This is a genomic window from Sphingobacterium sp. UBA1498 (genome assembly GCF_002325125.1).
Taxonomy (GTDB): domain Bacteria; phylum Bacteroidota; class Bacteroidia; order Sphingobacteriales; family Sphingobacteriaceae; genus Sphingobacterium.
Window position 1 is genome coordinate 57,672 of record NZ_DCRG01000012.1, and the last position, 57,671, is coordinate 115,342.

Sequence of the window (57,671 nt, forward strand, 5' to 3'; positions counted from 1 at the left end):
GACAAAGAAGTATTTGCCTGGAACCAGTTGTCTGGCCATTGCAAGCGTTTACCTAAAGTAGCCGTAACACCTGTCATCCAGATGCGGTTTAACTCTGAATCTTTTACAATTTGTTCGCCAGTATAGTAGTTAAACCCTCCATACGATGAGCTTGACGTATAGGCACTCAAACCAAAATAAATTGGTTTTTTGCCACCTAGCCAAGGTTCTGAGAACGAGAAGCTATACGATTGATAGCGTTTGCCCGAAGTTTGGCCACGTACACTCAATTTCTGCCCATCCCCACGTGGCAACGGTTTCCATGAACTTTTGTCAAAGAAATTGCTGGTAGAGAAGTTATTGAAGGTTAAACCTAAGGTTCCGATAATCTGACCTGCACCATAACCACCAGAAAGTTCTACCTGATCCGAAGGTTTTTCTGTTACGTTATATACAATGTCCACCGTACCCTCTGCATAGTTTAAATTGGTGGGTACCGGATTGGTTTTTTGTTCATCAAAATTTCCCAGCTGCGCAATTTCGCGCACACTCCGCATAATTTGTTCTTTTGAGAACTTTTGACCTGGTTTTGTGTAAATTGAACGTAATACAACACGGTCATTGGTAACATCATTACCTTTGACAATAACATTGTTGATCGTATATTGAGCCCCCTCATAGACGCGCAAATTCAAATCGATCGTGTCGTTGTAAATACGGGTTTGTTCCGGGTCTACCGAAAAAGTAAGATAACCATCGTTCATATAGATGGAAGAGATGTCATCACTATTTTTTGTGGGGCCCATCAATTTTGCGGTTAATTTTTCTTCTGAAAATACATCGCCACGTTTGATCCCTAAAATTTTGTTAAGTAAGGTATCAGAATATTTAGCGTTACCTGTCCAGACAATATTACCTACATAATATTTAGGACCTTCGTAAATGTCAAAATTCACCAACACATTTTTCTCACCCTCACGAATAACAGTATCTTTTAGGATAGTCGCATCACGATATCCTTTGTCAGCCATTTTTTTGATCAGGTTTTCTTTACCTTCTTTGTATTTTTCTTCCTTGAATTTTCCTGGGCCAAAAATACGGTACCACATTTTTTGTTTGATAGGTTTGGCCATTTTTCTCAACTCTTTCTGAGAGAAATGCTCATTTCCCGTAAAAGTCATTTTTTTGACTCTAACCTTATGTTTTTTATCTACATCGGCAATAAGTATTTCATTATTAGCCTGTGCCGAGTCTTTTACCGTCTTCAACGTAATCTCTGGATATAAATAGGCTTTTTCTTTCAGAAAACGCTGAATGGTAGCACGCGTAGTATTCATCAAATTTTCATTGACAATTTTGCCTGTGTTGCTATTTAAACGTTTGCGGACTTCTTCGGTTTGACTTTTACTTAAGCCATTGATGTCAATTCGAGTTAAACGGGGACGTTCTACTACACGAATGGTTAAAAATATATTTTCACCTTCAATTTTATCTGCCCATAATTCGACATCATCAAAGAGGCCTTGAGCCATCATATCCTTCACTACTTTTGCAGTTGCCTCACTTGGAACTTCCAAATATTGACCTACCGACAATTTAGATATGGTAATTAATACATTTTTATCTAAAAATTGTGTTCCAGTTATATCAATTGCACTAATTACATAGTTTTTAGGATTGAGATAGCTGATTTTTTCTGGGTCATTTAAATTGAACGCACCTTTGTCCTGTCCGTAGACGAGTTGCATTGATGAGAGACCAAAAAATAGTATTACGGGTAGTATACGCTTCATTTATCTATAATTATTGGCGCTAAAGTACACCAATCGTTTGTTAATTTTTGTTAATTAAGAAAATTTAACCAGCTTGTTTTCTTCAAATCAGTGGACAAATTTAATAAAATCATTTATAACTGCTCACTTGTTTTTCCAAACCTTCTTTCGCGTTGTTGGTAGTCTACAATCGATTTGTATAAATCCTCTTTAGTAAACTCAGGCCACATCTTATCTAAGAAGCACAGTTCTGAGTAAGCAATTTGCCAAAGTAAAAAGTTGCTAATTCTCAATTCTCCACTTGTGCGTATGAGCAGATCAGGGTCTGGAAGGTTTTGCGTATAGAGGTTTGAAGTAAATAAGTCATCGTCAATTTCATCTATAGTGAGTAGTCCATCTTTTACTTGTTGTGCTAGATTTCGAGTAGCATCCACGATCTCTTGGCGGGAACTGTAGCTCAATGCTAGCGTCAACGTACAGTGTTTATTTTCTTTCGTCGCTGCTATGGTCTCTTGAAGCTTTTTTTGTGCATGTGAAGGTAGTTTGCTAATGTCGCCAATGACATTCAAGCGAACCCCATTTTCCTGAAAAGTTTTGATTTCTTTTTTGAGTGAAGAAACCAATAGCTCCATAAGAGCCATTACTTCAAGTTTAGGTCTATTCCAGTTTTCTGCAGAAAATGCATAAAGTGTCAGAAATTTAATATTGGCTTGTACACATCCCTCTAAAGCTTCTCTCACTGCTTTTACGCCATTTTGGTGCCCAAAAACACGAAGTTTTCCTTTCTGTTTTGCCCAGCGGCCATTTCCATCCATGATGATGGCGATATGCTGTGGCAACTTAATATTATCTATCTGATCTAAAAAACTCATTTTTGCTGTTTTCAATAAAATTAACACCTTAGCCGGTCATGCTGTTTCGGCGTCTTAAAACCTATTCTCGGTTTTCTGTATTCCTATCAATGATTAGTGTTTATTAAACTTTTCATCGAATGAATGATTTCATGCGGATTTCTCATCGGAATTTGATCATTCTACCGTCCTTTATTTCTTCCAAATATCGATTTTTAATTGGAAATTCAGAAGTACAATATATATAAAGATTAATTGAAATATCTTGGGCAATCAGTTTTGGTGCTTTTTTTCAACTAGCGCAAGCTAGTTTGAACCTAGCAATAGCTTAGTAGTTCCTGACATCAATCCCCCAAAGTAATTTTTCTCGCAATGTGCTGAAAAAGCTTTCATGGGGAAGTCTAATAAGATTAATCGTAAATGGAGCCTGCTTAATCGTTAATTTTACGGATGTATCAATAGACTCATTTTTCGAATCACAGCTCAGAATATATTGATTGCTACGGCTTTCTATTTCTAACTCTAGGGTAAACTGATTGGAAATGACAATCGGTCTAACATTGAGATTGTGAGGTGAAATAGGGGTAATCACGAAATTACCGCTTTCGGGCATAATAATAGGCCCGCCACAACTCAGAGAATACGCCGTGGAGCCGGTAGGTGTAGCGATAATCAGTCCATCCGCCCAATATGAATTAAGCCATTCACCGTTAATGCGGGCATTTACGGTAATCATAGCCGAGCTATCGTAACGAAATACCGTAATATCGTTCAGTGCGTAGTGATTACCTTGGAACAAATTTGTCTGCTCGGATTCGACAGAAAGCAATACGCGCTTTTGTACACTATAACGCTGGTTAAGAATGTCATCCAAAGAGTCTTCAAAATCGTTTTTATTGATTGAAGCTAAGAAACCAAGTCGACCAAAATTCATTCCAGCGATTGGAATTCCAGAATCTTTTATTAGTGAAACGGCAGACAACATTGTTCCATCACCACCCAAACTCAGCATAATGTCGATACAGCCTTTAATTTCTTGGTACGTAGTGTATGTGGAGAAGTTAAAATCACATTCAAACTGTGTGATGAGAAATTTATGAAATGGTTCATACACCCAAATTTCAATATTTTTATCAACAAGATATTCAAATAAGTGTTTCACATGTGTTATAACAGAGGGTTGAAACTCTCTTCCATATATTGCGATTCTCATATTGTTTTCAATTTTAATGGGGGCAAAGATGAGAAAAAAATAATTCTAATTATATGTTGATGTAATTCATGAGCTGCTGATAGCGGTCGGCAGTGTCATCGAAGGCTGCAATCGTATTGTGAGTTTCCAAAATTAAGTAGTTATGCCGCAGAAATGAATTGAGCAAGGTGCCAATATTTGATTTGTCTATTTTTAGCGTAACTTCAATATTATCGTTGTCCAAATTTATTTTGGTAGCACAATTGAGAATTCTGCAATTATCACTTTCCACGAGATGCGCAATTTGAGACAATGAAAAATCATGTAGTCCGATTGCTAAGACAATAATTGCGCCCGATTCATTTTGTGATTGAATCAAACTGATTGCTTTTAAAATATCTAACTGCGTACAAACTCCAATATATTTGTTGTCCTGGTCCAAAATAGGAATAATTGTGCTATTGTACACAGTCATCATCACCAGGGCATCATAAGGATGTTGATTAAACTTTAACTGTATTGGAACTGTATTTATGGGGATGGAAGAAAGCAATGCCTCCTCGTCTTCGGCTTCCAATAAAATGGTTTCATTGACTAAGCCAATATATTCGTCTCCATTTAAAACAATTAATTCTTTACAAAGCATATCCTGGAGCTTTTCGAGCGCCTGTTGTATTGAATCAGCATTTTGAATACTGAAATCTGCGTTTGAAAGAAATTGACCTATTAGCATATCCAAACTTAATAAAAAAACTAGGTCAAAAGAAATTTTCAGGATGAGATTTCTGCTTAATTCTTTGAGTCGCTCTAGCACTTCAAAAACTCAGGCAAAAGGACAGATTGCATAATTGCAAATAAGTACATTTTTAAAGTTTAAAATTGTACTTTTATTACCGTTCTGTTATTATTTTTGTCAGCGAATTGAGAAAGGCTTGGTTAGAAGCCTTTCTAAGGATGTAATTTCTAATCAGAAAAATAGGATTGATGACCACAAGCGAGAATAAAAAATTTATTGATATACGTGAAGTTATTCACAAAAAGAACGCGGGGCTTGCTAAATGGATTCCGTCTTTTTTAATGAATTATTTAAAAAGGACAATTCATGAAGATGAGATAAATGATATTATGACGCGCTTTGCAGATCTTCAGGGATTGGATTTTGTTGATGCTCTGATCAATGATCTGGATGTAAAGGTCAATTTATACGGTGCGGAAAATATTCCAGCATCGGATCCTGTAATTTTTGCATCCAATCATCCTTTGGGAGGATTGGACGGTATCGCATTTATGAATGCTATTGGTAAGCAGCGGCGTGACGTCAAATTTTTAGTGAATGATATTCTGCTAAATATAGGCAATTTGAGACCTCTTTTTGTGGGTGTAAACAAGCTCGGAGGACAGGGAAAACAGGCTATTACAGCGATTGAAGAGGCATATGGTGCAGATGACGCGCTACTGGTATTTCCGGCTGGTTTAGTTTCCAGAAAACAAAAAGATGGGCATATTGAGGATCTTGAATGGAAGAAAAGTTTCATCAGTAAAGCAAAAAAATATAAAAAAGATGTCATTCCAGTGTTAATAGACGGTAAAAACTCTAAGTTTTTTTATAATTTTGCAAGGCTTAGACAGAAAATAGGTCTTAAGGTAAACATTGAAATGTTATATTTACCTGATGAAATGTTTGCTCAACGTGGACATACCGTCAATATTATAGTAGGAGAAAGAATCCCTTATACAGCGTTTGATCAATCAAAAAACGAAAAAACTTGGGCTGAGGAAGTGAAAAGAAGGGTTTATGGATTGGCTCAAGAAAAATAGAATTTATGCAAGAAATTATACCTCCAGTTGATAAAGCATTATTGAAGACCGAATTGAATAAAGACGTTTTCTTACGATATACCAACAATGGAAATAACGAGATATATTTAATCAACTATCATAATTCGCCAAATGTCATGCGGGAAATTGGGCGTCTACGGGAGTTGACTTTTCGTGGGGCAGGCGGAGGTACAGGACTTTCAATTGACATTGATGAAAATGATACCTGCGAAGATTGCTACGATCAGTTGATCGCGTGGAATCCCGAAGATGAGGAAGTAGTTGCTGGTTATCGTGTCATCAAATGTGCTGACGCAGGAGAGGTAGATGGTGTGCCCAATTTGTCAACAGCGCATTATTTTCAGTTTTCTGATTTGTTCGCACGTGAGTATTTGCCCTACACCATAGAATTGGGGCGCTCTTTTGTTCAACCTAAATATCAACCCGCCATAGATAATCGAAAAGGAATTTTTTCATTAGATAACTTGTGGGACGGTTTAGGAGCCTTGGTTATGCTTAATCCGGAAATAAAATATCTCTTCGGTAAGGTAACAATGTATCCGCATTACAATAAAGATGCACGTGATATGCTGCTTTACTTTATGGATTATTATTTCCCGGATCACGATAACTTGGTGCTACCCCTTCCTGCATTGGAAATAAAGAACGATTACGATCGTTTTATCGGTATTTTTGATGGATTGGATTATAGGGAGGGATATAAAGTGCTCAACAGTCGTGTAAGGGCATTGGGAGAGAATATTCCACCGCTCATCAATACGTATATGAACCTTTCGCCAACCATGAAATCTTTTGGTACAGCACGTAATAACGAATTTGGTACAGTGGAGGAAAAAGGTATCTTAATTGTAATAGACGATGTATATCCTGGCAAGAAGGAACGTCATATGAATACGTTTGAGCGGGACCGTGAATACGGTCATCGAAAGCCTAAACGCGGATAAAAAGCAAAAGGGGATTCATAAATTGAATCCCCTTTTAGCTGTTATAAAATACGCTGACTAGGCAGGTTTTATACAGATATAGAGCCCAAAAGCTAAAATAGCGCCTAAGATGGGGCCCACGATAGGAATCCATGCATATGACCAGTCCGAGCTGCCTTTTCCTTTAATTGGCCAAAGCGCATGAAATAGACGCGGACCGAGATCACGGGCAGGATTTATGGCATACCCTGTAGTACCACCTAATGATAGACCGATGGCCCAAACGACAAAAGCGACAGGAATAGCACCAAGGGAACCCATACCGATGGGCTCAGTTTTTTCATTGATGGTAATCTCTTGGCCTGTAATGAAGAAAATTGCAAAAATTAACACAAAGGTTCCGATGATTTCACTCACCAGGTTTGTTGAAGTATTTCGTATGTTCGGTATAGTGGCAAAAACACCGAGTTTGGTGGTGGCATCTGCCGTAGCATCGAAGTGATCTTTGTGCATGGCGTAGGTTAACATGGCGCCACAGAAGCCGCCGGCAATTTGGGCGAGAATATAGCCAGGTACTTCGATCCATGGGAGCCCATGATTGAGAGCGACAGCAATTGTTACTGCAGGGTTGAGATGCGCACCGGTATAGGGTCCGGCAAATACTACCCCCACGTAAACTGCAAGCGCCCATGCCGTGGTGATTACAATCCATCCTCCATTTTCCCCTTTTGTACCTTTCAATATAACGTTGGCGACAACTCCGTTCCCTAAAAGTACTAGGAGTGTTGTGCCGATAAATTCTGCTAAATAATGGTTCATGCTTGTGGGTTAGTGTTCGGTCCAGTACTGTAATGCTTTAACTCCCTTGGTCCAGAGTTTAATGATCTTGTTTGTCTGCTCTTCCTGCTCTGTTTCGGGTTCAAATATACGATCCTGTGCCCAAAACTTTGATATTTCCTGCGCGTCTTTCCAATAGCCCACAGCTAGTCCCGCCAAGTATGCCGCGCCCAAAGCCGTTGTTTCCGTAATTTTAGGGCGTACCACGTTGCTATTGAGTATATTGGCCTGGATTTGCATGAGTAGATTATTTGCTGTTGCACCGCCATCTACACGTAATTCTTTGATTGGTATGCCGCTATCGGCTTCCATTGCCCGGAGGACATCACGAGTCTGTAGGGAGATTGCTTCTAGTGAGGCGCGTGCGATATGGCCGTTGGTCGTTGCGCGCGTAAGTCCAAATAAAGTGCCTTGTGCACGGGCGTTCCAGTATGGAGCTCCCAATCCTGCAAAGGTGGGAATAAAGGTGACGCCACCATTATCTTTTTCTGTAAGTGCCAGTTGTTCAACGTCGGCCGATTTATAGATAATGTTAAGATTGTCGCGTAACCATTGAACCAGTGCGCCGCCGATAAATATGCTTCCTTCCAAGGCATATTCTGTTTTTCCGTTAATTTTCCAGGCAACGGTTGTTAAAAGGTTATTCTTTGAACGAATTGGTTTATCGCCAATATTCATTAACATAAAGCATCCCGTTCCGTACGTATTTTTGACCATTCCTTTCTCGATACATTGCTGACCAAATAGTGCAGCCTGCTGATCGCCGGCAATTCCAGCTATCTTGACTTTATGAGCAAAAATGGTTGTCCGGGATTCGCCATATATTTCGCTGCTTTCTTTTACTTTGGGAAGCATGGCGGGGGGGATGTCAAATAGTTCGAGCAGTTCCTTGTCCCATTCCATGCTATGGATGTTGAAGAGTAAGGTACGGGAAGCATTCGTTACGTCAGTGATGTGGACATCACCGCGAGTCAGGTTCCATACGAGCCAAGTGTCGATCGTTCCACAGATTAATTCCCCTTTTTGCGCTTTATCACGGGCACCTTCGACGTGATCCAGAATCCATTTTATTTTGGTCGCAGAAAAGTATGGATCCAATATCAGACCGGTTTTTTCCTGAATTATTTCATGTTTTTTGGACTTGCGCAATTCGTCACAATAATCCGTTGTTCGTTTATCTTGCCAAACGATGGCATTATAAATTGGTTTTCCGGTCTCTTTATCCCAAACGACCACAGTTTCGCGTTGGTTGGTAATGCCAATGGCTGCAATATTTTTGCCATTTAATCCTGCCTTAGTGGTTGCCTCTGCGGTAACGCCTGCTTGTGTTGACCAGATCTCATGAGGGTCGTGTTCGACCCATCCTGGTTGTGGGAATATTTGCGTGAATTCCTTCTGCGCAATGGATACGATATTTCTGTCCTTATCAAAAATGATGGCTCTGGAGCTCGTAGTACCTTGATCCATTGCCAAGATGTATTGCTGTTCCATAATTAAGTGTTGGTGGTTATTTTTTATTATTTTAAGATATAATTCTGTGCAACTTTACGAAAACTTTCTACTTGATGGTTTTGCCAATCTTCATCCTTTTCCAGCTCCTGAGCTAGTATTTTAGCAACTTCGGGAGCCGCTTCCATGGCGGCTTTAGCGTCAAGAAACAGCATGCGGACACGTCGGGATAGCACATCTTCCACAGTTCTGGCAAGTTCATTGCGTGCCGCCCAAACAACCTCTGCTTTTTTGAATTCAAGCTGTGTTATTAATTTTTCGTTCCATTCAGGTTTTTCTTGTGCCAATGCATTGATGGCTTCTTGGTCGGCGCCATAAATATATAGGTGATTGCTTCTGTCTGATGTCGGAATGGCGCTATAAATCTTTTGTGTGGCCGACCGGCTTTCCTTTTGCGGTAGGCAGCCAATTTTTATCGCATTGTCGATTGTATCTTGCCCCATTCGCCGGAATGTTGTCCACTTTCCGCCTGTTAACGTGAGTAATTTGGAGTCGCTGACGATAACCTTATGGCTTCGTGATATTTCTTTGGTTTTATTGGAATTACCAGTAGGTGCGGCAAGCGGCCTAAGACCAGCGAATACAGCCAAAGCATCTGCTCTTGTGGGCTGTTTTATTAAGTAGCGACCTGCAGTTTTTAAAATAAAATCAATCTCCTGTTCCAATGCTATAGGTTCAAGGCTATGTTCATCGATCGGCGTATCTGTTGTTCCTACGATAATGCGGTTGTGCCAGGGTACAAGGAAAAGCACGCGTCCGTCATCTGTTTTTGGAATCATAATAGCGTCATCTCCAGGGAGGAAAGATTTGTCAAAAACAAGGTGGACACCTTGGCTGGGACGTACCATTTGCTTAGCCTCGGGCCTGTCCATTTTTAAGATATCATCGACAAATATGCCGGTAGCATTAATAATCGCCTTCCCTTGTATGGTAAACACTTCGCCGGTTTCGGTATCATTGGCGATAACACCGTTTATTCGTCCGTTCTTATCCTTAGTGAGATTATTCACCCTCACATAATTTAGGGCAACACCACCCATTTGTATACAAGTCTGTGCTACATTGAGAGCAAGTCTTGAATCATCAAATTGTCCATCTTGATAAACTACTCCGCCATATAAACCTTTAGGTCTAACCGTACTTATGCGATGCAGTGTTTCTTTTTTATTAATATGAATGGATTTTCCTAAACTTAATTTACCGGCAAGAAGATCATATATTTTCATTCCAATGGTATAGAATGGACCTTCAAACCAATTGTAGTTGGGTATAATAAATGATTGGTTTTTCACCAGATGAGGAGCGTTTTTTTGTAGTAGACCTCTTTCGTGAAGTGCTTCTTTAACCAGACTAATATCACCTTGAGCTAAATAGCGTACACCGCCATGAACGAGTTTGGTCGCTTTGCTCGAAGTGCCTTTTGCAAAATCAACCTGTTCCAGCAAAATTGTTTTGAATCCGCGGCTTAAAGCATCTAATGCAACACCTAATCCACTCGCTCCACCACCTATTACGATAACATCCCATGTGCTCGTATCTCTTATTTTTTCTATCAGTTTTGACCTTTTGAATTCTTGGTGTTTCATTTTGTTTCGTTTTGGAGTTTTATGGTGAACTTTGTTGCTGCTTTGTTTTCCCTTCCTCAATACTAAGTTATGGTATATTCATCAAATTTTAAAAGAAATTACATAATATTTATGTTAAGATATGATGTTTGTTTTTATTTTGTTTTGTTTTTTATTGTTTTGATTTTAATTAAGAAAGCTTTTCCCTTTCCGCCAAAAGTTCGATAGGCAACATCAATAAGCTTTTTTTATTCGTTCCTATTCGATGGTTTGATCATGACCGAATTTGATTACTTAAGGCAGCAGCTGTACTGCGTTGATCATGTTTGACGATGCTGTCAACATGCAGGCTTGTGTGATTCAAAATGTTTTTCTGCATGGTCAATAGTTATATAATGTTTAACCATTATAGGTCTTGTATGTTTTGGTTTGGGTAAATGATTTTGTAATTTTAGTTTACTATTTAATTTATTACGATGAGGAAGATAAGATTAATACTTTGTGGGGCTGTTGTATTTATCGGAACCCTAGTGTTGCAGTTTAATGCATCTGCACAACAAGATGTGGCAACAGACCAGCTTTCAAAGCCTTACAATCCAGATGCTGATGCGCAAGATGATATTAATCGGTTATTAGTTCAGGCCAAGCAAGAAAGGAAAAATATTATTATCCAAGCTGGGGGAAATTGGTGTGTCTGGTGTTTGAGGTTTAATGATTATATTCACAAAACGCAAAGTGTAGATAAGTTGCTGAAGAATAGCTTTCTCTATTATCACCTGAATTATTCGAAGGAAAATAAAAATGAGACTGTTTTTCAGAAGTATGCTCCCGAGGGAAGTAAACTCGGTTATCCATTTTTTATTGTTTTAGATAGCAATGGAAAAACTTTGCATGTGCAGGAAAGTGGTAGCCTGGAAAAGGGAAAATGGTATGATGAAGAAAAAGTACTTAATTTCTTGACAGCTTGGGTGGCGGAATAAATTTTTGATACCATATCTATACGGAAAGAGGCTTTTCTTTACGCAATAAACTACCGAGTCGAACACAAAGATTGCGTCCTAAAACTTGTCATTCCTGTGCAGGAAAGATCGAAATGAAGAAGTCGTTCGGATATTTGATTCGTACCTGCTTCGAAGGATCAATAGTGGTCGCGATACTGTTCATGGGGCGAAGGTGGTGCGAACACAGTACGAAGACAACCCAAAACAACGATAGCGCTAAGGCCATCATCAGACTCTCTTTTATGCTGAAATTGGTTTACCGCTCTTGTATCCGCTTACTGAATATTTCCATTAATAGACATTGTGTTTGTCGGGTGTATTGATTTTGGCATGTCTGACGGTGAATACTTTGGCAGGCTAAAAATAAAAAAGTCTCTTTCCTAAGATTGAGACCTTTTTTTTGTGCTTTAAAACACGCTTTCTCTGCACGATATTTGTCATCCGGCAATTAAAAGAGCGCGTATTCTGGGTTTAACATCTTATTGATAGCCTAATAACTTCATGACTTGTTTGGAGTTTTGTTCCTCACCAAAAACCTCGTAGTTGAATGTTTCGTCTCTATTGCGGCGTACGAGCACATGTTTAGGCGAAGGCAATAAGCAGTGATGAATTCCTCCATACCCACTTAACACATCTTGATAGGCCCCTGTATGAAAGAATCCAAGGTATTGTACTTTGCGTGTCTTTGGCATAAATACCGAATTCATATGTGCTTCCTGATTATAATAATCCTGACCATCGCAGGTAATACCACCTAGATTGACACGTTCATATTCCGAATCCCAGTTGTTGATCGGCAAGAGGATGTATTTTTGATTCAATGCCCATACATCCGGTAAATTCGTAATAAATGAGCCATCAATCATAAACCAGCGTTCACGGTCGTTTTGTTGCTTGCGGCCGAGTACCTTGTAAAGAATCCCTGAAGCTTCAGCAACGGTGTATTTACCGAATTCGGTAATAATATCGGGTTCCATTACCTCGTGGTGCGCGCAGATTTGTTTGATTCGGTTCACAATTTCATTGACCATGTATTCGTAGTCAAAGTCGTGCACCAGTGAATCCTTAAACGGCATACCGCCACCGATATCCAACGTATCTAAGTCTGGGTTTACTTTTTTGAATTTGCAATACAATGTGACGTATTTTTCCAGTTCATTCCAGTAGTATGGAGTGTCCGAAATACCTGAATTGATGAAAAAGTGAAGCAGCTTGACTTTAAAGTTTGGATTGTCAACGATTTTGTTATTATAGAAATCGATAACATCTTCCTGACGGATTCCTAAACGAGAGGTATAAAATTGAGAGTCTGGTTGCTCTTCGGATGCAACGCGGATTCCTAAAGCACAAGGCTCGTCCAGTTCGATTTCATCGTCGTAAAGGTTAAACTCTTCTTTGTTATCTAGTACAGGTATAATGTTCGTATATCCATCATGGATCATATCCACAATATACTGTTTATACTGATACGTTTTGAATCCATTACAGATGACTGTAATGTCCTTTGTTACGGTACCTTGTCTTTCCAATGAATCGATCATCGGCATATCAAATGCAGACGAAGTTTCTAGGTGGATATCATTTTTCAAGGCTTCTTCTACAATGTGCTTGAAATGGGATGATTTGGTACAATAACAATATTTGTAAGATCCGCGATAGTTATGTTTCAGAATTGCGGTCTGAAAAAGGATTTTCGCTTGCTGAATTTTTTTGCTGACGATCGGCAAATAAGTAAAACGTAGCGGCGTACCGTACGTTTCTATCATTTCCATTAAATTCAAATCGTGGAAATACAATTCGTCGTCGATGATTTCGAATCCGTCTTGGGGAAAACCAACACTTAAGTCAAGAAATTCCTGATAGCTCTGCATTTTTTATTATTTTTGCAAAGATATACTTTAATGGTGAATACCTAAATAAGGAATGTTATTTATTTCCAATTCACTATCAGGAAGTTGTAAAATTTACAAAATCATTAAATGGCAAATTCTATTCAAAAGCGACTTGTTGAAGTCACTGTACAGGCAGTAAAAGAGCTTTACAATGCAGATATTTTAGAAAATCAAATTGCTTTACAAGCGACTCGAAAGGAGTTTGAAGGACAAATTACAATCGTAACTTTTCCAGTAACACGCTTTTCGAAATCTTCTCCGGAACAAACTGGAAATGAAATTGGAGCCTATTTGCAACAACATATTGCTGAAATATCGGATTTCAATGTGATCAAAGGGTTTTTGAATATTGTCCTTTCTGATGCTTACTGGATAACGTTGTTGAACCAGACCATCACCGCGAAAGACTTTGGCGTATTTCCTGCAAATGGAAAAAAACTGATGGTGGAGTACTCTTCTCCCAATACGAATAAACCGCTGCACTTAGGCCACATTCGGAATAATTTATTAGGATACTCCGTAGCCGAAATTCTGAAAGCCTATGGTTATGAGGTGATCAAAGCGAATTTGGTGAATGACCGTGGTATCCATATCTGTAAATCGATGTTGGCCTGGCAGAAATTTGGTGCCGGTGAAACGCCTGAATCTACCGGGATGAAGGGAGACCACCTCGTCGGAAAATATTACGTTGTGTTTGACAAAGAATATAAAAAGGAGATCGAGGTATTGAAGGCTGAAGGGCAAACCGAAGATGAAGCAAAGAAAAATGCACCTCTAATGAAGGAAGCACAAGCGATGTTACAACAATGGGAGGGCGGTAATGAAGAGGTAATCTCACTTTGGAAAACCATGAACAGCTGGGTGTATGCTGGATTTGAAAAGACCTACAAACAATTGGGCGTCGATTTCGACAAATATTATTATGAATCCAATACCTACTTGTTAGGTAAAGATATTATCCAAGAAGGTTTGGACAAAGGTGTTTTCTTCAAGAAAGAAGATAACTCCGTTTGGATTGATCTAACAGACGAAGGATTGGATCAGAAGCTGGTGCTTCGTGGCGACGGTACTTCTGTCTATATCACGCAAGATTTGGGGACAGCTCAATTAAAGTATGATGAGTTCAAAATGAGTGAATCTATATATGTTGTTGGTAACGAACAGGATTATCACTTCAAGGTATTGTTCTTAATCTTAAAAAAACTTGGTAAAGCTTGGGCTGAAGGTTTGTTCCACTTGTCTTATGGAATGGTCGATCTTCCATCCGGTAAAATGAAATCAAGGGAAGGAACAGTTGTTGATGCGGATGATTTGATGGCTGAGATGCTTAAAACTGCGCAGGAGCGGACTGAGGAGCTTGGAAAGACGGAAGGATTGGACGAAGCATCAAAAGCCGTTCTTTATGATACGATTGGAATGGGCGCACTTAAATATTTTCTATTAAAGGTAGATCCCAAAAAACGACTCTTATTTGATCCCAATGAGTCTGTCGATTTTCAAGGGCATACAGGGCCGTTTATTCAATATACACATGCACGTATCAAATCTGTTTTAAGTAAAGCTGAATTCGATTTTGACAGTGCGGTTTCTGTACCGGCAACGATCTCTTCTTACGAACGTGATTTGATTCAGCAACTTGGAGCATTTCCGGAGACTATTGAAGCCTCTGCACAAGAATTCAGTCCTGCCCAATTGGCAAATTATATTTATGAAGTAGCCAAGGTTTACAATAAGTTTTATCATGAAGAAACCATCTTGAAAGCGGAAGATTATGATGTCAAAAACTTTAGATTGCACTTATCTGCTTCCGCAGCGAAGGTTATTGCAAAAGGAATGAATTTATTGGGTATCCAAGTGCCTGAAAGAATGTAATATGATGAAGAAAATTCGCGTAGGACTTATTGGTTTTGGAATTTCAGGCCAAGTTTTTCATGCCCCCGTGATGCGTTCGATTGTGGAACTGGATCTTGTCAAGGTGACAGCGCGCAAAGCTGATCAGCAGAGTTTGCTTAAGGAACGCTATCCGCAGGCGGAAATTGCCTTGTCTGCAAATGATATCTTCGATGATCCAACAATTGATCTAGTCGTAATCGCAACCTCCAATGAAATGCATTATCCTTTTGCTAAGCGTGCATTGGAAGCAGGAAAACATGTCGTAGTTGAAAAGCCGTTTACAAATAGCGTAGATCAGGCAGATGAGCTGATTGCGTTGGCAAAGCAGAACAATCTGACCTTGGCTCCCTACCATAATTTAAGGTTCAACTCAGACTATCGCACAGTTGAAAAACTAATCAAAAGTGGAAGATTGGGACGGATTGTAAATCTTGAATCTCGCTTTGATCGTTTTCGAAACTACCTGCGACCTAATGCTTGGCGCGAGGAAAATTTGCCAGGTTCCGGAATATTTTATGACCTAGGACCTCATCTCATCGACCAGGCTTTACAGTTATTTGGAAAGCCGAATGCTGTTTTTGCAGATTTGGCCATCCAACGAGATCACGCGAAGACTATCGATAATTTCGATTGCCTATTGTACTATGATCAGTTAAGGGTGTCTCTAAAAGGTTCTATGCTTGCAAAGGAACCTACTCCGCGTTATCGTATATTCGGTATGAATGGAAATTTTGTAAAGCATGGGATTGATCCACAGGAAGCCTTACTGCGTGAAGGTAAATTCCCAGATGAAGATCCCGATTGGGGAAGAGAGGATCCAAGCCTATATGGTAAATTGAATATTGTAGAAGCAGGTAAAGATATTGAAGAAATTATTCCTTCAGAAGTTGGTTCTTACCCCGATTTTTATCAAAATGTTGTCGATAATATATTAGGGAAAACATCCTTAATTGCATCGCCGGAACAAGCCCGAGACGTTATTAAAATTATTGAATTAGCATATCAGAGTCAATTGGAGCGGAGGGTGATTTCTGTTGACGACACATTGATTGCTTATTAGATCTGTTACTGTGAGTATAACCTACGATGCGATCATTATTGGGGCTGGGGCCTGTGGTTTGATGTGCGCTGCGCAAGCAGGGCTAATCGGAAAGAAGACTTTAGTTATTGAACGAAACGATAAAGTTGGTGCGAAGATATTGATTTCAGGAGGTGGGCGCTGTAATTATACCAATACGGGTACCAGCCCCGCCAATTTTATTTCTGAAAATCCAGATTTTTTATACAGTGTATTCAAACAATGGAGCGTGGAGGATACCATTACTTTTTTTGAAGGTTATGGTATTATTGGCCAGGAGAAGACTTTGGGGCAGTTGTTTCCAGTAACAAATAAAGCAAAAGATATCGTCGCTGTATTTTCTGAAATTTTACAGCACACAGGTCAGCATGTCGCATTAAATACATTGGTGAAGGCCGTAGAAAAAAAGGACAATGGTTTTGAGGTTGCGGCAGAAAATACAAGAGGTGATGTACGGTATTATGCACATAAATTGATTATTGCTTCTGGGGGTTTACCGGTGCAAAAGCTTGGTGCTTCAGATTTCGGATTACGTGTAGCGAAACAGTTTGGTCTGAATGTAGTTGGAACCGCTCCAGCATTGGTACCTTTAACCATAACAGGAAAAGATGCTGATTGGTATAGTTCTTTGGCTGGAAATGCGGTATTCTCAAAGGTATCTGTTGACGGAATGTCTTTTGAAGAAAACATTCTCTTTACGCACTGGGGATTAAGCGGACCCGCAATTCTTCAAATTTCAAGTTATTGGAGACCTGGAATGGAGATTACAATTGATTTGTTACCTAATTTTAATTTGGAAAATTTGATTAAACAGGAGCGCCAATACGGTGGAAAAAGACTTGTCTCCCAATTGTTAAACGATCACTTCACTAGGAAATTGGTTGATGCGCTTGGAAAATTCCTGGTATTGGATACCAAAATTGCCTCCCTTAGTAAAGCTGATGCGAAATTGATTGTTGATACAATTCATCACTTTAAGGTAAAACCTGCGGGAGATAAGGGTTATGATAAAGCTGAGGTCATGCGAGGCGGAGTATCGACAGCGGAACTTCATCCCAAGACGCTCATGTCAAAAAAAGTTAATGGTCTTTATTTCGGAGGAGAAACTGTGGATATTACCGGATGGCTGGGCGGTTATAACTTCCAATGGGCTTGGGCTAGTGGTTATGCCATCGCTCAACATATTTAGCCTTTGTGAAGGTGGCAATTGTTCCCATCTATTCTGGAAAAATCGCCTAACCGGGAGAATGGACTGAAATACTATACATTTTTTAATGCAAATGCCTGTCTACAGATTATTGGGTATAGTGTTGTATGGCAGCTCCCAAGCGCTGCTTTATTCGAGTTTGAAGACTTTTTGGTGAGAGCACCTTAACGGATTCGCCAAAACCTAAAATTTCTCTTTCCAGCTCAAAATTAAGTACAACATCGAGGCGAATCAAAATCGATCCGTCTTCCTTTTTATTCAAAATTTGCTGGGAAGAATGTATGGGTTTTGTTGTCACATAAGGCGCATTTTTTGCATTGACAAGTAATATTACGCGATGTCCACGGTCTTTGTGTGATTTAGTAACGCCAATGGTATCCGAAAAATAGCGTTCAAAATCTACACCGTTATATTCTTTATATGAATTTTTGCCCATTTCTTCTACAGAATTTATGCGATCAAGTGCTAGCGTCATCAACCCTTCATTCTTTTTATGATGACCAATTAGAAACCACCGATTACGATACTCTTTTAGAAGATAGGGGGAGAAGACAAGGTCTTGCTGTTGTTTCGCTTTGAACGACTGGTAGCTTATGAGTAGCGGGATTTTCTCCCGAATGGCTTGATGCAATGGATTGATAAAGGAAAGACCCTTCAGCAGATTGTTGCTTTCCATTTGTATAATCGATGGTGAGTTGTCCTTTTTGGTATGGATACTATCTTCGAGCCGTGCAACGATATCGCTCATTTCATCAAAGCTTGAGAAACCGCTCACATGCTTCAATACTTCCACAGCCTCCTTCATTTTTTGCATATCTCCGACAGAAATAGGAGAATTACTAATGCTGTAATTAGGATCTTCATAGGTATAAAATTTGCGATGCAAAACCACAATAGGTGCATTGTAGCCGAGCTTATTGCTCCGCATGAGTTGAATGTCGCCTTGTATCGTTCGTTTACTTATTCCATTTTTGATTCCTTCAAATTCATAGAGTGCATCTGCGACTTTTTCCATAAGGTCTTCTAACGTCCATTTTCGATGTCGCAAACGGAGACATTGATCAATTGTTCTATAGCGTATAAGCGCAAGTTTATTAAGTGCCATGTTCGATTTCCTTTGGTCAGCTGAAAATACGAAAACTTTCTTTTATCTACGCAATATGGCTGCGTAGATTTTGCAACACAAGTTAAATAATTTGTGGTCTTTTCGAAATTGAAAAGAATTTCAGTTTTATCCGAGTAAAATAGCTACTTTTGCGCAGAAGCAAACTGGTTCTATCGCTGCTCTTTTTGAGAGGAGAGGAAAGTCCGGGCAACATAGAGCGACACGCTTCCTAACGGGAAGGCTGCTATGGAAATAGTAGACAGAAAGTGCCACAGAAAATATACCGCTTTTCGGAGTAAGGGTGAAAACGTAAGGTAAGAGCTTACGGTCTTGTATGGTGACATGCATTACGGTAAACCTCGTGTGTTGAAAGACCAAATAGGTTGCGAAAATCGAAGGCTGCTCGTCTTCTTTCAATGTATTGGAATTCGTAATGGGTAGGTTGATTGAGTTTGTCAGCGATGGCAAATCTAGATAAATGATAGAAATTCCACTTCGGTGGTCTACAGAACCCGGCTTACAAGGTTTGCTTCTTTTTCGCTAATTGCCAAAAAAAACTTATATTGATTTTCATAATTGAAAAAATAGCATAATTCTCTATTTATGAGTACGATTTTAATCATTGATGATGAGCGCGCCATCAGAAGTTCGTTGCGTGATATCTTGGAATATGAAGATTATACGATTTTAGATGTCGACAATGGCCGGGATGGATTAGATATTCTAAAAAAGGAAAAAATAGATCTTGTTCTGTGTGATATCAAGATGAATACGATGGATGGGATGGAAGTGTTGGCGGATGCCCACCAAAGCAGTCCCGATATTCCCTTCATAATGATCTCCGGACATGGTACGATTGAAACCGCTGTTGAAGCTGCGAAAAAAGGAGCATTTGACTTTTTAGAAAAGCCACTGGACCTAAATAGGTTATTGATCACGGTTCGAAATGCATTGGATAAAAGTTCCCTAGTCACGGAAACTAAAGTCCTGAAACGAAAAGTTAGCAGTTCGAAAACGAAAGATATATTAGGTGAATCTGGGGCTATCAAACGTATTAAGGAAACAATTGACCGTGTTGCACCAACTGAGGCTCGCGTATTGATTACTGGTGCGAATGGTTCGGGAAAAGAATTGGTTGCGCGTTGGTTACATGAGAAATCAAATCGCGCACAAGGCCCATTAATCGAAGTGAACTGTGCGGCAATCCCTTCTGAATTAATTGAATCAGAGCTATTTGGTCACGAAAAAGGATCTTTCACATCGGCTATTAAGCAACGTATTGGAAAATTTGAACAAGCTAGTGGCGGAACATTGTTTTTAGATGAGATTGGTGATATGAGCCTTTCGGCGCAGGCAAAAGTATTAAGAGCGCTACAGGAACATAAAATTACGAGAGTGGGGGGCGATAAAGAAATTGATGTCAATGTACGTGTGGTTGCTGCGACCAATAAGGACTTATTGAAAGAAATTGAAGATGGTAATTTCAGAATGGACTTATATCACCGTCTTTCTGTTATATTGATCCATGTACCTGCATTAGTTGATCGCGTTGATGATATTCCTTTATTATCTACTAATTTCTGCGAAGAGATCTGTATGGAGTACGGAATTCCCGTTAAGGATATCACTGCTGCAGCCATGAAAGAGTTAAGCCATCTTCCTTGGACGGGCAATATTCGCGAGTTAAGAAATATGATTGAACGTTTAATTATTTTGAGCGACAAGTCTATTACCGACAAAGATGTCATTGCCTTTGCCAATCCTTCGCGCGAACCGGTAAATGGTGTAGCCCATGAAAAAGGTACAACAAATTATGGATTAGATATGGACTCCTTTGATTCATTCCAAGATTACAAGGATCATGCTGAGAAAGAATTTATAAAATATAAGTTGGAAAAAAATAATTGGAACGTCTCCAAGACAGCGGATGATTTAGATATTCAACGTAGTCATCTTTATAGTAAAATAGAAAAGTTCGGTCTGAAAAGAGATTAATAGCCGAATAAAATTTTAGTTATCCATTAGCTGTCCATGATTTTTTAGGGCAAACTGGACAATCGACACAAAAAAAAAGAGATTCCTCAAGGAATCTCTTTTTTTATACATCAACAGCAATTTGGGAATTGTGCCGTAAAGTTCTGGCTACTGTGTTTTTAAAATAGCTTCAACATTCGCAACTGATATTTCCGTATAATTATTGATATAATCATTGCTTGCCGGTAATTCTTCTTTTTTATGCGTTGAAAGTACGGCTACAACTTTCATATTAGCATTTTTAGCTGCAGTAATACCGGAAAAAGAATCTTCAAAAACGATACAGCGGTCGGTTGAAATTTGAAGATTTTCTGCCGATTTTAGGTAAACTTCAGGATGAGGTTTATGTAATTTCACGTCTTCGCTGCTTAGTGTGGAAGAGAATAGGTGCCGTATATTCAATTCGTCTAGAATTAAATCCATGTTCTCCCGGGGAGCAGATGTCGCTACAGCAAGCTTAAAACCTTTTTCTTTTAAGGCTGTTAAAAATTCAATTAACCCCTTGATAGGTGCTACATGGTCTTTGTAAATTACCCTAAAAAGCTGCTCTTTTTCAAATTCAAGCGTGCGCAGTTCTTCAGAAGAAATTGGACGTTTAAAGAAATGTTGCATAATATAACTATTGTGCTTACCATACATGTGCTGTTCAAATTCCTCCTCTGTAGCTTGTTGTACATTGTGGTTTTTAAAAAAAGCTCTAAAGGCTTGTGCGTGGAAAGGATTGGTGTGACTTATAACACCGTCCATGTCAAATATCGCTGCGTATTCTGTCATTGGGCTAATATACAATAATTGCCTTGCTTCGGCGGATTACACACATTCATATTCTGGTAAATATTTTCATTTGTTTAGAGAAAGCTAAGGTTAAAACGGCCTCTATCACTACTGCTTACTTCGTTATGAAATTGAAAAAATTCCTCATAATTACTAGCAGGATAGGTGCCTTCAAAAAGCTCCAATTTTCTGTAAGTGAAGAGTTTATTGTCTTTTATTTCTGATCTAAACTCATACTTACCAAACGATTTTTCAATGATTTTCTTTTCAGGGACTACTGTTTTAAGTATATTTTCAGGAAGAATAATGCTAATGCTGTCAACATCGGTAAAACCTCTTTCAATAAAAATATCTTCTGTTCTATTTTTGCTGTCAGGAATATTGGAATATGAGTTGAATAAATTAGGCTGGATCAAAAGTTTATTGCCATTTTTCACAGCATAATTTTTAATGAAAATATCCAGGTGCTCTTCAATAAATGGATTATCTTCTTTGTGTTCAATATAATTTATCCGGTTGAAATTGATATTGTCTATATTGTAATATTCAGTTAGAAGTTTATTCTTGTCATTATTGCTAGCCAAAAGTACATCCATATGGTTTGCATATTGAGTTCCGTAGAACTTGGTGTTTAGCGAACCTTGTATATTCCCGTCTTCTGAAAGTTTTAGATCGGCGTAGCGAAGCTGAAGATTGGTTGAATTTACGTATTTAGGAGTATGCATAATAACTCCACCATTTTCAGTGCAGGCAACGACATCTCTATCGTCGGTAAAATCGCTGAGAAAACCAAATGGAAGGTTTTGGCTTGTACATTCTAGCCAAGTTGTATCATTTTTAAACGGAATACATAATATGACGTGATTTCCGTCTTGAGCGTTCGCAAAGGTTTTATTGAAACTTTCTTTGCGTCTTCCGGCTTCGACGATGCAATAATAGGATGGGATATTGACGGCCGACAGCATACTTTGCATGTAGTTGACTAGCGCTTTACAATCGCCATACCCCAGACGGTCTACTTCTGAAGCAGGAAAGGGCTCTAAGCCTCCAATGCCTATCTGAATACTGATATAGCGTGTGTTTTTTTGTAAGTAATCGTATAGAATTTTTGCTTTATCCTTGTCTGAACTGGCATTTTTGGTCAATGCAATAAATTTTTGTTTGGAGGCTTCGGTTAGGTCTTGTTTCTTATTTAGCAAACTGTTGGATACCCAGTTACCGAATTCTTTCCAGTCTGAGAAATTTCCTTCTTTCCCGTAGTAAATGAAATTTTTGGGAACAATGAGTACATTCGTTTTTTTAAGACTGGAGTTGGGACGATATGATTCTTCCTTTCTTGCCGCTATCTGTTCCACATTCCACGTCTTGCTCTCGGTCTTTTCATTTTTTTCTTGTTTTGCAGTTCCACTGTAATTCTTTGTTTCTATTCGATAGTCTGTGCCAATTGGTGCGATAAATTGGAAACTGCTTTTTTCTACGGACACATTGTTGGAGACCTCCGGAGTCCAAGATGGAATGATCAAGTTTTGCTTGCTTCTGACCTCGTATTGATATTCGATGGTATAGGGATAGCTGTGGTAGTTTGGGACATATAATTTTACTCGGGAATCGGCAAACATCGTACTGTTGTCAACAGCGCTAATATCCTTAAAATCTTTCGTTGAAATTTTCTTTTGCAATATGCCCATTTCGTTATAGATCGCTCCCTTGATGCTTCTGATCTCAGTGGATTTATCATAATACACCGGAAGCGTGGCATAACGGTCTCCGTTTTTATTGTACACGGTAATGGCACAAGTTGTCGTGGTGACAACTTGTTCGGGAGATTTTATTTCTACCACAGTTTTATCATTGCGTACAGTCGCTACTGCTCTGCTTTTTAATGTACTGGGAATATTAGCAACGTCATAGTTTTCTTGCGCAATCGCAAGGATCGGAAGCAGGATGTATAGTAAGTTGACGAATAGAATTTTCATTTTTTACTAATTAATTTTAGATCTACTTTTTGTTGTTGAATGATACGGGAATATAATTCTTTGAGTGAAAAATATTCATCGACCGAAAATAGGGGTTTGTTGAACGTGAGGCTCTGTAGGATTTCGATTTTGTTGCCATCAGTTTGGCTGACATATTTATATTTTGCAGTGGACTCAGGCAGCGCTAAGGACACATTTTGAGGCTTTTCAACAATTTCATACTGATCTGGGATTGTTAACCTGACTGCGTACAATGTTTTGGATTTAAAGCCCATGTCGACGGGGTAGGTTCTTTCCTGCGCCTTAAATGGGTTGTGGGAGATCCTGTCAATAATAGTTGGAGCCAAAACGATCTCACCTTGTCCCGTCTGTTTGGAAACATCCGCGACGACATCGAATTCTTCTATCAACGTTTGGTCAATATCCTCAAGGTTTTGGATACTCGACTTTATCAGTGTAATGTTGGGCATTTCTTCGTCCATTTTTTCCCAATATTCTTCCAAAGAATTAAATTTAGCAATATGTTGACGCTTTAAGAATGCTTTGTTGCCGCTACTGCTTATGGTTAATTTTCCCTTAATTTTTGATTGTTCATCTAAAGCTCCTTCCAAGACATAGTTTACTTCGGAAAATTCTGTCGCTACAAGTGGGAACCAATTTGAGCTTTTTTTAGAATAGATGATTCTTCCCCGTTCATTTAAACATTGTAAAGGCAATTCTCCAAAAGGCAAATAAGCATTAGTGGCATCTAATGTATATTTTACGCCATCGATATCCACGCAAGCGATGACGTAGTCAAAGTCAGATAATACAGGAAAAAGCGCATTAGGCGTACCGTTTCGGCGAGTCGAGAGAATGACGGGGTATGCCTCCAGGTCTGCAGCCATCAAAGCGGTTACTAACGCTAAATTAATATCCCCAATATTCCCATTCCTTTTTTCTAGTGCTTTTTCAACGCCTGTTTCTGCATATTTGCCTAAATGATTATTCCATTTTATTTGTTTGTTGATATAGTTATATACCTTTTTTGCTTTTTCAAGTTTGCTATCATTAGACGATATAATTGTTGCTAAACTGGATTTGAATACATCTGTTTTTTTTAATTGACCACCAAAGGTCTTTTCATTCATCAGGTCTATATCGACGTCTTTCCAAGTTTTGCTAAATGTCTTCTTACTACCCGTGCTCGGATAAAAAATCGATTCAAGTTCATAATAAATTGCAGATTTAAAATTGGTGGGGGAAGTCATGTAATCCTCTTCGATAAATGCCGGAATGTTCTTCATTGTATAGGTCAATTTTGAACAATCCATTCTTAGACCATCTAGAAAAATATACTCTCTCAATACTTCACCTTTTTGATCAGTAAGTTTATAAGGTCCACGTAAAGCTACATTGTATGTGAAAGAAGCAGGTATAATTGCAATGTATTGACTTTGTATTTTAGGAAGATCATCTTGAAATTCCCATGTCTTAAAATTAAATAAGTCCTGCTCTAGCGTTCGATAAGATACTTCAATGATAGATCCTTCTTTAATATTCGGAAGCGTGAATTTATTAAGGTCCAGATGTGCTGAATAATTTTCTTTGAAAACTTTTTTATTTTCAAGCGCTGTTGTCTCTATTTTACCGTTTTCTAAGTTATATGTAACAGCCTTTAATTCATCAAAGTAGTCGCGTATATAATTTCCACGTTTATAAGATGGAATTTCAAAATTAGCTTTTTTAAATCCTTCTTTGTCTATGATGCGGATTAGTACATGGTATTCATGAAGAAGTTTGATACGGTTATCATAATCATCCACGAAAACAGAGCTTTGACCAAACTCATTCAGAACGATAGCATGGGCATTGCTATCCAAATCTGTACGTGAGAAATCCGAAATAGAAACTTTACCAAAATCGAAATTTTGGGCTACACTATTTGTATAAATAGAAAATATTAAAAATAGCGTTAAAAACTGGCGCATAACTATAGGTGTAATAATTCACAAATATAAGTTTTTAGCCAAAATTAAACGATAATTCAGGATAATTATTTATCTAACTGCAAAAGATTGTTTATAATTTCAGTGATATTATCGATATCCTCACCATCTTCCAGCATCGAGAATGCTAGATAGGTGGCATATATTTCTGGGCTGAATTTCACGTGCTTATCAGCGATAAATCTATCGATCTGTTCTTCATTGCATTCAAAATGAATGTTTTGTAATTCATTGAAAAGATTAGTCGAAATTGTCTGATGATTTTCACCACAGGCAAAACCTGCAATAATATGGAATAGAAACTTATCGGTTATTTCGTCATCTTCCTTTTTAAACATAGCACGAATATGCTTATAATCGAATTTAGTTTTTGCACTATTCACAATAGTATCCCAAATCTGATATTCTGCTTTTGTCTCCATAGCTCGTTTTAAATTTATAATGGTATACCTAATATAGTAAAAATAATTTGACTTTTGGCAAGGAACATGAAACTTATGAGCTTTCCTGACTTGATGAGATAGGCTGATTATTCGTAGATTAACTATTGGGGATGTGAATTGAAGCCAAATCGCTTTTAAAATATACCTTAATGAATGTTTTTTCTTTTTTTGCTAGCTGTGGCGATAGAATGTTATGGAAACCTTTGTTTGGTGCGATGATAATTTAAAATTAATAGTTGGATTCGATTTTTTTAGTAATTTAAGCGGGAAAATGAAATGGTTTAGATGACCTAATTTATAATTATGATAACACGAATAGTAATGATCATTGTGCTATTTTGCCTATCAAAGGCTGGACTTGGCCAACAGGTGAATATAGATAAAATTCGAAGGGAATATGCGGGAGCTGTAAAGGATGAGGATCTATGTGAACATAATTTAAAGGTGCTAATTGAGGGAGCCAAATCACCTACTGAGAAAGTATACTTGGCAGCTTATCAGATCCTTTTAGCTAAACATATCGGTAATCCATTTAAAAAAGTTGGACAGTTTAAAGCGGGTAAAAATTATTTGGAAGAAGTGATAAAAGAAAATCCCAATCATATTGAAGCGCGGTTTATACGGTGGAGTGTACAGGTACATGCACCTTCTTTTTTGGGTTATAACAATAATATTCTTGAAGATAAAAACTTCCTTGTTAAAAATCTGTACAAATTACCGAATGAGGAAGCCAAATCTATTATTTATAACTATTTAAAAGGCGCGAATCCTTACCTCAAAGGTGCACAGATATTTAGTTCAACCGAATTAAAAGAGTTAGCTCAATAGACGTTAAAGGTTGTTAATTTGAAACGCCTAAGGTGTTTTGGCTAGAATATTGTGTATCTTGCTATATGAATTAATTCAACATCTACAAAAAGAGTATATCATGAAGAATTTAGTTTTTCCAATGTCAGTATTGACGGCCAGTTTGTTTGTTATCGGATGTGGCGTCAGCAAAAAACAATATGCTGGCTTACAGTCGGACTACAATAAATTACAAACAGAGCATAGTCAGTTAAACAAGCAATATCAAGACGGGCAGCTTCAAATAGCGGAAGGTCGCACGAGAATTAAGAGTTTAGAGGATCAGCTAGCCACCGAAAAACAAAATAATGCTGATCTGCGATCTGCCTATGTTGCTTTGCAGAAGTCGTTAGATAATAGTATTAATCAGAATTCACAGGGAAATATTAATATTTCCAAGTTGGTTGACGAAATTAACGCTTCAAACAAATACATCAAACATCTGGTAGAAACGAAGAATAAATCCGACTCTTTAAATCTAGTATTATCAAACAATTTAACTAGATCGCTTAGCCGTGAAGAGTTGCAGGAAGTTGATGTACAGGTCTTGAAAGGGGTGGTTTATATTTCACTTGCCGATAATATGCTTTACAAATCCGGCAGTTATGAAATTAACGATAGAGCAGATCAGACATTGAGTAAAATTGCAAAGATCATTCAGGACTATAGAGATTATGAAGTATTGATTGAAGGTAATACCGATACCGACCCGATTTCAAAACCTAATATTCGTAATAACTGGGATTTAAGTACCCTAAGAGCTTCTTCTGTGGTACAGGCTTTACAGAATAAATATGGTGTGGATCCAAAACGCTTAACTGCGGGCGGTAGGGGAGAATATAACCCTATAGCGGACAATTCCACAGCGCTCGGTAAGCAACGGAATAGAAGAACACAAATTATTATAACCCCAAAATTGGATCAATTTATGGAATTAATTGATAAAGCTCCAGAAGCTACAGAAGTTCCATCAGCGCAATAATTTGGATTAGATAGAATAAAAAAATCCTTTNNAAAGGATTTTTTTATTCTATCCAAAGAATTTAGTCGGGTCAAAACCGTGCTCTTTCAATACATCATCTGGTACACCATTCCAGACGCCAGGTTTATTTCCGGCATAGCCAATATCTTTTATACCCATTTCGCTCGTGTAAAATCCCGAAGAAGTAAGATTACGCATCAAGGAGAAAAATGCAGCACCTTGTTTCATCTCTGGTTTTGCCAACTCGGGATAGGCAATATCGTCTACTAACGCAAGCTGATCCTTTTCACTGCATTTGATGAAAACTGTACCATAGCGCTTTTTGGATTGGAGGTCTAGCCAACGAAGTCCACCGCGCATGGGGATTTTATTGTCGGGCAAATCTTTGACAATAAACTCGATAAAATCGGGTACACCAGCTTCCGATGCACTGCCAGACTTACTGTCTTTGGGTATAATAATATCAGCCAATACAGTTATTGTCGCCATTTCATGTTCATCAAAGAACTTTTCAGCGTATAGTTGTTCTGTGCGTTCGTATTCAAAATCCTGTACTCCAGGTAATTTTTTACTATTGTCTGCCGCAGCATTTTTAGCATCTTTTGAATTGCAAGCTGTGGTTAAAAGACCAGATCCAGCTGCAATTAATCCTAACGCTCGTAAAGATTCTCTTCTATTCATGCGTTTAACCGTTTAATTTTTTCTTTTCTTGAAGTATATATTCTGCTGTTCGCATCGATAAAGCGAGTATTGTCCAGGTCAGATTTTTGTCCCCTTGTTGTACAAATGGCCCAGCATCAACCACATAGAGATTTTTACAATCGTGCGCCTGCCCCCATTTGTTCAAAACAGAAGTCTTAGGGTCGTTACCCATTCTTGTGGTTCCACCTTCATGAATAATTTTTCCTGGAGCTTCCAGTCCATATAAGGTGTCGGCTCCTGGGATTTTTGATGTGATCACAGCGCCCATTTCATGCATAATCGATTGAAATGTCTCTTGCATGTGTTTCGCTTGTGCTATTTCTTCATTTGCCCATTTATAGTTGAAGCGTAGCACCGGAATGCCAAATTTGTCGACTTTATCTGGATCTATCTCACAGTAATTGTCTTTTCTTGCCAATGCCGTTCCCCTTCCGGCCATACCGACATTTGCACCATAATAGGTGCGGAAATCTTCTTTTAGAGCTGTGCCATAACCACCTTTGGCTTTTCCGTTTCCATCTGAATTTTTGGCGATATCGTTTACTTTCGGTACCCAGTTCAAAAATCCGTAAGAAGGCATATGTAAACCGCCTCCATATTCGATGTGATAGCCTCTAGGAAAGTTTAACTTAGCATTATCTTCCCACCAGGGGGAATAGATATGCACACTGCCTACACCATCCTCGTTATAGCGCTTCCGGTCAAGTAACTGTGGCAAAAATCCCGATAAGCTGGCTCCTGTAGAATCGTGGAGATATTTTCCAACTAAACCGCTGCTATTACCAACACCACCAGGATGCGATTTTGATTTGGAATTTAGCATAATTCGCGCACTTTCACAGGCACTCGCACCCAAAATAACGGTTTTACCCTTAACAGTATATTCCTGTAAATCCTTGGTATTTACATAAGAAACACCAACGGCAATCCCTTCATCATTTGTAATGACTTCTCGTACCATCGCATTGTCAATTACTTTTAAATTACCGGTTTTCATTGCTGGAATAACGAGACAAGAAGATGAAGAAAAGTCCCCGTAGACCTTACATGCACGACCGCATTGACCGCAATAGAAACAGGTTCCACGATCCTTAATGTCTTTCGACACTTCTGTCAGTACAGCGCCTCTCCCAGGAATCACTGGAACCCCTGCTTTTTTAGCGCCTTTTGCAATGTAAAATTCGTTTAGACGTGGTTTGGGCGGTTTCATAAAAATTCCATCTGGTTCGTTATGAATACCCTCTACCGTTCCATATATACCGATCATGCGGTCTACACGGTCGTAAAAAGGCTTAACCTCCTCATAGGTAATAGGCCATTCTTCAGTAACTCCATCTTTGGGCTTAAAATCGTCAGGGCCCATGCGTAATGAAATTCGACCCCAGTGATTCGTTCTTCCGCCAAGCATGCGGGCTCTAAACCATTCAAATTCTGTTCCCGCTACTTTGCTGTAGGGTTCACCTTCGATTTGCCAGCCGCCGAAGGCCGCATCAAAATCCCCGAAAGGTCTAGTAGTACCTGCGCCCCTTCTTGGAGATTCCCAAGGCCAGCGTAGTTGCAATGAATCTTTTGCTGGATCATAAAAAGGACCTGCTTCCAGCATCAATACTTTAAGTCCCGCATGCGCAAGTATATAACCTGCCATGCCACCACCTGCGCCGGAACCAACTACGATGGCGTCAAATAATTCGGGATTTTCTTTAATTTGATAATCTGACATAATTAAATGAAGTAATTAATTGAGGGGCCTATGCGATACGTCTGCCATGAAGCTTAATTCTGTAAATGAAAGGTTCAATTAATTTAATGGTTATTATTTCATGTTTAAAATCATTGTGAATATATTGATAAAAATTTGTTTTTTTTAATTTAATTTATCGATTTAGCAGATTTTAAACAAAGAATATGGGATTGTTACAAAAAACGCGTTGTTTCTTTAAATTTTACAATGGTTAGTAGCATAAGCGAAGCGTAGTGCATTGGAGCAAAATAGAAGCAGCTGCCATTTATAGGTTGGCTAGCTGGACGACTTTGTTTACATAAATTTCTTCTAGAAATACTTCATCATGCGAAATAACAAGCAATGTTCCCTTATAAAGCTGAATTGCTTTTGTCAGAATGAGGATATTTTGAATATCTAAATTATTTGTTGGTTCATCAAGTATAATCAAATCGGGCGATTGTTGTTTAATAGTTAGACTACATAATATCAGCCGCATTTTTTCACCGCCGCTCAATTGTTGACATTTTTTATCCCACTCATCCCTTCCAAATAGAAAGCGATTGAGTCTGATTTTAATTTCATGTTCGGGCAATGCTTGAGTATTATATTGCTGAGCTTGTTCATAGATGCTCAAATGCGGAGATAGGATGGAATATGTCTGGTCTAAGTAGATCGATTCAAACGATTGTTGTTCAATTTTTCCCTGTTCAGGCACTAATTGATTAAGAAGGAGTTTAACCAATGTCGTTTTACCAGACCCATTCTGGCCCTGTAGTGCGATGCGATCTCCACTGAATAATTGAAAGCTTATATTATCTTTCCACAGCTGCTGCGAGCCATAGCTGAAATTGATGTTTTCTGCTTTTACCATACTCTTTCCTGTGGGAAAAGTACTGTTTCCTAAATCTATTTTAATTTCATCCAATGCCGATTGCGAGCCCCGGAGCTCGTGCAGATCGGATCTGATACCTCCGATTTTGTACTGATGTACATTCTTTATTTTTGCGGTGCTCTTTTCAGCATTATTTCGTAGCGTATTCATCATTATACGCGCCACACCAGCTTTTTCCTGCTTTTTTTGTCCCCGGTTATTTAATCTATTTTGACGTTCGATTGTTTCCCTTTCTTTCTCCTTCGCAATTTTTATCGCTTTTTCCTTGTGATGGATATCTTGTTGCAAAGCATGACGCTCACCTTCTTTTTGAGCCTTGTAAAAGGAGTAATTACCTCCGTATCGCTTAATGCCATTGGGTGTCATTTCGGCCATATCGTCCAATAGATTAAGCAGCGTTCTGTCATGGCTTACAACGATCAGTGTGCTGTTAGTTGATTGGATCCAATTGTATAGATTTTTTTTGCTATCCATATCCAAGTGGTTGCTTGGCTCGTCTAGGAGAATGAGTTCGGTTTGATGAACCTGGATTCCGGCCAACAAGACTTTTGTTTGTTGTCCGCCACTAAGTGAAGACATTTTTTGTGTCAGTTGGATGTTAGGCAGATTCCATAGCGAGAAGGCCTCTTGGCAACGCTCTTCCAAATTCCAATCATCCTGAAGTGTATTGAAATTTTCTTCAGAGGCGTCGCCCGCTAATATGGCATCAAGTGCAGCTAATTTTTTGTCAATTTTAAGTGCTTCAGCAACTGTCTTTTTCTCAAATTGTCCAACGACTTGGGTGACATAGTAGGAATTGGCGACGGACTGTATGCTCCCGCTGCTTGGAAAGAGTTCTTTGGCAATCAGTCGCAATAAAGTTGATTTGCCCACGCCATTGTGGCCAATCAATGCTATTTTCTCTTGCGCGTATATGTACAGACTTATGTTCTCAAACAATAAATCTTTATTCGGATGTATATAAGAAAGTTGTTGTATGGAAAGCATGTTGAAATTCTTTAAATGTTAGAAAAGACCAATTGCAAGGATATTGTCAATGGATGGTATTTATTTCGTTCTAAAGAATTTTAATCTTACATACAGTTTTTGATACTATTGAGGAAGTACAAAGATAGCGTTTATATTTTGATGTCGTAAAAATTTTCGATAAATAGTCAAATTGTTTATTTTTCTACTAATTGCTTCAGACAAATTGTAATTTTGAAAAAACGACACTTGTGAATAAAATTCTTCTTATAGATGACGAAGATAAGCTTCGGAAATTGCTAGCCAAAATTATTAGCCTGGAAGGTTTTGATGTCATTGAGGCTGCTGATATTAAATCCGGATTAAAAAAGCTTGAAGCCAGTGAAGTGGATGTGGTGCTTTGTGATGTCAAACTACCTGATGGTAGTGGCGTTGAAACCGCTAAATTAATTAAAGAGCGGTATCCCATTGTAGAGATTATCCTATTGACGGCATATGGAAATATCCCGGACAGCGTGCAGGCAATAAAAAATGGTGCTTTCGATTACATTACGAAAGGAGATGATAATAATCGTATTATACCACTTCTTTATAAAGCCTGTGAAAAGGTTGCGTTGGCTAGAAGAGTGCAGCAGTTGGAAAAAAGATTAGGAGATAAGCTTTCATTCGATAAGATTATTGGAAATTCCACTGCTATAAAGACCGCTATTGGATTAGCACAAAAAGTTGCTATTACAAATACAACGGTCTTACTCACTGGTGAAACGGGCACTGGTAAGGAGGTTTTTGCACAGGCTATCCATCAGGCGAGCGCTAGAAGAGAACGTAGTTTTGTCGCTATCAACTGTGCGGCATTTACAAAGGATTTGCTTGAAAATGAGTTGTTTGGTCATAAATCTGGCGCTTTTACGGGGGCAAATAAAGATCAACGTGGCCTGTTTGAAGAAGCGCACCTCGGTACTATTTTTCTGGATGAAGTGGGTGAGATGGCGTTGGAACTTCAGGCCAAGATTCTCCGTGTTCTGGAAACCGGCGAATTTTTAAAAATCGGCGACTCTAAACCAACTTACGTAGATGTACGAATTATAGCTGCGACTAACAGAAATCTCCACGAGGAAATTGCTTCTGAACATTTTAGAAGTGATCTATTTTACAGGTTGTCTGTTTTTACCGTTGAATTACCACCACTGCGTGAGCGTGTTCAGGATATTGCGCCCCTGGCAAAATATTATGTTGATATCTTTGCTTTAAAATCCAACTTGAAACCTTTGGAGATGACCACAGCATTTGTGCAGGCATTGGAAAGTAATGTATGGCGGGGAAATATCCGCGAACTGAAAAATGTGATTGAACGCAGTGTGATTTTAAGTGAGGGGGGCGTACTGGATGTTCAGAGTCTTCCCTTCGTGCAACGTGATTTTAGAGAAGGGGCAGGTATTTTATCAAACTTTTCAATGTCCGATATGGAGAAGCGGCATATAGCGCGGGTTTTGAAACATACAAATGGAAATAAAGCGGAAGCTGCTCGATTGTTAGAAATTGGTATAGCTACCTTGTACCGAAAAATTGAAGAATATAAAATCCAATGAAACTTAAAGCTAAGCTGACTTTTTGGGTAGGTTTTTTATTTTTCATGATTTTGCTGCTTGCGATAGTGAGTGGGTATTATGTTTATCGGTTAAAAAAAGATACAAATAACATTTTAGTCGACAACTATAACACGGTGCATTACTCCAGGAATATGCTGTTGGCGTTGGAAGATTTTCGTACCAGCAACAAGAGTGTTCAGCTATTTGAATATAACTTAAGGCTCCAAAATCGTAATATAACCGAGCGCGGGGAACAGGAGGTAAATGAACGTGTAAATCGTCACTTTTTGAACTTAAAAGAGGATACGAAAAATGTGAGCGTATTGGCTGACTTACGGAAAGATATATTCCATTTAATGTATCTGAATATGCAGGCGATCGAACACAAAAATGATGTCGCCAATGCAACAGCAGAGAAAGCTATATTGGCGATCTCCATTGTTGGCGCAATCTGTTTTATGATTGCGTTTGTATTGTTGATCAATCTCCCCATCGCCATTGCAGGCCCAATGGTACAATTAGCCGATAGTATTAAACAGATTGCTGCTGGGAACTACAAAATGAGACTCCATTTTAAGCGACGGGACGAACTTGGAGCGGTGTCAAAATCATTTAATACAATGGCTCAAAAACTTGAGGAGTATACAGACAGTAATTTGGGTAAGATTTTACAGCATAAAAAGAGAATCGAAGCTCTTATCGATAATATGCATGATGCTGTCATAGGGATCGATGAAGAAAAAACAGTGCTTTTTGCGAATACGCCCGCTTGTTTAATTTCGGGGTTAAAACTTGTTGAACTTGAGGGGGAAAATTTGGAAGAAATTGCATCAGTTAATGATTTGATTAAAAACCTTCTCAACAAAATTAACTCTTTGCATCAAGAGTCTGGTCATCTAGGGATGTTTCAGGTGTGTGTTGCAGGAAAACAAAACTATTTTGATTTAGAGGTCATTGATATTAATATTGTTCCAACAGGAGAGGAGGGGGCTCAATTTATCGGACAATTTATTTTGCTGAAGGATGTAACCCGTTTCAAGGAGCGTGATGTAGCGAAAACGAATTTTATTGGAACGGTCTCCCATGAATTGAAAACACCTATCGCTTCAATACGCATGGGAATCCAATTATTAGAAAATAAAAGGATCGGAGATTTAAATCAAGAACAACAAGATTTGCTCGAAGGCATTGCCGATGATACAGCGCGGCTTCTCAAGATTACGGGGGAACTTTTGGATATTGCACAGGTGGAGAGTGGTGCGATTCAGATGAGACTGACCGAAGCAGCTATCGAATCGATTGTAGACTACGCATTACTAGCCAATCGGTCGATGTTTGAGCAAAAGCAAATCCGGATAGACGTAGAATTGGAAAGGAATTTGCCGATGGTCCTTATCGATAGGGAAAAAGCCGCATGGGTATTAACGAATTTATTGTCCAATGCAATTCGATATTCCGATGTGGGGGGAGTGATCGCCATTGCTGCCAAAAGAATGGGAGCAAGGGTACTTTTACGGGTTGAGGATCATGGGCAAGGAATTCCAGCGCAATATTTAATGAAAATTTTTGATCGCTACTTCCGTGTTCCAGGAAGTACAAAAGAAGGAACAGGTTTAGGATTGAGCATAAGCAAAGAATTTATCGAAAGCATGGGTGGAGAAATTGATGTACAAAGTGTTTTGGGAAGTGGAAGTACATTTTTTGTTTATCTTCCGATTGCTCCGCCTAGGCCATCGGCCTAAAACCATCAACCTATCTTTTTCCTTCCAAAAGCGCATTGAAAGATCTAGCGGCTTGCATTGCAGAGGCCGCAAGATAGGCACCCGCTAAAGTTTTATTTCATTGTCATCAATAAGTTTTGCGTCGCGCGTATTCTTTTGTACTGCGATTGCTGAGAATATACTCAATGAAAAGGACATTGCGTAAAATCCTTTCTCACTCAAAAGCAGTTCTGCATTCCATAGGCCTACAGTCAACAGAACAACGGCTACAATTGTTGCAAACCAGCTTAAACCATAGTACAATTCGGTAACGGCGAGCCCTTCGGCTTTATCTCTGACACTTTTTTGAACAGAGATAACCGCAAACAGGGCAAACAGTAAAATCGTGAAATAATATCCTTTTTCATTCAATGCCATTGTTGCATTCCATAAGCCTACGCAATAGCCAACAGTTCCAACCAATAATGCAGTCCATGACGCACCGATAAATGCCCCTGTTGGTTTAAATGGATTTCTTTTGTTTAAATCTCTTTGAGTTTTTTTTTCGTCAATCATGTTTTTTAGCGGTTCCATAATTTTCTTTTTTTAGTTTTAAAATGTTGTTGTTTTCTTATCCAAATATCTATAGTATTCAATTAGTTTTAAACTTATCTTTATAAGAATACTGACGATATAATTTTGTTTCATATATTTATTTAATGCGAATTTTTAAACGATGATAGATCCAATATCAGACTTACTATTATTGCTTGATAATGATGATAAGAAGAGTTTTAAAGCTTTTCTGAAACGTAAAAACAAGCGAAATGATGTAAAAAATGTCAGATTGCTAGAAATTATAGAAACTGACGATATAAATAAATTAAAAAAATTGTATGATCCTACTAAAAATCGGAATGCTTACCATGCCTTGAGAAAAAGGCTTCATGAGAGTCTGTTGTTTTTTCTTTCCAACAAGGTTTTTGAGCGAGACAATAGCGAGGCGCATGAAGCACTGAAATTGTTTGTTGTTGGCCGTTTCCTATTGGAAGGCCAGTTTACTAAGATTGGGTTTAAATGTCTTCAGCGAGCAGAAGACAAAGCGCTTCATCTTGAACAGTTTAGTTTGTTGAACGAAATCTTACAAACTAGGCTACAATATGCTCATTTAGACGCAACTGTTCATGTGGAACTGCTTGTCGGAAGGCTTGTCGAAAATCAACAAAAATTGCAGCAAGAAGCGAAATTTCAGATTGCTTATGCTTTGTTGCGCGCTGAATTGCAGAATATTCATTTGAGGGCAAAAATAGTTGATCTCAATAAGTTGATTTCAGATACGTTGAGTAAATACCGTATTTCCTTGGATGATCTCTTGTCATTTAAATCACTTTATCAACTCTTGTATATCGCAAATGAGTATGCTGCAATACATCAAAACTATGCGCTGGTTCGTTCTTTCTTAAAAACGGCAGATAATTTTCTGTTTAAGCATCCGGAGCAGGCATTCCTTCAGTTATTTTACTATCTGCATATTTTGTATTATCTGGCAAATTTCAATTTGCGGAATGGTTTTTTTAAGGAAAGTTTGATGTATTTGGAACGGATGGATGTAGTTTTGTCGCAGGGAAGCCCTGCTTTTCGAACGCAGTTTCAGCTACGGTGCCAATTGTTGAAGGCATTGAACTTTCATTACCTTGGCGATGGCGCAGAAGGTCTTGCGCTGTTAAAGAAAGGGATCAACCAATCAATAGCAAAATCAAGTGAGGTTGATCTGGCGGATCTACAATTATGTTTGGTCATGTTTTTAACCCAATTCCGCGATAAAACTGCTTTAGTTGAACTTCAAAAATTGACTCGGACGGATGCCTGGTACGAGAAGAAAATGGGGATGTTATGGACTATTCGGAAGAGGCTGCTCGAAATACTGATCCACATTCAATTTGATCATATCGATTTGGCAACTTCGAAACTAAAAAGCTTTGTTCGCCGGTATAAAAAATACTTGATGACTGTCAATGAAAACAGAGTGATTGATTTTGCTAAATTGATTGAAAAATATCTTTTAAACCCTACCATTATTCACACAAAATCGTATCGTGCAGCTGTTGATGCTATGGTGAATCAAAAAGAAAATAAGGATTTATTCGTTATGGGGTTTGCTGCTTGGTTAAAGGCTCTTGTTACTTCTGGAAGCCCTTATCAGGTTTTGTTGGATTTGATCAAAGAATCTTACTCTATTTGTGTATAAAATCGCTCGAAGGATTTCCAATATTTATCTTTATAGATGCCATAATCGATTTGGAGTTTTTCCTCGTACTGTTCGATTAACTGATCAATGGTCATGGTGATTTTTCGGAATTCTGTACAGGCCAGATAAATTTCCCTTAGGTTATCAGCCGTTTCTCGGCCAATATTAAGAACGCCAATATCATCTGGAAGGCTGTTCATTAGTTCCTCTTCAAAATTATCCATTAAATCATAAGTTTCGCGATTTGGCATTCCTTGAGTTGTCGTTCCATCATAGCTAATTTTTAGCGTAACGATCCAAGGGTGAGATGCTTTTCCATCCCAGTCTAATAGCGTTGTATTGATAATAGCTAATATCGGTAGGTCGTTTTCTAATATACCTTCAAAAGCTGTATAGATGTCATCTGTGGAATGATGTCTTAGATCAGTGTATTTTTCCACAAATTCCTTTTCTCTCCAGATCAAATAGTCTTTTAGCTTGAGCAGTGGAATCAACTCTTCGGTTGCGAGATCTTTTGAAGTCACATTCAAGTTATCAATGGCTATGATAGAATTCAATTCACCCATGTAATTGTCGAGAAATATCTCTATTCCATGGGTGATACTAGCCTTGTTCTCTTCCGTATAATCGGGATGGACAATAACGATATCGACTTCATCAGGGAAGTATTTATGCTGAACAGGATAAAAATACATTTCATTAATGTCAAAGGAAAATCCGTACATTTTAATTTTGAATTTTTCCATATCCGCGATAGCAGGTTTTAATGCTGTAAATTTCCAGTGAGGCAGTGATGGAGCAGAAGCGATCAGAAGTTCTACGAAAGCAATATTTTTGATGACTCCATCAGGAGTGATGACAAGTTCTACTGTATCACTATCGTACATCCCAGTTAAGAAATACAGTTCCTTGCGAAGCGAATCGATCTTTGGTAAAAGCTTGCTGAAAAAATGCTGATCAATTTGTTCTCCACTCTTTACGATTTGAAAAAATGTCTGTTCGTTTTTTTTAAACCACTCCCAAAAATCTTGTACGGCGTCGTTTTCACTTTCTTTTTTACCAAAAATATTATTCAAAAATCTCATATTTAATAGCTATTCGATTGAATTATCAACTTTACGTATTTGTTTTTTCATTTATTATTCCATAGCCCAGCGGAGAAAAATGATTTGAATGAAGAATCAAGAATACCGCTGTTCCTAAATTTAATTATATAATTACGGTCCGGCAAGTGAATTCAAGTTTAAAATAATTGAACAAACAATTGTTATAGGAATTTGTTAGGGTATTGTTGGAATTATAAATTAAAATTGGTCTTATGAAATTTAGCAAATTAACATTTTGTCTATTGGCAACTACGTTCGCACTTTCCTTTTCTGCTTGTAAATCGGGTTTATCTGACGATAAATTAGAAGAAAAGATCGAAAATGCCCTTACTGGTCGTAAAACGATAGACGTTGAAGTTGAAAAAGGAAAAGTTATCCTAAGTGGTACAGTTGGTTCGGAAGATGAAAAGCAACAGGTGGAGTCTATAGCTAAAACAGCAGGTGATAAAGACATTAAATCTATTCAAAATGATATTATCGTTAGCGCTCCAGTCTCATCAACACCGGCGCCAATTGAGGTATCCAATAATGATGCGGTACTTGGTGCGGCGGTGAATACGTTTATGAAAGATTTTCCTTCCGTGCAGGCTAGTGTAAAAGATGGTGTGATCTCTGTTACAGGTACATTGGAACAACCAAAGATAATAACCTTAAAACAGGGACTGGATAATTTGAATCCTAAGAAAGTAGATCTAAGCGGTATTGTTGTCAAAAAATAAAATAAGAAACTATGTCATTGCAAGAAAAATATAAAGTTCTTTTAGATACGGCTCAATCTTCAGGTGTAAATGATCTGAATTATGCCGAAATGGATGGTGTATTGCAGATTCGGGGTACTGCACCTACTGCAGCTATAAAAAATAAGCTGTGGGAAATCTACGGCAATATAGATCCAAATTTCCAAACGGGAGATGTGGTCCTCAATGTGGATGTGGCTACAGAAGTGCCGGGAAGTCAGGTTAAAGTCATTACAGAAAATAGCAACTTGAATGTTAGAAAAGGGCCCGGTACAGATCAGCCTATTGTAGGCAAAGCCGCCAAAGGAGAAATTATCACTTTGATTAGTAAAGCGAATGACCAATGGTGGCTAGTCAGAACGAAAGATAACGAAGAGGGATATTGTTATGCACAGTATTTAGAGTCTGTTTAGTGGTTGGAAGTTGTAGGACCATAGGGGGCAAACTCTCTTAGACCTTGAAAAAAGGAGAATTACCTAACGATAATTCTCCTTTTTTATTGATAACGTAAGCTGGTATTGGATGAGTTAGCGCGTACGGTAGCTACATGTCTACTGGAAAAATATGTCGAAAAACACTCCTATTTTAATTTTTGGTGTAATAATTGTGTTACTTTTAATGCAACAATTCTATTACATTATGTCGAAATTACGTCTTATTACAGTGTTATACCTGTGTTTAGCTTTAAAGTTTGGAGTTGCACAAGAATATGTTCGATTAGATAAAGATAGCTACCAGCTCCATTTATCAGAATATCCAAAAGATACAATCCGGATACTTGAAAAAGGAAGAAAAGCGAAGTTGAAGCCGGGTAAGTATATTTTGCAGAAAAATCAGTTTATGGGGCTTTCAAACGCATTTATCTCGATTAATCAGGACGGTATAGTCGAACGGGATTTTAAGATTGAAAAAGATGGCAAACAAGGTGTTGTTGTTGTACGACATGGTGTATTGCAGCAAATGAATGTGAAAGCTGCCACCTTGCCAGACTTTCAATATACAATAACGGATACTTCAAGTGTGCAGCGTAATTTTAAGAATGGGAAAATCAGTCAGGAAAAAACGGTATTTTACGGAGCTGCAAATAATGGGAAAAAAATAACAAAGGTATTTTTTGATAATTATTATACGGTTGAGAATGATTTTGACCATACTAGAGCTAACTACAGATTAGACAATACATTAATTTACAGTGCCAAATTGAATTGTAGTGGGCAGATACAGGAATCAAAGTTATTTGATGCTCATGGGCAATTACTAAAGCATACCTATCGGAAAGCTAAAGTTGAGTATATTGATGTATATCAGAATAATAATCTTGTCGAGCGGAAATATAACCTCCATAACCGCCTTTACCATGAGTATTTTAAGAATTCATTGCTCGTGCAAAGGGTAGTGGAGAAGAAGGATAAAGGGAATATCGAGAAGTATGTTTATAATGCGTCGGGAAAATTGATGGATAAAAATACCGGGGGCTAATGGAAAACACAAGCCTAATCAAGCAGAGATCGCTATATTTTTGCATTTTAAAAATATAGCGCTACCTTTGTGAAGCAATGAAGAAAATGAACAACATATTACGTTTTCCGTTTTTCTGTAATTATTATCGCCCGATAGTCGTTCGGGACCCCTATGCCTATTAAATTAAGAAATTAAATTATCATTTATAGCTAAGCCCGAACATAACGTTCGGGCTTTTTTTATTTTATATAACATTATGTTAAAAGAGTTAGAAGAAAACATTGAAATTATTTTACCGAAGACAGGACTTGCATCGAAGTTGAAGGAAGCTCAAGAAAAGAATCGTTCATTAATTATAAAACTTGGTTTTGATCCCACAGCGCCGGACCTTCATTTGGGGCACGCTGTGGTATTGAAGAAGCTAAGACAGTTTCAGCACCTGGGTCACGAAATCGTAATTTTGGTGGGCAGCTTTACGGCCCAGATTGGAGATCCTACAGGGAAAAATAAAGCTCGTGAACCGTTGTATCAGGATGAGATTGCCCATAATGCGGCTACTTATATTGCGCAACTGTCTAAGATTATTGATGTTTCAAAAGCAAAAATTGTTTTTAATGGTGACTGGTTGGATCAGCTAAATTTTACAGAAGTTATTCAACTGGTGTCGAAAGTCACTGTTGCCCAGATCATGCAGCGTCATGATTTTAGTAAGCGTTTAAACGAGAATCGGTCAATAGCCATGCATGAATTGCTTTATCCAATATTGCAGGGCTTTGACTCCGTGCATATCAAAAGCGATATTGAAATGGGCGGAACAGATCAAATGTTCAATTGCGCAATGGGACGGCAGCTACAGGAATCTTTTGGACAAGATCCACAAATAGTGCTGTGTATGCCCTTGTTGCGCGGGCTGGACGGAAAAGAAAAAATGAGCAAATCATTAAACAACACGATCGGTCTTTTGGATGATCCGAATGAAATGTTTGGTAAAACCATGTCAATTCCAGATCATTTAATTCCTGAATACATCGACTTGACGACAGATTTCAATCAGGAAATCAAACTTGGAATGAAGACCCGTCTTGAAATGGGGGAAAATCCAATGGAAATTAAGAAACTTATAGCACATAATCTTGTAGTCCAGTACCATGGCGATGCATTTGCGTTGGCTGCGAATGATTATTTTGTCAATCAATTTCAGCGTAAGAAATTGGAAGAAAAAGCTTTTTTAGAGGTGTCTTGTCAAACATTGCGCGAGCAGTTTGGTGAAAAGGCCAAACTGGTTGATCTGTGTTATTTCCTGAAAGGATCGACAAAGTCAGCGATGAGACGATTGATTATAGGCGGAGCTGTGCGGATCGATTCCATAAAACAGTTGAATCCGGATCTGACGATCTATGTAAATGCGGGGCTTAAAATAAAATTAGGCAAAAGAAGTTATTTTAAAGTTGTTTAGTATGGTTTTGGAAAGTATACTATTGTAATATTTTGTGAAAATCAGATAATTAACATGGTAATGCTTTACAAAGCCGTATATATTTTTTACCTTCATATTGAAGTCACATACTTTATTTTTTCATACCAATTATAGATGGAAACTTACAATAATACAGTTTTGGAGCAGTTGCCCCAACATCTGAAACGCTATGTTGTTGCGCAGAGATACGAACGCTATACCGCCTTAGATCAGGCACTGTGGCGTTATGTTATGCGTCAGAATTATTCATTTTTGAAAGATGTAGCGTATTACCCCTATATCCCCGGATTGAAAAAAGCGGGGTTATCCATTGAAACTATTCCCAATCTACAGGAAATGAACGATAGTCTAAAATTGATTGGCTGGGGAGCAGTGACAGTAGACGGTTTTATCCCGCCAGCAGCCTTTATGGAATTTCAGGCACATCGTGTATTAGTTATTGCTGCTGACATACGCCAATTGGAACATATTGAATATACTCCAGCCCCGGACATTATTCACGAGTCCTCTGGTCACGCACCAATAATAGGGGAGGCTGATTATGCAGCATACCTCCAGTATTTTGGAGAGATAGGCACAAAAGCACTCTCGTCAGGAAAGGATTTTGAGCTCTATGAAGCTATCCGCCAATTGTCTATTTTAAAAGAGCAAACAACCACGACCACAGTTGAGTTGGCTGCAGCAGAGAAAAATTTACAGACTATTCAGCAAAATATGGGCGAGCCATCGGAGATGGCACTGTTAAGTAGGCTGCATTGGTGGACTGTGGAATATGGGCTGATAGGAGATGCTCTTAACCCTAAGATTTATGGAGCAGGTTTATTGTCTTCCATTGGGGAGAGTGCAAGCTGTATGCAAGATGATGTACCCAAATTGCCATACGATTTATATGCGATTGAGTATTCGTACGATATTACCAAGCCACAGCCACAGTTGTTTGTTACTCCGGATTTTGAGCATCTAAGGATGGTGTTGGATAAATTTGCCGATACCATGGCTTTTCGAGTTGGAGGCAAACAGAGTGTTGAAAAAGCAATAGACTGTCGTTCTGTTTGTACTTTAGCGTATAGTTCTGGTCTGCAAGTGTCGGGAATTTTTACCTCAGCCAACGTAGATAAAAATCTTTCGTACATCCAGACACAGGGGCCTACAGCTTTGGCATTCGCGGGTAAGCAGCTCGAAGGACACGGTATAAATTATCATAGCGAAGGATTTGGTTCTCCAGTAGGAAATTTGAGAGATGCAGATCATGATCTGGAAGATTTTGATGACGCAACATTGATCCAATATGGTATAGTTGAAGGCCAGCAGTGTCTTTTAAACTTTGCTTCCGGAATTACGGTTGCAGGAACTGTTCAACGTATTTTCCGTCAATTTGACAAGATTGTTTTGATTTCATTTACCTCCTGTCGAGTATATCGTGGTGAAGATGTTTATTTTAGACCCGAATGGGGGCCGTATGATATGGCTGTCGGATCGGAGATTGTATCTGTTTTTGCCGGCGCCGCAGATAAAGATGCCTATGAAGCTCTGGAAGAACATCTCGATCACGCTTCGTCTTCAAAGTCTAATGAACCCGAAGATGTAAAGCTAGTGAACCTTCATGCGGCGATACGGAGCTTGCGGGAAAAAGGGTTTGATGAAGAAGCGTGGCTTGCTATCTTCAATCTCTTTGGATCGGAAAATGCGGATCATTGGTTAGGTTTGGTCGAGTTATTTGAAATTGCTCAGGCTAATGGTACAGAAGAGTTAACTAAGCTGGCTGAAGAGCAGCTCTTGGAATTTATCGATCGATATGCATATTTAAAAAAACTGATCGATGATGGACTGCGTGTTGCAAAGGAGGAGGCTATAAATAATCAGTAAGGAATTAGTGTATAAAACAGTATGCTGAAGCTAAACGTTGAAAAAGTTGTTTAAATCTCAAAAGGGAGCTGTCTAGTCTTTGGTTAGCTCCCTTCCTTATCATTCATTAGAATGATACTTGCAATGCTATTTGCCAGGCTTTGTCTATTTGTCCTTCATCCAATAGCTTCCCAACGTATTCATGAACATTTTCGCTGAATTTTGATGGACTGTCTTCAAAGTTCAGTTTCAGGTAGTTTAGGTACTTATCCGCTGGTTGTATATTTTTTAATGTGGGTAGGGCTTCGACATTGGCCAACAAGCCGAGGTGGTTTCCGGTCAGTACATTAGAGAATCTAATTTTTTCCGGAAGTTGATCAATACCAATTCCAAGGCTACGGAGGGGCTTTGGTACAATAAATAGATTTTCATCGGTGACGCGGCAGTACCAGTCACCACCGAGTCTAGCGACCAAGTCCAAATCTTTTTGCTCAATGGTATTATCCTTGCCCAATAAGTGTTTATGGACATGCATATACAGGATCTCGGCAATAACAAGATTACCAGCCCCAGGTTCATCGCTTAAAGCGACAATCTCTTTAACCCGACATTCGAGCTGGACTGGAGATTCGGCTACTCGTGGTGGCGCCACCTGAATAGAAGGCACAGCAGTAAAGCCAGACTTATCGAATTCATTTATTTCCTTCGCATATTCGGTGCTGGCAAGAGATTGCTGCTGCACCATATCGTAGTTGACAATATTGATGACGACTTCCTTTACTTCCTGTATGTTATCCAAGGTATGCTTGGTGCTGCCATCGCGCATCCGCCGCAGGGGTGAAAAAACACAGATAGGCGGCTGATGGGACATCAGGTTGAAATAGCTGAAAGGACTTAAGTTTACGTTTCCATTGCGATCTATTGTGCTGGCAAAGCAAATTGGACGGGGGGCAATAGCATATTTAATTAAATTATCGATGATAGCTTTGTCCGCTGCAGACTCAAAGGTCGTCGTTTCGAAAGGTGATGTCATATTCGGTAGATTTATGAATGATGTAGAACAATAGAATTGGAAAGTTTTCCGAGTGCGGTGATCTCCAATTCAATCTCATCGCCAAGGTTGAGCCATTGATCTTTATGGTTAGGGTCTTTTAAGCGTGCCGTGCCATTAAGTTCAAGAAAGCAGCCTGTTCCAACAGTGCCTGAACCGATCATATCACCAGGGAAGATCTCCACACCGTAAGAAGCCCGCTCAATAATTTCAGCAAAAGTCCAGTGCATGCTTGCAAAATTACCCGCTGAAACTTGTCTGCCATTTACTTTACAAGTCATATCGAGATCATAACAGTCGCCAATATGCCCCGCAGCTGCTTGAACTTTATAGGGCTCCAACTCATCTTTTGTAACTAACCAAGGTCCAATTGCTGTTGCAAAATCTTTACCTTTAGCAGGCCCCAAGCTTAATTTCATCTCTTCCATCTGCAGTTTTCTTGCGCTAAAATCATTCATGATCATGAATCCTGCAATGTACTCATCTGCTTTAGCGGCAGAAATGTTAATTCCCGACTTATTGATGACGATAGCGATCTCAAGTTCGAAATCAAGTTGATCTAAATGTAATGGCATACAGGGTATAGGCCCAGGGCCTTGTATTGCCTGATGATTTGAAAAATAGAAAACAGGAAATTTGTCAAATTCGGGGATCATTTCAAGTCCACGGTTTCTTCTCGATGTTTCCACATGCTGACGAAATGCGTACGCATCACGAAAAGAACTTGGATGAGGTACCGGAGCAATAAGCTGTGTGTCCTGTAACAGATGATAAGGTCTTTCGATCGTTCCCTGGACCAAAGCATGCTCAAATTCCTGGAGCGAACTCATGGTCTTTTCACCGCCTTTTAGAAAATCTGACATATTTTTAGGAAGAGTTTGATCGATTGCTGAACAAGGATAAAATCGGTCGGCTATAACCATGCCCAATTCTTGTTGACCATTTTCAGTGCTGGTGGCAATTCTCATATATCGTGTGTTCTATTTGGTTATTCAATGTTGTTGGCATTTGACACAAATATATTGTATAAGATTTGAAAAAAATATTCTTCTCTTGAAAATAGAAAAATATTCTTACCTTTATTAAAGCATTATAAACTATAAAAAATGATTCATTGTCGCGTACATCGCTTTGCGTTTTCCGTGCCCTATATTGCTTTTAACAGAGCAATTATAGCTGATATCGTTTTTGCACAATACTAACCTTCTCTTTTAATACTTGCCAATGGTCCTATTGGCAATTGGGATATTCATTTAATTTTATAACCGTTTAAATCGTAGAATTATGCCATTTTATGTTAAACAAGGGCAAATTCCAATGCAGCGACATACTGTTTTTAGAAAGCCCGATAATATGCTTTATGCTGAGGAACTCGTATCCACCCATGGTTTTTCAAGTCTTTATTCTTTGGTGTATCACTGCCATCCACCTACATTAGTCAAGCAAATTAGAGACCCCTACGATGTATCGCCCAATATCGCCCGGGACAAACATCTTAAGCACACCAGCTTAAAAGGATTTCAGGTGCAGGCTAAAGATGATTATCTCGAAAGCCGAACGCCCGTGCTGGTTAATGAGGATTTGCACATATCTTTGGCTGCTCCACGTCAATCTATGGATGATTATTTCTATAAAAATAGCCAGGCAGATGAGATTGTCTTTATTCATCAAGGAAGCGGAAGATTAAAGACTGGATATGGAAATATCCCATTTAAATATGGCGATTATTTAGTGATTCCCCGCGGAACGATTTATCAAATGGAGTTTGAGCAAAAAGAGAATCGATTGTTTATCGTTGAATCGTTTTCTCCTGTACGTACGCCCAAACGGTATCGTAATGAATTTGGTCAATTGATGGAGCATGCTCCCTTTTTTGAACGCGATATTCGGGTGCCGCAAAATTTGGAAACCTTTGATGAGCTGGGGGATTTCGAAGTGAAAATCAAGAAACAAGGGATGATTTATCCTTATGTCTACGGAAGTCATCCATTTGATTTTATTGGTTGGGATGGCTATCATTTTCCTTGGGCCTTTTCGATTCATGATTTTATGCCGATAACCGGCAAATTACATCAGCCGCCACCTGTCCACCAGACCTTTGAAACAGACAGCTTTGTACTGTGTAGCTTTTGTCCACGTATGTATGATTACCATCCCAATTCGATTCCCGCACCGTATAATCACAGCAATGTAGATTCGGATGAAGTGCTGTACTATGTCGATGGCGATTTTATGAGCAGAAAGTCTGTTGAAAAGGGACAGATTACGTTGCATCCAGGTGGTATACCTCATGGGCCCCATCCAGGTACAGTGGAAAAAAGCATCGGACAGGTTAAAACCGAAGAACTGGCTGTGATGATCGATCCTTTTCGACCATTAATGCTTACTCAAGAAGCGCTCAATATAGAAGATCCAGATTATTATAAGTCTTGGATGAGTTAGAATAATAAAACAAGAGTAACCTTTATATAAATTATGGCAAATACATTTGCAGAAAAGATTGCCCAAGCGCAAGATTTTTTACCTATTAATGGAACAGATTATATCGAATTTTATGTTGGCAATGCCAAGCAAGCGGCGCATTACTACAAGACAGCCTTTGGCTTCCAGTCGGATGCTTATGCCGGCCCTGAGACAGGAGTTCGAGATCGGGTATCTTATGTGCTAAAGCAAAATAAGATACGTTTAGTGCTTACTACGGCACTAAAATCTGACCATCCCGTCTCAGAGCATGTTAAAAAACATGGTGATGGCGTTAAAATATTAGCTCTTTGGGTGGATGATGCCAGAAAAGCATTTGAAGAAACAACAAAAAGAGGAGCGGAGGTATATCAGGAACCACAGCTTCTGAAAGATGAAAACGGCGAAGTCTGGACTGCCGGTATCTATACCTATGGCGAAACGGTGCATCTATTTGTCGAACGAAGGAATTATTCCGGTAGATTTATGCCTGGATATGAAAAATGGGAAAGTGATTACAATCCAAGCGAAACAGGTTTGCTTTATGTAGACCATTGTGTTGGTAATGTCGGATGGAATAAGATGAACGAAACAGTGAAATGGTACCAAGATGTGATGGGTTTCGTCAACATCCTATCTTTCGATGACAAGCAGATCAATACAGAGTATTCCGCGCTAATGAGTAAAGTGATGAGTAATGGAAATGGCTATGTTAAGTTTCCGATCAATGAGCCAGCCGAAGGAAAAAAGAAATCACAAATCGAAGAATACCTCGAGTTTTATGAGGGAGAAGGAGTGCAGCATGCCGCACTGGCAACGAAAGACATTGTTGCTACGGTGAAAGCACTTAAAGCAAGAGGAGTAGAGTTTTTGGGTGCGCCGCCCGAAGCATATTATGATATGTTACCTGAAAGGGTTGGAAGAATTGATGAAGAAATAAAGATCATTCAAGAACTCGGAATTCTGGTTGATCGTGACGAAGAAGGGTATCTGCTGCAGATCTTTACAAAACCTGTAGAGGATAGACCAACTTTATTTTATGAGATCATCCAACGCAAAGGAGCGCAGAGCTTTGGAGCAGGAAATTTTAAGGCCCTTTTTGAAGCAATAGAACGTGAACAGGAACGTCGAGGAAATTTATAGAAGCATGGAAGAGATGAAAGAATTGTTACGGGCCTTTGAGCATAAAAGCCCAGAAGTTGTTTTCGAATGGAAGGATAGTGAAACGGATGCAAGAGGATGGATTGTGATTAATTCTTTGCGAGGAGGTGCTGCCGGTGGTGGAACACGGATGCGGGCTGGGTTGGATAGGCACGAGGTGGAATCGTTGGCAAAAACAATGGAGGTCAAGTTCACTGTATCGGGACCCGCAATTGGAGGGGCAAAATCGGGGATTGATTTCGATCCACATGATCCACGGAAAAATGAGGTTTTGAAGCGTTGGTTTAAGGTAGTTACGCCGTTATTGAAAAACTATTATGGTACAGGTGGTGATTTGAATATAGACGAAATTCACGATGTCATTCCTCTGACTGAAGAATATGGACTGTGGCATCCCCAAGAAGGAATTCTGAATGGTCACTTTAAAGTAAATGAAAGCAATCGTATTCATCAAATTGGACAATTGCGATATGGCGTTTCCAAAGTATTGGAGGATAGTTCCTACAGTCCAGATCTGAGGCGTAAGTACAAAGTGGCAGATATGATCACTGGTTATGGTGTGTCAGAGTCAATTCGTCATTATTATCAACTTTTTGGTGATAATTGCTTCGGCAAGCGTGCCATAATTCAGGGCTGGGGCAATGTAGCTGCCGCCGCCGCATTTTATTTGTCTAAATGCGGTGTTAGAATAGTAGGTATAATTGATCGGGCCGGTGGCCTGATAAATCCCGAAGGCTTTGATGAGGCAGCTATCACTCGCTTGTTTCTAGAACGGAAAGGTAATGAACTTCATGCCGCAAACTTGATCCCTTTTGATCAGGTACAAAAAGAGATTTGGAACCTAAAAGCAGATATTTTCGTGCCCGCCGCTGCTTCCCGATTAGTTTCGAAAGATCAGATCCAACATCTGATAGATCATGGACTTGAGGTAATAGCTTCCGGTGCCAATGTACCATTTGCAGATCAAGAAATATTTTATGGGCCTGTTATGGAGTTTGCCGACCAGCATGTGGCGGTTATACCAGACTTTATCGCAAATTGCGGCATGGCGAGAGTATTTGCTTATTTAATGCAACGCAATATCGAAATTAGTGATGACGCAATTTTTTCTGATGTCTCCAACATTATCTTCGAAGCGCTAAAGAAAATTAGGATGGTTTCTTCTAATAAGACTCATATTTCATCAAGAGCATATGAAATCGCATTGAAACAGTTGGTATAAAATGGGGGTTAAATACAAGGCCTCATAGCTTTACGCTTTGTGGTAAAAAAAAACACTTGAAGCGGGGAACTTCAAGTGTTTCTAACTAACCAATTATTAACCTAAATTTATGAATGCTTAAAACAGTACAAAGGCTGTGCCAAAAAATATTTAATTTATGTGATGATAATCGCCGTTCAAAATGTGACCTACTAAAGGTAAATTAAGAAACCTGGTCGCTATGATATGTGCTGTCTTTCACTATTTTAATACCGGATAAATAGAAACTCCTGAAGCTGGGAGCAACAGGAGTTTTCCTAACCAATTATTAACCTAAATTTATGAAAAGTATTTATATAACGTAGTATCTTCAAAAAATGTTTCCCTTTTATTTCAGTTATTTAAAATTTTAACATTTTTTAATAATTGAGTGTCGAATTCAATAAACAATCACGTTTTCTATTAGATCGCTTTCTAGAAATAAAAAACCTGTTAGTGGGGATACTAACAGGTTTTTTATAAACTAACTAAATTATTAACCTAACTTTATGAAACTACTATCTTTTGTTCAAGAAAGATGCCAATACTTTGTATCGAACTTGACGTTTAACGATTTTTAACATGCGCTTATTTGCGTAATGAAAAAGTTTCTGATTATAGCGGTAATCCATTTTATTTTCAAACTTTTTTTTGGCCATAGCTGTTAATTTAACACAGGGGGCTATCAATTAATATGGCCTTGTTTTCATAAACTATAAAAAAAGTCTATGTCACTAACATACCGTTATCAATTTGAAAATAACGAAAGTCCATTTTGGGCTTTTGCAATACATGATGGTCATCACGTCGACGATAATATATTAGTCAATTTTAATATTTCTGAAGAGGAGCGATTACGGGAAGAGGATCCTTACACAGCTATTTTGGCGGAGCTACCTTTCAATAGGTTTGTGTCTGGAACGTCTAGGTTTCAATTGGACTTGAACCGAAAGCGAGAAGATGCTATTTATCTTAAACCTGAGCAATCGTGGGGCTTGCGTGTTTGGCGAGCAGCATTACCGCAGGGGCAGATAAATGAGTTATATGCAATTTATGACCGTGTGTATGCAGATGTATGTCAGCAGATTCAAAATACTATTGATCGTTACGGTTATTTTGTCATCTATGATATCCATAGCTACAACATGCGTCGCGAGGGACCTAAGGCACTTGTGAACAGTGCTGCCGATCCACAAATCAATTTAGGGACGCAACATAATCACCAAAAATGGAGAAACTTGACTGATCAATTATTAAAAGTATTACAAACTGGAAAAGATGGGCAAGTTTACGACGTGCGTGAGAATGTGAAATTTAAAGGTGGTTTTCTTTCTGCGTATTTGAATAATAAGTTCGGCGATAAAGGCTGTATTTTTTCGATCGAATTTAGGAAAGATTTTATGGATGAATGGACGGGGGAAGTTTTTCCACAAAAACTACAGGAGTATAAGCAACTTCTTTTGCAAAGTATAGAAACATTGGAAAATTATTTTGCCTATGAAAGATAATGCGAAACAACTCGCTGGCATTTTAAAAATGATCAAAAATAAGGAAGTTTTTCACGTACAGATTCCGTCTAAGAATAAATTGGTATTCAATCAAGTCGTTCCTTATCTATTTTTATACCGACAGTTTTTGAGTCCAGATCCTATGCTTGCAGAGCTGGTCAAGTCAGAGCCAGCTTATTTTAGAGTAAGAGATCCGCAGATGAATGTTTCTGAATGGATTGCCCCTATACTAAACAAACTTGTAGAGGAGTTTGGTGCTTGTTTGATCATTGAAGCCTGGGCATCAGATCCTGGGCAGGAAGAGGATATTCTAATCCATATTGCCCGTAAAAACGTCCAGTCTATTGCTCAATATTTAGGAAAGCAACTGACCACTGAAGAGTCGATTTCCAAAGTAGAAATACTTACGGATTCAAAAACGAATGCAACGCAGAGTCTCTCACCGTCAAGTATTCAATTGGATAATCTGAACACAAATATATTTTACATGGGGCTCGAGGTAAAACCGAAGTATCTATTAGGAGTAGATCAGCAAATTTTACCGATTGATCTTCGCCATTTTCGTGAAGCCATATCTAGGAGCTTGTCTAAAACATTCTTTGAATTCATTCGTATTCACACATTATCGAAACCTACTGCGTTTAAAATCAGCCAGCCAAAAAAAATGCTTCCTTTAGCATGGGAAATTGATCAGAAATTGGCTCGAGAGAGCCAGAGATTTGATTTTTTGCTGTTGATTACTCCTACAAATTCTTACGATGCTTGGCAACAGTTTAAGAAAGGTAATTACCGAAAAACACCTGTGTTTCATTATAGACCCATGCCTATCGATCCAGATATTATCAAAAGGAATCTTTATAATTTGCATATAGAGGATTTATTTGATCCCTCCATGGCATACTTATTTCGTGATAAACGAAAGGAGCTCGACCAGATGATGACAATGTTGAGTGAACGTGGAAAAGAGGGATTTTTGCTAGGAAGTATGCAAGTTTTTGGTACAGTTAATGAGAAATTATTGGAAAAAGCACAAGCAATCCTAACGATTACCACAACTGATCGAGAAGTGAGGACAAAAGAGGAAGATATTGTTTACGCCGAGGAATTCGCCAAGCTGGCCCAGGAGGAATTGGATTATTTGAAAAGCCAAGATCCAAACTTTGGAACGACAGTAAGACTTCGCGATGACATCTACGGCGTGATGGTCAACCAAGGCGTGCTCAATATAAGCAAGCAGTACAGTTTACCACGCAATAGGGTAAAGGCACTCATACAGCATGAAGTTGGCACACATATCGTCACTTACTATAATGGAAAACAGCAACCTTTCAGCCTTTTTAGGTTAGGGGTTCCTGGTTATGAAAAACTTCAGGAAGGTCTCGCTGTACTCGCTGAATATTTGGTCGGAGGGCTGACCAATAATAGATTGCGTATTCTAGCGGGAAGAGTTATTGCTGTGCATCATATGCAACAAGGCAATTCATTTATTGATACGTTCTCACTTTTAGTAGACAAATATCAATTTCTGCACGAAACTGCTTTCCAAATGACAATGCGAGTCTATAGAAGTGGTGGACTTACAAAAGATGCATTGTACTTGAGTGGCTTGATAGAATTGACCAATTATATCAAAAGCGGAAGGGAACTTGCACTTTTAACTATGGGCAAAATTCGTGAAGATTATATACCAATTGTTGAAGAGCTCACTTTAAAGGGGGTCTTGAAGTCTCCAATTTTAACCCCAAGATACTTAATGGCTCCCTATAAGGATAACTTGTTAAATCTCAAAAAGAATAATGGAATATTCCAAATGATTCAATAATCGAATTTTGTATATGAAAATAGCATTCGTGATCAACCAAACCCACAAAGAAACTGCTCGTTTTACGACTACTCTTTTGGCATTAAAGGCCCATCAAATGGGACATGAAGTTTATTATATTGGCCTGGCCGATTTTTACTATGAGTCGGCATATATTGCTGCCCATGTGCGAAAAGTAATGCCTGATCAGATGCTGACATCGGCTGACCGTTTCATGGAGGTATTACGAGAAACGGAAAAAACTAAAGTGTCGTTGGAGGAGATGGACGTAGTTTGGCTACGATTTGATCCAGTATTGGATATGGTAAGCAGACCTTGGGCGGCGGCTTCCGCACTGCAATTTGCATCTTTCCTAAAAGCGAAAGGAGTATTGGTCATTAACGATCCAGATAGCCTTGGTAGAGCCAGTAACAAGTTGTATTTAGAAGAGTTCGATGAATCTATTCGACCTAAAACTATTGTAACGCGAAACTATGCGGATGTGGTACGGTTTTTTGAACAACAGAACAGCCTAATTATTTTAAAACCTTTAAAGGGTTCGGGGGGCAAAAACGTGTTTTTGATCAATAAAGACAACCAGCAAAATCTAAAACAGACCGTAGAGGCTATTGCGCGAGATGGTTATGTAATTGGTCAAGAATACCTGCCGGAAGCTGCGCGTGGTGATATAAGGTTCTTTTTGCTCAACGGAGAGCCTATTTTAATCAACGGTAAATATGCTGCTGTTCATCGGGTACAACAGGGCGATGAGATCCGGAGTAATGTACATCAAGGTGCAAAGACCCAAGGTGCCGTTATTTCAGCGGAATTATTGGGGATGGTTGACAAAATAAAAGACAAATTGATCCAGGATGGAATGTATTTTGTTGGTCTAGATGTGGTTGGTAATCGTATTATGGAAATTAACGTATTTAGCCCAGGTGCGTTATGTCAGGCGGAAGAAATATTAAAGGAGGATTTTTCAGGGTTTATTATTAATAAACTGGAGGAAAAGCTTGTCGCCAGCAAAAAACTATCACTTAAATAAATTGGTTGTAAGAGCAGCCCTGGGGGAGTATTGTAAGATAGATTTGAGATAATTATGGATTTGAGATGAATAACCTTGATTAATTTATTTTTATTTTTGAAAAAAGAAAAATATGCTGATTATAGAATCTCCATCCGACGATGCCTATTTTAACATCGCTTCCGAAGAATATTTATTGGGTAAATATCCCAAAGAAGATATCTTTCTACTCTATATAAATGCTCCCTCAATTATTATAGGTAAGTTCCAAAATACACTCGCTGAAATAAATCTCGATTACGTTAATGACAATAATATTAAGGTTGTTAGAAGAATGTCAGGTGGAGGTGCTGTTTATCATGACGCTGGAAATCTTAATTTTTCGTTTCATACGTTATTGGGGAATCATGATTTTATGGATTTTTCAACCTTTACCCAGCCAATTATTTCGCTACTGAATCAATTGCATATACCCGCAAAATTGGAAGGAAGAAATGACCTCTTGGTTGACGGGAAAAAATTTAGCGGAAATGCTAAAATGGCGAAGAATGGCAAAATGATTCAACATGGCACAATATTGATCGATTCTCAGATGCAAATCCTTAGCGATGCTTTGAAGGTCAATCCATTGAAATTTGTAGATAAAGCTGTAAAATCAAATCGTGCTCGAGTGACTAATTTAATTGGATATTTGCCAAATGGTTTTACGACAGCTCATTTTAAAGAATTGCTCATTAAAGAAATAAAACGGGAAAACTCTGAAGCTAAAATCAGCACCCTTTCTCCGTTGGATATCGAAAATATCCAAAAACTGGTCAAAGAAAAATACGAAACATGGGATTGGAATTTTGGTTTTTCGCCAAATTACAATTTTAAAAAAGCAATTAAAGTAGCCGCTGGCTTTATTGAATTACACTTGGATGTACAAAAAGGATATATTGAACGCGCTAAAATTTTCGGAGATTTTTTTGCTTCCAAATCGATTCATGATATCGAAATTCTATTGGTTGGAAAAAAACATGAATTGGAGGAGATTGATTTTTTACTGCGGTCGATTGATCTGACGGATTATTTTGGTAAAGTCGATTCAGCTGAAATTCTCACTTTGTTTAAATAGGAAATGTTGTACTGCCCTGCAAGGGTTTAATAAGAAAAATATGCCTTGGAACCCGAATAGCTATTATCAGTTTAAAGATATTCGTTTTAAACCATTTTATGACTTAGCCGAACTTATTGTTGGAGATAACGTGCTGGATGCTGTAGATTTAGGCTGCGGTACCGGCGAACAGACTGCTATACTAAGTGAAAAATTTACCAATATAAATTTCCTTGGGCTGGATTCTTCAGCAGAAATGCTGTCTGATAGCTATAATCTCCAAACCGAACGTTTGAAATTTAGACAAAGTAAAGTAGAAAAATTTGTTGCTGAGCCAAGTACCTGGGACCTTATTTTTAGCAATGCTGCCTTGCAATGGGTGGATGATCACCGGGTTCTTTTTCCTCAGCTTATTTCCAAATTAAAAGTAGGAGGCCAATTAGCGGTACAAATGCCTTATCAGCCAGAAAATATCTTAAATAAGATTTTATTTGAACTGGGGAATGAGGAACCTTTTCGTACATATTTAAATGATTGGAATAGACCTTCTCCAGTATTGGATATCGATACTTATGCAAAGATGCTGTTTGAAAATGGCTTGGATCAATTGGATCTTTCGCTCCGAGTCTATCCTTTGCTTGCGGCTGATGCAGATACGCTCTATAATTTTATTGCAGGTTCAGCTTTGATTCCCTATTTTGAACGATTGGAGCAGGCTAAAAAGGTGGCATTTGTTGATGAGTTTAAAACTCGTATCAATAAACATTTCTCAAAATTTCCTAACATATATCCTTTTAAACGCATATTATTGTATGGACGTAAAAATAAATCTATTAATAGCCAATAAGATCTGACCAATCTGCATGTGCAATGTTAGCCAGGTCGACCGGATTTAATACCATCTGAAGACCTATTTTTCCTGCGCTTACTGCAATAAGGGTTTCTAGTTGAGCACCTTCCTCTATAAACGTTGGAAATTGTTTTTTCATTCCGATGGGCGAGCAGCCGCCACGAATGTAACCGGTGACTGTTAGGAGATCCTTCATCGGAAGCATCTCACAGTTTTTATTACCCGATGCTTTCGCAAGTTTTTTTAAATCAAGATGCGCGTTGCCAGGGATGACAGCGACAATATAAGGGTCTTTGTTTCCTTTTAGCACTAAGGTCTTGTATAATGTTTTGAGCGGTAAACCTAAAGTTTCCGCAACGTGTTCAGCACTGACATCCTGTTCATCAACTTCGTATTCTCGTAGTTCATAGCGTATTCCTGCGGTCTCCAGCAGGCGAACGGCATTTGTTTTACTGGACATACACTAGCGCTGTCTTTTCGTATTAAAATAATTTGTAATGGTCTCTAACGGAAATGTGTTCAAGCAATTAACCGCTTGAATCCCTCCTTTTTGAGCGACTAGCACGCCATATTGCATATCGCGTAGCCCTTCAGTGCGATGGGCATCTGGATTCACGGATAGCAATACTCCCTTTTCTACGGCATAACGGTGCCATCTCCAGTCAAGATCCAGGCGTAAAGGATTGGCATTGATCTCAATGACAACTCCATTTGTAGCACATGCATCGATGACTTTTTTAAAATCTAATGGATAGCCGGCTCTGCTTAACAATAGCCTTCCGGTAGGATGTCCCAATATGGTTGTATAAGGATTTTCTATCGCTTTAATTAACCTAGCGGTTGCTTTTTCTTCATCCATCTTTAGATTGGAGTGAACGGAAGCAACAACAAAGTCGAATTTCGCCAATATCTCATCCGGATAGTCCAATGAACCATCACCTAAAATATCAGATTCAATCCCGCGAAAGATCTGGAACGGCGCTAATTTTTCATTCAAAATAGCGATTTCCCGCCATTGTTCTTCTAATCTTTCGATGGAAAGTCCATTCGCATAAACTGCCGTTTTCGAGTGATCACAAATTCCAAGGTATTCGAGACCCAATACGTCTTTACAATGCAATGCCATTTGTTCAAGACTATGCACACCATCGCTATAAGTTGAGTGATTATGGAGTGTACCTTTGATATCCTGGTATTGGATTAGCTTAGGTAGCGTATGGTTTTGGGCCTGTTCTATTTCATTTAATCCTTCACGCAATTCGGGTTCGATATAATCCATGCCCAAGTTGCGGTAAATCGCTTCTTCACTGGAAAGTGAAGGAAGATCAGGTAGGATATTAAAGAG

The 57,671-nt window shown here is 38.7% G+C and carries 48 protein-coding genes and 1 other RNA gene (2 of these 49 cut by a window edge); 26 read left to right on the forward strand and 23 right to left on the reverse strand.

Translation table 11 applies throughout. The features are described from left to right. The 4 genes from bamA to B3139_RS08220 form a co-directional block, all read right to left on the reverse strand. On the reverse strand, window positions 1-1,772 hold the 5' portion of the coding sequence (gene bamA, locus B3139_RS08205) for an outer membrane protein assembly factor BamA (protein ID WP_209576016.1). It extends 793 nt beyond the left edge of the window; 1,772 of the gene's 2,565 nt are visible here — the first part of the coding sequence; it begins with the start codon at window positions 1,770-1,772; its stop codon lies beyond the left edge, outside the window. Between the two features lie 113 nt (window positions 1,773-1,885). Beyond that, the gene (locus B3139_RS08210) at window positions 1,886-2,623 is read right to left on the reverse strand and encodes an isoprenyl transferase (RefSeq protein ID WP_293881749.1); all 738 of its coding nucleotides are present in this window, start codon (window positions 2,621-2,623) and stop codon (window positions 1,886-1,888) included. 307 nt (window positions 2,624-2,930) lie between these two features. Further along, a complete protein-coding gene (locus tag B3139_RS08215; protein WP_209576012.1) occupies window positions 2,931-3,815 on the reverse strand; it encodes an NAD kinase in 885 nt (294 codons plus the stop codon). 49 nt (window positions 3,816-3,864) lie between these two features. Continuing rightward, window positions 3,865-4,527: a CBS domain-containing protein gene (locus tag B3139_RS08220; protein WP_293881751.1), complete on the reverse strand. Its 663-nt coding sequence runs from the start codon at window positions 4,525-4,527 to the stop codon at window positions 3,865-3,867. Between the two features lie 251 nt (window positions 4,528-4,778). Here B3139_RS08220 and B3139_RS08225 point away from each other — a divergent pair, with 251 nt between their 5' ends. Next, window positions 4,779-5,612 (forward strand): 1-acyl-sn-glycerol-3-phosphate acyltransferase, encoded by an 834-nt coding sequence (locus tag B3139_RS08225; protein ID WP_293881753.1) that lies wholly within the window; start codon window positions 4,779-4,781, stop codon window positions 5,610-5,612. A 5-nt stretch (window positions 5,613-5,617) separates the two neighbouring features. Then, window positions 5,618-6,577, forward strand: a complete 960-nt coding sequence (locus tag B3139_RS08230; protein ID WP_209576006.1) for a GNAT family N-acetyltransferase — start codon at window positions 5,618-5,620, stop codon at window positions 6,575-6,577. 57 nt (window positions 6,578-6,634) lie between these two features. On the opposite strand, the gene B3139_RS08235 is transcribed toward B3139_RS08230, so the two are convergent. Genes B3139_RS08235 through B3139_RS08245 form a run of 3 tightly spaced genes read right to left on the reverse strand, consistent with a single transcriptional unit; the run spans window position 6,635 to window position 10,488 of the window. Then, window positions 6,635-7,375 (reverse strand): MIP/aquaporin family protein, encoded by a 741-nt coding sequence (locus B3139_RS08235; RefSeq protein ID WP_293881757.1) that lies wholly within the window; start codon window positions 7,373-7,375, stop codon window positions 6,635-6,637. Between the two features lie 9 nt (window positions 7,376-7,384). Beyond that, window positions 7,385-8,884, reverse strand: a complete 1,500-nt coding sequence (glpK, locus tag B3139_RS08240) for a glycerol kinase GlpK (protein ID WP_293881759.1) — start codon at window positions 8,882-8,884, stop codon at window positions 7,385-7,387. A gap of 26 nt (window positions 8,885-8,910) precedes the next feature. Continuing rightward, complete coding sequence (locus tag B3139_RS08245; protein WP_293881761.1) at window positions 8,911-10,488, reverse strand: glycerol-3-phosphate dehydrogenase/oxidase; 1,578 nt, start codon at window positions 10,486-10,488, stop codon at window positions 8,911-8,913. 455 nt (window positions 10,489-10,943) lie between these two features. Between B3139_RS08245 and B3139_RS08250 the strand changes: the two genes are divergently transcribed. Further along, window positions 10,944-11,447: a thioredoxin family protein gene (locus B3139_RS08250; RefSeq protein ID WP_293881763.1), complete on the forward strand. Its 504-nt coding sequence runs from the start codon at window positions 10,944-10,946 to the stop codon at window positions 11,445-11,447. 88 nt (window positions 11,448-11,535) lie between these two features. On the opposite strand, the gene B3139_RS08255 is transcribed toward B3139_RS08250, so the two are convergent. Together B3139_RS08255 and B3139_RS08260 are read right to left on the reverse strand one after the other, a co-directional pair. Further along, a complete protein-coding gene (locus B3139_RS08255; protein WP_293881765.1) occupies window positions 11,536-11,697 on the reverse strand; it encodes a hypothetical protein in 162 nt (53 codons plus the stop codon). 250 nt (window positions 11,698-11,947) lie between these two features. Further along, entirely contained in the window at window positions 11,948-13,339 is a 1,392-nt protein-coding gene (locus B3139_RS08260) for an arginine decarboxylase (RefSeq protein ID WP_121123983.1), read from the reverse strand. Window positions 13,340-13,447: 108 nt separating this feature from the next. Between B3139_RS08260 and argS the strand changes: the two genes are divergently transcribed. From argS to B3139_RS08275, 3 genes are read left to right on the forward strand one after another with little or no spacing between them, the layout of a single operon-like run. Next, on the forward strand, window positions 13,448-15,232 hold the full coding sequence (gene argS, locus B3139_RS08265; protein ID WP_293881769.1) for an arginine--tRNA ligase: 1,785 nt from the start codon (window positions 13,448-13,450) through the stop codon (window positions 15,230-15,232). Between the two features lies 1 nt (window position 15,233). Continuing rightward, on the forward strand, window positions 15,234-16,313 hold the full coding sequence (locus B3139_RS08270; RefSeq protein ID WP_293881771.1) for an oxidoreductase: 1,080 nt from the start codon (window positions 15,234-15,236) through the stop codon (window positions 16,311-16,313). A 16-nt stretch (window positions 16,314-16,329) separates the two neighbouring features. Beyond that, window positions 16,330-17,520 carry an NAD(P)/FAD-dependent oxidoreductase gene (locus tag B3139_RS08275; protein ID WP_293881837.1) on the forward strand — a complete coding sequence of 397 codons (1,191 nt, stop codon included), beginning with the start codon at window positions 16,330-16,332 and terminating at the stop codon, window positions 17,518-17,520. Between the two features lie 106 nt (window positions 17,521-17,626). Here the strand turns inward: B3139_RS08275 and B3139_RS08280 are convergent, their stop codons facing one another. After that, a complete protein-coding gene (locus B3139_RS08280) occupies window positions 17,627-18,643 on the reverse strand; it encodes a helix-turn-helix transcriptional regulator (RefSeq protein ID WP_293881773.1) in 1,017 nt (338 codons plus the stop codon). A gap of 157 nt (window positions 18,644-18,800) precedes the next feature. On the opposite strand from B3139_RS08280, the gene rnpB reads away from it, so the two are divergent. Then, window positions 18,801-19,179: RNase P RNA component class A (gene rnpB / locus B3139_RS08285), an RNA gene on the forward strand. A 67-nt stretch (window positions 19,180-19,246) separates the two neighbouring features. Then, the gene (locus tag B3139_RS08290) at window positions 19,247-20,638 is read left to right on the forward strand and encodes a sigma-54-dependent transcriptional regulator (protein ID WP_293881775.1); all 1,392 of its coding nucleotides are present in this window, start codon (window positions 19,247-19,249) and stop codon (window positions 20,636-20,638) included. A 147-nt stretch (window positions 20,639-20,785) separates the two neighbouring features. Here the strand turns inward: B3139_RS08290 and B3139_RS08295 are convergent, their stop codons facing one another. The 4 genes from B3139_RS08295 to B3139_RS08310 all read right to left on the reverse strand — a co-directional run bounded on the left by B3139_RS08295 (window position 20,786) and on the right by B3139_RS08310 (window position 25,837). Continuing rightward, complete coding sequence (locus tag B3139_RS08295) at window positions 20,786-21,451, reverse strand: HAD family hydrolase (protein WP_293881777.1); 666 nt, start codon at window positions 21,449-21,451, stop codon at window positions 20,786-20,788. Window positions 21,452-21,525: 74 nt separating this feature from the next. After that, the gene (locus tag B3139_RS08300) at window positions 21,526-23,427 is read right to left on the reverse strand and encodes a DUF3857 domain-containing transglutaminase family protein (protein ID WP_293881779.1); all 1,902 of its coding nucleotides are present in this window, start codon (window positions 23,425-23,427) and stop codon (window positions 21,526-21,528) included. After that, on the reverse strand, window positions 23,424-25,397 hold the full coding sequence (locus tag B3139_RS08305) for a transglutaminase domain-containing protein (RefSeq protein WP_293881781.1): 1,974 nt from the start codon (window positions 25,395-25,397) through the stop codon (window positions 23,424-23,426). Before B3139_RS08305 ends, B3139_RS08300 begins: the two co-directional genes overlap by 4 nt. 65 nt (window positions 25,398-25,462) lie before the next feature. After that, window positions 25,463-25,837, reverse strand: a complete 375-nt coding sequence (locus tag B3139_RS08310) for a hypothetical protein (RefSeq protein ID WP_209575985.1) — start codon at window positions 25,835-25,837, stop codon at window positions 25,463-25,465. 324 nt (window positions 25,838-26,161) lie between these two features. On the opposite strand from B3139_RS08310, the gene B3139_RS08315 reads away from it, so the two are divergent. Beyond that, a complete protein-coding gene (locus tag B3139_RS08315; protein WP_293881783.1) occupies window positions 26,162-26,686 on the forward strand; it encodes a hypothetical protein in 525 nt (174 codons plus the stop codon). A 100-nt stretch (window positions 26,687-26,786) separates the two neighbouring features. Beyond that, complete coding sequence (locus tag B3139_RS08320) at window positions 26,787-27,686, forward strand: OmpA family protein (RefSeq protein WP_293881785.1); 900 nt, start codon at window positions 26,787-26,789, stop codon at window positions 27,684-27,686. Window positions 27,687-27,734: 48 nt separating this feature from the next. Here the strand turns inward: B3139_RS08320 and B3139_RS08325 are convergent, their stop codons facing one another. The 3 genes from B3139_RS08325 to B3139_RS08335 form a co-directional block, all read right to left on the reverse strand. Beyond that, on the reverse strand, window positions 27,735-28,367 hold the full coding sequence (locus B3139_RS08325; protein WP_293881787.1) for a gluconate 2-dehydrogenase subunit 3 family protein: 633 nt from the start codon (window positions 28,365-28,367) through the stop codon (window positions 27,735-27,737). 4 nt (window positions 28,368-28,371) lie between these two features. Then, the gene (locus B3139_RS08330; RefSeq protein WP_293881789.1) at window positions 28,372-30,108 is read right to left on the reverse strand and encodes a GMC oxidoreductase; all 1,737 of its coding nucleotides are present in this window, start codon (window positions 30,106-30,108) and stop codon (window positions 28,372-28,374) included. Between the two features lie 286 nt (window positions 30,109-30,394). After that, window positions 30,395-31,990 carry an ABC-F family ATP-binding cassette domain-containing protein gene (locus B3139_RS08335; RefSeq protein ID WP_293881790.1) on the reverse strand — a complete coding sequence of 532 codons (1,596 nt, stop codon included), beginning with the start codon at window positions 31,988-31,990 and terminating at the stop codon, window positions 30,395-30,397. Window positions 31,991-32,220: 230 nt separating this feature from the next. On the opposite strand from B3139_RS08335, the gene B3139_RS08340 reads away from it, so the two are divergent. After that, complete coding sequence (locus B3139_RS08340) at window positions 32,221-33,558, forward strand: sigma-54-dependent transcriptional regulator (protein WP_293881792.1); 1,338 nt, start codon at window positions 32,221-32,223, stop codon at window positions 33,556-33,558. Further along, window positions 33,555-35,300 (forward strand): ATP-binding protein, encoded by a 1,746-nt coding sequence (locus B3139_RS08345; RefSeq protein ID WP_293881794.1) that lies wholly within the window; start codon window positions 33,555-33,557, stop codon window positions 35,298-35,300. Before B3139_RS08340 ends, B3139_RS08345 begins: the two co-directional genes overlap by 4 nt. An 84-nt stretch (window positions 35,301-35,384) precedes the next feature. On the opposite strand, the gene yiaA is transcribed toward B3139_RS08345, so the two are convergent. Next, entirely contained in the window at window positions 35,385-35,852 is a 468-nt protein-coding gene (yiaA, locus tag B3139_RS08350; RefSeq protein ID WP_293881796.1) for an inner membrane protein YiaA, read from the reverse strand. A gap of 142 nt (window positions 35,853-35,994) precedes the next feature. On the opposite strand from yiaA, the gene B3139_RS08355 reads away from it, so the two are divergent. Next, the gene (locus tag B3139_RS08355) at window positions 35,995-37,506 is read left to right on the forward strand and encodes a hypothetical protein (RefSeq protein WP_293881798.1); all 1,512 of its coding nucleotides are present in this window, start codon (window positions 35,995-35,997) and stop codon (window positions 37,504-37,506) included. Here B3139_RS08355 and B3139_RS08360 read toward each other — a convergent pair. Beyond that, window positions 37,488-38,591 (reverse strand): DUF695 domain-containing protein, encoded by a 1,104-nt coding sequence (locus B3139_RS08360; protein WP_209575969.1) that lies wholly within the window; start codon window positions 38,589-38,591, stop codon window positions 37,488-37,490. The genes B3139_RS08355 and B3139_RS08360 overlap by 19 nt on opposite strands. Window positions 38,592-38,824: 233 nt before the next feature. Here B3139_RS08360 and B3139_RS08365 point away from each other — a divergent pair, with 233 nt between their 5' ends. The 5 genes from B3139_RS08365 to B3139_RS08385 all read left to right on the forward strand — a co-directional run bounded on the left by B3139_RS08365 (window position 38,825) and on the right by B3139_RS08385 (window position 44,153). Continuing rightward, the gene (locus B3139_RS08365; RefSeq protein ID WP_209575967.1) at window positions 38,825-39,331 is read left to right on the forward strand and encodes a BON domain-containing protein; all 507 of its coding nucleotides are present in this window, start codon (window positions 38,825-38,827) and stop codon (window positions 39,329-39,331) included. Window positions 39,332-39,342: 11 nt separating this feature from the next. Next, window positions 39,343-39,762, forward strand: coding sequence for an SH3 domain-containing protein (locus B3139_RS08370; protein ID WP_209575965.1), 420 nt, complete (start codon window positions 39,343-39,345; stop codon window positions 39,760-39,762). 226 nt (window positions 39,763-39,988) lie between these two features. After that, window positions 39,989-40,828, forward strand: coding sequence for a hypothetical protein (locus B3139_RS08375; RefSeq protein ID WP_293881804.1), 840 nt, complete (start codon window positions 39,989-39,991; stop codon window positions 40,826-40,828). A gap of 238 nt (window positions 40,829-41,066) precedes the next feature. Beyond that, entirely contained in the window at window positions 41,067-42,266 is a 1,200-nt protein-coding gene (tyrS, locus tag B3139_RS08380; protein ID WP_293881806.1) for a tyrosine--tRNA ligase, read from the forward strand. A gap of 135 nt (window positions 42,267-42,401) precedes the next feature. Beyond that, entirely contained in the window at window positions 42,402-44,153 is a 1,752-nt protein-coding gene (locus tag B3139_RS08385) for an aromatic amino acid hydroxylase (protein ID WP_293881808.1), read from the forward strand. A 106-nt stretch (window positions 44,154-44,259) separates the two neighbouring features. Here the strand turns inward: B3139_RS08385 and B3139_RS08390 are convergent, their stop codons facing one another. Together B3139_RS08390 and B3139_RS08395 are read right to left on the reverse strand one after the other, a co-directional pair. Next, window positions 44,260-45,165, reverse strand: coding sequence for a flavin reductase family protein (locus B3139_RS08390; RefSeq protein WP_293881810.1), 906 nt, complete (start codon window positions 45,163-45,165; stop codon window positions 44,260-44,262). An 11-nt stretch (window positions 45,166-45,176) separates the two neighbouring features. Then, on the reverse strand, window positions 45,177-46,151 hold the full coding sequence (locus tag B3139_RS08395) for a fumarylacetoacetate hydrolase family protein (RefSeq protein ID WP_293881812.1): 975 nt from the start codon (window positions 46,149-46,151) through the stop codon (window positions 45,177-45,179). Window positions 46,152-46,467: 316 nt separating this feature from the next. Between B3139_RS08395 and B3139_RS08400 the strand changes: the two genes are divergently transcribed. From B3139_RS08400 to B3139_RS08435, 8 genes are all read left to right on the forward strand, one after another. After that, window positions 46,468-47,625 (forward strand): homogentisate 1,2-dioxygenase, encoded by a 1,158-nt coding sequence (locus B3139_RS08400; protein WP_293881814.1) that lies wholly within the window; start codon window positions 46,468-46,470, stop codon window positions 47,623-47,625. Window positions 47,626-47,658: 33 nt separating this feature from the next. Then, entirely contained in the window at window positions 47,659-48,786 is a 1,128-nt protein-coding gene (gene hppD, locus B3139_RS08405) for a 4-hydroxyphenylpyruvate dioxygenase (protein ID WP_293881816.1), read from the forward strand. Beyond that, window positions 48,758-50,026: a Glu/Leu/Phe/Val dehydrogenase dimerization domain-containing protein gene (locus tag B3139_RS08410; RefSeq protein WP_293881818.1), complete on the forward strand. Its 1,269-nt coding sequence runs from the start codon at window positions 48,758-48,760 to the stop codon at window positions 50,024-50,026. Before hppD ends, B3139_RS08410 begins: the two co-directional genes overlap by 29 nt. Window positions 50,027-50,772: 746 nt before the next feature. After that, window positions 50,773-51,552: an N-formylglutamate amidohydrolase gene (locus B3139_RS08415; protein ID WP_293881820.1), complete on the forward strand. Its 780-nt coding sequence runs from the start codon at window positions 50,773-50,775 to the stop codon at window positions 51,550-51,552. Continuing rightward, window positions 51,542-53,374: a flavohemoglobin expression-modulating QEGLA motif protein gene (locus tag B3139_RS08420; RefSeq protein ID WP_293881822.1), complete on the forward strand. Its 1,833-nt coding sequence runs from the start codon at window positions 51,542-51,544 to the stop codon at window positions 53,372-53,374. Before B3139_RS08415 ends, B3139_RS08420 begins: the two co-directional genes overlap by 11 nt. A gap of 13 nt (window positions 53,375-53,387) precedes the next feature. Then, on the forward strand, window positions 53,388-54,401 hold the full coding sequence (locus B3139_RS08425) for a glutathione synthase (RefSeq protein ID WP_293881824.1): 1,014 nt from the start codon (window positions 53,388-53,390) through the stop codon (window positions 54,399-54,401). A 112-nt stretch (window positions 54,402-54,513) separates the two neighbouring features. Beyond that, window positions 54,514-55,497: a lipoate--protein ligase gene (locus B3139_RS08430; RefSeq protein WP_293881826.1), complete on the forward strand. Its 984-nt coding sequence runs from the start codon at window positions 54,514-54,516 to the stop codon at window positions 55,495-55,497. Between the two features lie 40 nt (window positions 55,498-55,537). Beyond that, on the forward strand, window positions 55,538-56,323 hold the full coding sequence (locus tag B3139_RS08435) for a methyltransferase domain-containing protein (RefSeq protein WP_293881828.1): 786 nt from the start codon (window positions 55,538-55,540) through the stop codon (window positions 56,321-56,323). On the opposite strand, the gene ybaK is transcribed toward B3139_RS08435, so the two are convergent. Further along, complete coding sequence (gene ybaK, locus B3139_RS08440) at window positions 56,310-56,786, reverse strand: Cys-tRNA(Pro) deacylase (protein WP_293881830.1); 477 nt, start codon at window positions 56,784-56,786, stop codon at window positions 56,310-56,312. The two genes, B3139_RS08435 and ybaK, sit on opposite strands and share 14 nt — an antisense overlap. A gap of 3 nt (window positions 56,787-56,789) precedes the next feature. Then, window positions 56,790-57,671, reverse strand: partial view of a DNA polymerase/3'-5' exonuclease PolX gene (locus tag B3139_RS08445; protein ID WP_293881831.1) — the 3' portion only. It continues 780 nt past the right edge of the window; the window shows 882 of its 1,662 coding nt (coding positions 781-1,662); its start codon lies off the right edge, out of view; its stop codon occupies window positions 56,790-56,792.

Bases quoted from the DNA above. Each gene is read 5' to 3' on its own strand.
- B3139_RS08235 (WP_293881757.1), bottom strand. From the start codon at position 7,375: ATGAACCATTATTTAGCAGAATTTATCGGCACAACACTCCTAGTACTT.
- B3139_RS08370 (WP_209575965.1), top strand. From the start codon at position 39,343: ATGTCATTGCAAGAAAAATATAAAGTTCTTTTAGATACGGCTCAATCT.
- B3139_RS08395 (WP_293881812.1), bottom strand. From the start codon at position 46,151: ATGAGAATTGCCACCAGCACTGAAAATGGTCAACAAGAATTGGGCATG.
- B3139_RS08375 (WP_293881804.1), top strand. From the start codon at position 39,989: ATGTCGAAATTACGTCTTATTACAGTGTTATACCTGTGTTTAGCTTTA.
- B3139_RS08255 (WP_293881765.1), bottom strand. From the start codon at position 11,697: ATGATGGCCTTAGCGCTATCGTTGTTTTGGGTTGTCTTCGTACTGTGT.
- B3139_RS08230 (WP_209576006.1), top strand. From the start codon at position 5,618: ATGCAAGAAATTATACCTCCAGTTGATAAAGCATTATTGAAGACCGAA.
- argS (WP_293881769.1), top strand. From the start codon at position 13,448: ATGGCAAATTCTATTCAAAAGCGACTTGTTGAAGTCACTGTACAGGCA.
- B3139_RS08430 (WP_293881826.1), top strand. From the start codon at position 54,514: ATGCTGATTATAGAATCTCCATCCGACGATGCCTATTTTAACATCGCT.
- B3139_RS08415 (WP_293881820.1), top strand. From the start codon at position 50,773: ATGTCACTAACATACCGTTATCAATTTGAAAATAACGAAAGTCCATTT.
- B3139_RS08385 (WP_293881808.1), top strand. From the start codon at position 42,402: ATGGAAACTTACAATAATACAGTTTTGGAGCAGTTGCCCCAACATCTG.
- B3139_RS08355 (WP_293881798.1), top strand. From the start codon at position 35,995: ATGATAGATCCAATATCAGACTTACTATTATTGCTTGATAATGATGAT.
- B3139_RS08305 (WP_293881781.1), bottom strand. From the start codon at position 25,397: ATGCGCCAGTTTTTAACGCTATTTTTAATATTTTCTATTTATACAAAT.
- B3139_RS08225 (WP_293881753.1), top strand. From the start codon at position 4,779: ATGACCACAAGCGAGAATAAAAAATTTATTGATATACGTGAAGTTATT.
- B3139_RS08245 (WP_293881761.1), bottom strand. From the start codon at position 10,488: ATGAAACACCAAGAATTCAAAAGGTCAAAACTGATAGAAAAAATAAGA.
- B3139_RS08260 (WP_121123983.1), bottom strand. From the start codon at position 13,339: ATGCAGAGCTATCAGGAATTTCTTGACTTAAGTGTTGGTTTTCCCCAA.
- B3139_RS08325 (WP_293881787.1), bottom strand. From the start codon at position 28,367: ATGAATAGAAGAGAATCTTTACGAGCGTTAGGATTAATTGCAGCTGGA.
- B3139_RS08435 (WP_293881828.1), top strand. From the start codon at position 55,538: ATGCCTTGGAACCCGAATAGCTATTATCAGTTTAAAGATATTCGTTTT.
- ybaK (WP_293881830.1), bottom strand. From the start codon at position 56,786: ATGTCCAGTAAAACAAATGCCGTTCGCCTGCTGGAGACCGCAGGAATA.
- B3139_RS08300 (WP_293881779.1), bottom strand. From the start codon at position 23,427: ATGAAAATTCTATTCGTCAACTTACTATACATCCTGCTTCCGATCCTT.
- B3139_RS08330 (WP_293881789.1), bottom strand. From the start codon at position 30,108: ATGTCAGATTATCAAATTAAAGAAAATCCCGAATTATTTGACGCCATC.
- B3139_RS08345 (WP_293881794.1), top strand. From the start codon at position 33,555: ATGAAACTTAAAGCTAAGCTGACTTTTTGGGTAGGTTTTTTATTTTTC.
- tyrS (WP_293881806.1), top strand. From the start codon at position 41,067: ATGTTAAAAGAGTTAGAAGAAAACATTGAAATTATTTTACCGAAGACA.
- B3139_RS08315 (WP_293881783.1), top strand. From the start codon at position 26,162: ATGATAACACGAATAGTAATGATCATTGTGCTATTTTGCCTATCAAAG.
- B3139_RS08250 (WP_293881763.1), top strand. From the start codon at position 10,944: ATGAGGAAGATAAGATTAATACTTTGTGGGGCTGTTGTATTTATCGGA.
- B3139_RS08420 (WP_293881822.1), top strand. From the start codon at position 51,542: ATGAAAGATAATGCGAAACAACTCGCTGGCATTTTAAAAATGATCAAA.
- yiaA (WP_293881796.1), bottom strand. From the start codon at position 35,852: ATGGAACCGCTAAAAAACATGATTGACGAAAAAAAAACTCAAAGAGAT.
- B3139_RS08360 (WP_209575969.1), bottom strand. From the start codon at position 38,591: ATGAGATTTTTGAATAATATTTTTGGTAAAAAAGAAAGTGAAAACGAC.
- B3139_RS08220 (WP_293881751.1), bottom strand. From the start codon at position 4,527: ATGCTAATAGGTCAATTTCTTTCAAACGCAGATTTCAGTATTCAAAAT.
- B3139_RS08320 (WP_293881785.1), top strand. From the start codon at position 26,787: ATGAAGAATTTAGTTTTTCCAATGTCAGTATTGACGGCCAGTTTGTTT.
- glpK (WP_293881759.1), bottom strand. From the start codon at position 8,884: ATGGAACAGCAATACATCTTGGCAATGGATCAAGGTACTACGAGCTCC.
- B3139_RS08290 (WP_293881775.1), top strand. From the start codon at position 19,247: ATGAGTACGATTTTAATCATTGATGATGAGCGCGCCATCAGAAGTTCG.
- B3139_RS08215 (WP_209576012.1), bottom strand. From the start codon at position 3,815: ATGAGAATCGCAATATATGGAAGAGAGTTTCAACCCTCTGTTATAACA.
- B3139_RS08270 (WP_293881771.1), top strand. From the start codon at position 15,234: ATGATGAAGAAAATTCGCGTAGGACTTATTGGTTTTGGAATTTCAGGC.
- B3139_RS08310 (WP_209575985.1), bottom strand. From the start codon at position 25,837: ATGGAGACAAAAGCAGAATATCAGATTTGGGATACTATTGTGAATAGT.
- B3139_RS08335 (WP_293881790.1), bottom strand. From the start codon at position 31,990: ATGCTTTCCATACAACAACTTTCTTATATACATCCGAATAAAGATTTA.
- B3139_RS08400 (WP_293881814.1), top strand. From the start codon at position 46,468: ATGCCATTTTATGTTAAACAAGGGCAAATTCCAATGCAGCGACATACT.
- B3139_RS08365 (WP_209575967.1), top strand. From the start codon at position 38,825: ATGAAATTTAGCAAATTAACATTTTGTCTATTGGCAACTACGTTCGCA.
- B3139_RS08295 (WP_293881777.1), bottom strand. From the start codon at position 21,451: ATGACAGAATACGCAGCGATATTTGACATGGACGGTGTTATAAGTCAC.
- B3139_RS08210 (WP_293881749.1), bottom strand. From the start codon at position 2,623: ATGAGTTTTTTAGATCAGATAGATAATATTAAGTTGCCACAGCATATC.
- hppD (WP_293881816.1), top strand. From the start codon at position 47,659: ATGGCAAATACATTTGCAGAAAAGATTGCCCAAGCGCAAGATTTTTTA.
- B3139_RS08390 (WP_293881810.1), bottom strand. From the start codon at position 45,165: ATGACATCACCTTTCGAAACGACGACCTTTGAGTCTGCAGCGGACAAA.
- B3139_RS08425 (WP_293881824.1), top strand. From the start codon at position 53,388: ATGAAAATAGCATTCGTGATCAACCAAACCCACAAAGAAACTGCTCGT.
- B3139_RS08280 (WP_293881773.1), bottom strand. From the start codon at position 18,643: ATGGCACTTAATAAACTTGCGCTTATACGCTATAGAACAATTGATCAA.